This window comes from Streptomyces mauvecolor (assembly GCF_039532965.1).
In the GTDB taxonomy this organism is placed as follows: domain Bacteria; phylum Actinomycetota; class Actinomycetes; order Streptomycetales; family Streptomycetaceae; genus Streptomyces; species Streptomyces violascens.
In genome coordinates this window covers 225,970-282,608 of sequence record NZ_BAAASQ010000018.1, presented here as the reverse complement: position 1 = coordinate 282,608, position 56,639 = coordinate 225,970, and the positions used below count along the sequence as shown (strand labels likewise).

The window sequence follows — 56,639 nt, the reverse complement described above, 5'->3', positions numbered from 1 at the left end:
TGTGGCCCTCGCGCTGGCCGGCGCGGGCTGGTCGGTGGCCCTGGCCGGGCGCCGCGCCGAGGCCCTGGAGGAGACCGCGGCGCTGGCCGGCAAGGACGCCGACGTGCTCTGCGTCCGTACGGATGTGACCTCGCCTGACGAGGTCGGCGCGCTGTTCGCCGCGGCCCGGGCCGCGTATGGGCGGGTGGACCTGCTGTTCAACAACGCGGGGACGTTCGGGCCCGGCGGGGTGCCGGTCGAGGACCTGTCGTACGAGGCGTGGCGCTCGGTGGTCGACGTGAACCTGAACGGCGCGTTCCTGTGCGCGCAGGCCGCGTTCCGCGCCATGAAGGAGCAGGATCCGCAGGGCGGGCGGATCATCAACAACGGCTCGATCTCGGCGCACGCCCCGCGGCCGGACTCGGTGGCGTACACGGCGACGAAGCACGCGATGACGGGCCTCACCAAGTCGCTGTCCCTGGACGGGCGCCGGTACCGGATCGCGGTCGGGCAGATCGACATCGGCAACGCGGCGACCGAGATGACGCAGCGCATGCAGACCGGGATTCCGCAGGCCAACGGGGAGCTGGCGGTGGAGCCGGTGATGGACGCGGCGGATGTGGCGCGGACGGTGCTTCACATGGCGGAGCTGCCGCTGGAGGCGAACATCCAGTTCGCGACGGTACTGGCCACGGCGATGCCGTACATCGGCCGGGGCTGAGCCGCTCGCCCGTTTCCCGGGTGGCCGGAATAGGCGGTCCAGCACGGCAGTTGAGGCGATCATGACGAACGACACGCGGCCCGAAGCCCAGCCCGGCACCCAGCCCGAGATCCTCCGCTACACCGCCTTCTCCGCCGACCCCGCCGGGGGCAACCCGGCCGGGGTCGTCCCCGACGCCTCGGGGCTCGACGACGCCGGGATGCTGGCGATCGCCGCGGAACTCGGCTACAGCGAGTCGGCGTTCCTGACGGCGCCGCCGGAGGGGCTCGGCGAGCCGGGGCGGGCTTTCACGCTGCGGTTCTTCAGCCCGAAGGCCGAGGTGCCGTTCTGCGGGCACGCCACGGTGGCGACGGCGATCGCGCTCGGCGAGCGCATCGGCACCGGGGAGCTGGTGTTCGCGACCCCGGCCGGTACGGTCCCGGTGACGGTCGCCGAGGACGCGGCGAGCGGTGGCCTGCGCGCCACTCTGACCAGCGTCGAGCCGCACTCGGAGCCCGTCGACGAGAAGGACCTCGCCGAGGCACTGGCCGCCCTGGGCTGGCCGGCCGGGGACCTCGACCCCGCGATCGTGCCCCGGATCGCCTTCGCCGGCGCCCGCCATCTCGTTCTCGGCGCGGCCACCCGCGAGCGCCTCGCGGACCTCTCCTACGACTTCGACCGGCTCACGGCGCTGATGCATCGCCTCGACCTCATCACCGTCCAACTGGTTTGGCGCGCCTCGGAGTCGGTCTTCCATGTCCGCGACCCGTTCCCGGTCGGCGGGGTCGTCGAGGACCCGGCGACGGGTGCGGCGGCGGCCGCGTTCGGGGCGTACGCGCGTGAACTCGGCCTGGTCGCCGAGGAGTCGGAGCTGACACTCCATCAGGGCGAGGACCTCGGCCGTCCCGGCGTGCTCACCGTGACGCTGCGCGCGGGCGACGCGCGGGTGCGGGTGAGCGGGGCGGGGGCACGGATCTCCTCTTGACCCTGGGCGGGCCGGGCCCGACGGTTTCACTCGGGGGCGCGTGAACCCCCGGGCAGGTCAGGCCTGGCCGGTCTCGAAGCGGCTGACCTTGCCTCCGTCGACGGTGAAGCGCCAGGCGGTGCGCATCTCGCCCCACGTGTCGTTGCGGTAGTTGGCGACCAGGCCGAGCCCGTCGTGCGTCTGCTTCTCGATGTCCATGTGGCCGCCGGAGGAGAAGATCTCGCGCTCGGTCCAGTCGGCGACGTCGCGGTCCGCACCGTCGTCGGACATGGTGACCCCGGGCGTCAGGGCGGCGGCGAAGGCGTCACGGTCACCGGAGTTGAGCGCGCCGACGAAGGCGCGGACGGCGGGTTCGGTCAGCTTGTCGAGGGCGATGGTCACGGTCTTCTCTCCCGGTCGGTACGGAACGATGCGTCCCCCAGGACCCCAGGACACCCCACCTCGGCCCGGTGCGCCATCGGTGCTCCGCCGGATGGCACCGTGGACGCATGGACGACGCCACCTGGAACTCCCCCTGGCCCACCGTCACCGCGCTGCACGCCTGGCTGACCGAGCAGAGCCCCGTACCGCCCGAGCAGCAGACGCTGCTGCGGATGCTGAAGCTGTCGGAGGAGGTGGGGGAGGTCGCGGAGGCGGTCATCGGGGCGACCGGGCAGAACCCTCGCAAGGGGGTTTCGCACAGCTGGCAGGACGTGCAGGCCGAGCTCTGCGACGTCATTGTCACGGCGATGGTCGCGCTGACCACGCTGACTCCCGATGCGGAGGGCGTCTTCGATGCCCACCTTGCCAAGGTGGCCCGCCGTTCGCTGGGCAGCGGCTGAGCCCCTTGCGGGGTGGGTGGGTATGCATCCGCGGGCCGGCGGCGGAGCCGCGCAATGTCACAGCCCCGCGCCCCTTCCGGGCGCCGTCGGCAGGCGCAGAGTCGTGACTGCCCCGCCCGTCGCCGCATTCGAGAAGCGCAGGGCGATGCCGAGGACCTCTGCCTGGCCCGCTGCGATCGTCAGGCCCAGGCCGTGGCCCCTTCCCCGGCCCGGGTCGCCGGTGCGGAAGCGCTGGGGGCCGCTGTCGATCAGTTCGACGGGGTAGCCGGGACCGTGGTCACGGATCTCGACGACCGGGCCGTTCACCGTGAGGGTCACCGGCGGCGCCCCGTGCCGGTGGGCGTTGACGACCAGGTTGGCGATGATCCGGTCGAGCCGGCGCCGGTCGGTGCGTACGGTCGCGTCGCGTACGACATGGACCTCGCAGTCCAGCGCCGTGGCGCGGACCGCGCGCTCCACCAGCGGGCCCAACTCGTGCTCGGCGAGCTCGGGTTGCTCGGCGCCCGCATCGAGGCGGGAGATCTCCAGGAGGTCCTCGGTGAGGGTGTGCAGCGCCTTGAGCCGGTCGTTGATCATCTCCTTGGGGCGCCCCTCGGGCAGCAGCCCGGCGGCGGCCAGCAGCCCGGTGAGCGGGGTGCGCAGCTCGTGCGCCACGTCGGCGGTGAAGCGCTTCTCCGACTCCAGACGGCGCTGCAGGGAGGCGGCCATCGAGTCCAGGGCCACGGCGACCGCCGTCACCGCGTCGCGTTCGGCGGCCTTGCCCCCGGGCGGGATCCCGGTGCGCACATCGAGGTCGCCCTCGGTGATCCGGCGCGCGACGGTGGCCGTGTGGCGCAGCCGCCGGCTGATCCGCCCGGCGAAATAGGTCCCGGCCAGCGTGACGCTGCCCGCCGCGAGCAGCGCGGAGCCGAGGATGGCGGTGTCCATCTGGCGCAGGTGGTCGCGAGTGCTCGCGTACGGGATGGACACCGCGAGGACGTGCCCGCCGGCCGGGGCCGCCGCCCACATGACCGCCTTGCCGTCCTGCTCGCCGACCATCAGCCCGCGCTCGCCGCTCATCGCCAGCTTCCGCAGCGCGCCCGGGAGCTGGACCGGGTCGAGAAGCACGGCGTGCCCGTCGGTGGTCTCGGTGCCGTACGCGTACTCCTTGAGCGCGGCGTCCAGGCTCTGCCGCGCCTCCTTGCGGACCTCGTCCACGCGCTGGCGGGTCAGCACGTTGTGCACGAGGACGCCGAGGATCGCGGCGACGGCGCAGGCCACCCCGGCCACGGTGAGCACGATCTTCCAGCGCAGGCCGTACGTCCAGCCCGGCCGCAGCCGCTCCTGCCAGGCCGTCACGAGGGGCCGCCGGGTGGGGGCGACGGCGTGACGCAGGGGAGGCCGGAGGTCTGCTTGAGGGCGCGGCAGGTGTCGAGCTTGAGCTCGATGAGGGCCATCATCCTGCCGTCCCAGCCGTAGTGCGAGACGTACACGAACCGGTCGTTGGAGGTGGGTTCGCGGATGGCGAGGTGCCCGGCGGCGAGTTCGACGCCTTCGAGGACCGCGCGCCGCGAGAAGACCCGGGTCACGCTGCCGTCGACCACGTGGTAGACCCGCATCTCGCTGGCCCGGCCGTCGATGTCGACGGCGGTGATGAGCTCGGCCCGCCCGTCGTCGGTCAGGTCCCGCAGCACCGGCTCGCGCACCCCGCACCCGGCGGCCCGGACGCAGCCCGCGACCCGCTCGGCGGCCCGGCGGTCCACGAGCCGGCCGGTGCCCTGGTCCTCGCGTTCGGTGGCGGTGAGGTCGGCCTTGACGACGGCGAGCGGGTCGGCGTCCCGCATGTCGCCGGAGGCCACCTTCGCGATGCCGGGCACGGTGAAGGGCCGGCCGCGCTGCTGCTCGGGGCCGGGCGGGGAGGGCCGGTCCTGCGGCCAGAGCGGTTCCGGCGGGGCCACGCTCGCCGCCGCCCCGTCGCGGTGCAGCCCCTCCATGTCCGCGCAGCCCGTGAGTACGGCGACGAGGCAGCCGGCCAGGAGGAGCCACCGCACGCGGCGGCGGTCGGGGCCCGCGCGCTCAGCCAAGCTGTCCGAGCATGCCGGTGACGGAGTTGAGCGCGGTGTGCACCGAGGGGGCGACCGCCGAATCGGCGAGATAGAACCCGAACCCGGCGCAGACGAGCGCGTGGGAGATCTTCGTGCCGCCTTTGCGGCAGAGGAAGAAGGCGCACGCTGCGAGCGCCAGCATCACGGGAAAGTGAAAGGAAGGCACGGCGTTTCTCCTCGTGTCCCCGAGTCGAACTGTGCGGCACCCCCGCCGCCTCGACTGGCGCGCGGGCTTCCGGCCGGTACCGCAGATCACGCTACGACCGCGTATGCCGTTCCGCCACACGGAGGATGAACGGCGGGTTACGTGGGGTGATGGTGGCAGGTGGGAAAGGTGCGGCGGCGCGAGGTTGCCGGGCGGAAGCCCGTGCGCCCCCCGTACAACGAAATCCGTAGGTAACTTGCTGGTAGGGATAGATCAACACGCTGTCATCACGCTAACGTCGGTCCCGCGCCGCCACACCCAGGGCATCGGGCCCTGCTGGGACTAGCGGCGCCAGGGGAAATTGACGTTGACGACTGCCATAGCTGGCGTTTTCGCCGTGCACCCGTACACCCCGCACTGCCAGGTGATCCACGACGAGGGCGATCACGCCGTCATCGGTATCTCGTCCGGCAACGGCTACTTCACGCACGAACGCGTCCTCGACCTCGCCAACTGGGGTCTGGAACATTTCCGTCAGGTCGATCTGATCTGGACGGACCTGCATGTCGCCGAGATGTTCGAAGCTCTCGGCTATCCGCCGGTGGAGGCACAGCGCAAGGCGGTGAAGAACCTCCGTGGTGTCCGCGCCAAGGTGACCGGCGCCGTGGGATTCCTGGACCCCGAGGGCAAGCGCCTGCGCGGACGCCCCATGTCCGCCCTCCTGGAGATCCCCGCCTACCAGCGCATCCGTACCCGGCTCGACGACCTGCTGACCGCGGATCCCGAGTTCCGCGAGGTCTGCGACCAGCTCGCCGCGCGCTTCCTCGCCGGCAAGCTGAACGGGCAGCCGCCCACCGACCGGCAGCGTGAGGTGTGCATCAAGTACGTCTGCGCCGAGGTGCCGCTGTTCCTCGACACCCCGGCCATCCTCGACGTTCCCAGCTCCCTCAACTGCTACCACCAGGCACTCCCCCTCGCGGAGCTGCTCTACGCGCGGGGCTACGGGCTGCGCGCCTCCCGCAACCAGGGCCACGCCATCATCAACCCCGTCGACACCCAGGAGCAGCCCGCATGACCACCGCCCTCAACACCGCCGCGCCGGGCTGCCCCGTGGACCACGACCAGCTGACGCGGTTCCCTTTCGACGCCGACGGCACCGCCCTCCCGCCCCAGATCGCGCAGCTCCTGGCCCATGAGCCGGTCAAGAAGGTCCGCACCATCGCCGGAGCGGAAGCGTGGCTGGTGTCTTCCTATCCGCTGTGCCGTCAGGTCCTTGACGACGACCGGTATTCGCTCGCCGAGACCTCCGCGCCCGGTGCGCCCCGGCAGTACGCCCTGACGATCCCGCCCGAGGTCGTCAACAACATGGGCAACATCACCGGCGCCGGGCTCCGCAAAGCCGTGATGAAGGCCCTGAACCCCAAGTCGCCGGGGCTTGAGGACTGGCTGTACGAGCGCGCCCGCCACCTCGCCGACCGCCTGATGGCCGCCGGTGCGCCCAGTGATCTGCGCTACGACTTCACCGTGCCGTACTCCACCGCGCTGCACACCTACATCCTGGGCATCCCCGAGGCCGACTCCGGGAAGCTGTACGACTCGCTGCACATCGCGTTCATGAACTCCCCGCGCGAGATCCCCGCCGCGGCGATGAACTGGGACCGCGACATCGCGCACATGGTGCGGCGCCTCAACGACCCGGAAACCGGCGGCCTGTTGGGCGAGCTCGCGGCCCTGCGCGACGACCCCGACTACGCGCACCTCACGGACGAGATGCTCGCCACGGTCGGCGTCACCATGTTCGGCGCCGGAGTCATCTCCGTCATGGGCTTCCTCACCATGGCGATCGTCTCCCTCATCCAGCACCCGGAACTCAAGGCCCGGCTCGTGGCCGATCCGTCCCTGATTCCGGCGGCGGTGGACGAGCTGCTGCGCATCAACCTGTCCATCGCCGACGGGCTGCCGCGCATCGCGACGGAGACCATGGTGCTCGGCGACGTCGAGATCCAGAAGGGGGAACTGGTCCTCGTCCTGGTCGAGGCCGCCAACCACGACCCTCAGGAGTTCGAGGACCCGCACACCGTGCGCCTGGACCGCCCCAACGCGAACGCTCACCTGTCGTTCGGCGGCGGCGGCCACTACTGCCCCGCGACCGCCCTGGGCAAGCGCCACGCACAGATCGCCATCGAGGTGCTGCTCGACCGGATGCCCGGACTCGACCTCGCCGTCCCCATCGAACAGCTCGTGTGGCGCACCGGCTTCATGAAGCGCATCCCCGAGCGGCTGCCCGTCCTGTGGTGACCGGCCCCCGCTGAACCGCCGGACCGCCACGGCCCCCGCCCTCCCCCGCCCGGAACGCGGCTCCGAAGCCACGAAAGGCCCCTGACCTGGTGTTTCACCTGGTCAGGGGCCTCTGCCGAGAGTGGCGACAGACGAGTCGGGCATATACGCCGGGTTCTGTACCCCGGGACCTCGCGGTCGTCGGGGCGACGGCCATCCATCTAGGACCGGCGTTGCCGCCGGCCTCGTGCGGTCTACCCGCGGACTCGGGCAGGCTGCCCTCGGTCGTCCGCGCAGAGCCGCGTTTCACGGCGGCTCCTCTTGACCTTGCTCCGGGTGGGGTTTACCTAGCCGCCTGAGTCACCTCAGGCGCTGGTGGTCTCTTACACCACCGTTTCACCCTTACCCGGGACCGAAATCCCGGGCGGTCTGTTCTCTGTGGCACTGTCCCGCGGGTTACCCCGGGTGGCCGTTAGCCACCACCCTGCCTTGTGGAGCCCGGACGTTCCTCGGGAAGATCCAGTGGATCTCCACGCGGCCGCCCGCCCGGCTCGTCTGCCGTGCCGACCATGCTACCCGGCGCGGGGCGGCACAAAGGTCGCCGGTCCCGCCGAAAGGATCACTTGACCCTGCCGCAGCGTCAACGTTTCTACTGGAGCCATGAGGATCTCGGAGATCGCCGCGCTGGTAGGGGTGACCACGCGAGCCGTCAGGCACTACCACCACCTCGGCCTCCTGCCCGAACCGGCCCGGCTCGCCAATGGCTACCGGCAGTACTCGGTGCGGGACGCCGTCGCGCTCGCCCGCATCCGGCGGCTGACCGAGCTGGGCCTCGGCCTCGACGAGGTGCGGGACGTGATCGCCGACGACGCGGGGCACGAACTGGCCGACGTACTGGGTGAGCTGGACGCGGACCTGGCCCGCCAGGAGGCGGAGATCCGGGCCCGCCGGGCCCGCCTGGCCACGCTGCTCGCCCGCGCGCGGGCGGGCCGTCTGACGTCCGAGGACGAGCTCTCCCCCGAACTTGCCGACTTCTTCGCCGAGTTGGGTGCGCAGGAGACGACCTCCCCGATGGCCGCCAAGGACCGCGAGCTGTTCGCCCTCATGGAGACCGCCGCGGACCCCGAGGAGCGGGACCGGCTGATGGCCGCCGTACGGTCCACGGCCGCCGCGCCGGGCGCCGCCGAGCGCGTCCACCAGGTGTACGCCCTGCTCGACGCGCTGGCGGACGCCGACCTCGCGGACCCCCGGGTGGACGAGGCCGCGCGAGCGCTCGCCGCCTGCCTCCCGCCCGAGCTGACGGCACAGATCGCGGCGACCACGCCCCCGGCCGACCTGACCTTCCTCAAGGCCTTCCTCGCCGACTTCGCGCCCGCACAGGCGGAGGCGGTACGGCGAGCGATGCTGCTGGTGGCTAAGACGCCGGAGAAGGACGGGGCGACGGAATGACGCGGAACCTCCTCCCTGAGTGGGCCGGCCGCCTCTCCGCGCACGAGGCGCGGATGCTGCAGAGCTTCGGGCTGTGGATCACCCGGAAACGGCACCAAGTACAGCCGGGTGACCGCGCGTTCGGGTACGCGGGCCCGCAGGCGGCAATGGTGTACGGGCTGACCTTCGTGTGCGTCGTCGAGACGATCGGGGTGTCGTTCATGGTCCGCGACTGGCCGGCCGTGCACGCGGTCCTGCTGCTCCTGGACGTGTACACGGTCGTCCAGGTCCTCGGCATCCAGGCCACGGCCGTGACCCGGCCGCACGTCCTGACCCCGGACACCCTGCGGCTGCGCGCGGGCGCCCGGGTGGACCTGGCCGTCCCGCTGGCCCACATAGCCGCAATCCGCAGGGAGTTGAAGTTCCAGGGCGCGGGCGCAACGGTGCCGGACGACGTCCTGGAACTGTCCGTCGGCTCCCAGACCTCCCTGACGGTGGAGTTGACCGAGCCCATCACCCACGTACAGCTCCTGGGAAAGCGGCGCGAGGTGACGGTCGTGCGGTTCCACACGGACGAGTCAGGCGAGCTGGCGACGGCGCTGCGGGCGGTCGTCGCGTAGGTCCTCTCAGGCGGGGGCGAAAAGGATCTTCGTGGTGCCTGGGTCGGCCTGGGTCAGGCGGACCCTGAGGCGCTCGCCGAGCGGGAGCGGCCTGTCGCCGCCCTCGATGCGGGCCACCACCGCCGGGTCGGTCAAGTGGACGGTGCCGACGGCCGGTTGCTGTTCCTTCACGTCGACGACGGTCGCCTCGAACACCTCGCCCACCCGGTCCTTGAGCAGGGCCGCCTCGACGATGTCCACGCACTCGCGCTCCACGGTGTTGGCCCGGCTCGTGCCCGCGGCCATCTCCTTCGGGAGCCCTTCGAGCGCGGCGGCGACCCAGTCCGGCGGGTCCTGGCCCGCCACCGCGGCGAGGCAGAGCTCACCGGCGTACCGGTCGACGAGGCGGCGCAGCGGGGCCGTGCAGTGGGTGTACGGGGCGGCCACCGCGGCGTGGACGGCGAGCTGGGGCTCGGCGTGACCGGTGAACACGGTGTACCCGGCGCCCCGCAGCAGCGTCGTGCACTCCTGGAGGAAGGCGGCGTGGTTCGGCTCGCGCGGGTCGAGGGAGCGGACGACGGCGGCGTACGGGACGTGGTGCGGCCAGTCGATGTGCAGCGCCTTCGCCGAGCGGCGCAGCCTCGCGACCGCGCCGTCCGGGGCGCTGGGCAGGGTGCGCAGGATTCCGGTGCCGTACGCCAGCATCAGCTGGGCGCCGGCGATGCCGGTGAGCAGGGAGATCTGCGCGTTCCAGCCGTCGGCGGGCAGGGGGGCGCGGTAGGTGAGGTCGTAGCGGTGGTCGTGCTCGACGATCTCCTGCTCGGGGACGTTCAGCGAGATGCCGCCGCGGGCGACTTCCTGCTGTTCGCGCAGGGTGCCGATGTCGCGGAGCAGGGCGAGGGACTCGGGTGCGGTACCGGCGTCGATCTGCCGCTGGACGCCCTCGTAGTCGAGCTTGGCGCGGCTGCGGACGAGAGCGCGGCGTACGTCGGTGGCGGTGATCGCACCGTCCGCGTCGAGATCGATCTGCCAGAGCAGGGCGGGCCGGGGCTGGTCCGGGAGCAGGCTCGCGGCGCCCTCGGAGAGGAGGGCGGGGTGCAGCGGGGTCTTCTCGTCGGGGAAGTAGAGAGTCGTCACGCGGCGGTGCGCCTCCGCGTCCAGGGTGCCGCCCGGGGTGACGAACGCGGCGACGTCGGCGATCGCGTAGTGCACCCGGTACCCGCCGCCCGGCCTGCGCTCCAGGTGCATGGCCTGGTCGAGGTCGGTGGAGGTGGGCGGGTCGATGGTGAAGAACTCGACGCCGGTCGCGTCGTGGGCGGGGAGGCGGGGTGCGGCGGCCGCGCGCTCCGCCTCGGCGAGGACGTCGGCGGGGAACTGAGGGGGAACGTCGAGCGCGGTACGCAGCGCGGCGAGCGCGGCCCGCAGCGGGGCCTGAGCTGCGCCGGTCACGTGCAGGTGGCGGCGGGGCATGCCCCGAGCGTACGAGGGGGTGGGGGGTGGGGCATGTTTTCGCTCGCCGCGGTCCGCCGGGGGCAGTGTTCGGGTGCGGGCCCGCCGGGGCGATTGCGCAGTTCCCCGCGCCCCTGGACCCGCTTTCGGCCGCGGACCGTGTGTGGTCGCCCGCGCAGTTCCCCGCGTCCCTGACAGGGCCGTCCCTGGCAGGGTGCCCGTGCGGGCATTCCCAGCCCGTCATGGGGGTCCCCCGCCCTTAAGGTCTTGGGGGAGTTTGAGGACGAGCGCCCGGGGGCCGGGGCGGAGCCCCAGGAAACCCGGCCTCCCTTCCCCAACCCCCGGCGGGTTCAGGGAAGGGGCGGGGTGGGGGCAGGCCAGGGTTACCCTGACGCGGGGGCCGCACCCCCTCCCCGTACGTACACGAAGGAGAATCGCCGTGCTGGTGCTGCTGCCGCCCTCCGAAGGAAAGGCCGCTTCGGGCCGCGGGGCGCCGCTGAAGGCGGAGTCGCTGTCCCTCCCGGGCCTCGCCGATGCCCGCGCGGCCGTCCTCGACGAGCTCGTCGAGCTGTGCACCGGCGACGAGGGCAAGGCCCGCGAGGTGCTCGGGCTCAGCGAGGGCCTGCGCGGCGAGGTCGCCAAGAACGTCGAGCTGCGCACCGCGGGCACCCGCCCGGCCGGCGAGATCTACACCGGCGTCCTGTACGACGCCCTCGGCCTCGCCACCCTCGACACCGCCGCCAAGCGCCGCGCCGCGAAGGCACTGCTCGTCTTCTCGGGGCTGTGGGGCGCCGTCCACACCGGTGACCGGATTCCCTCCTACCGCTGCTCGATGGGCGTGAAGCTGCCCGGCCTGGGCGCGCTCGGAGCGTACTGGCGGACCGTGATGGACCCGGTCATGACGGAGGCCGCGGGCGAGGGCCTGGTCCTGGACCTGCGCTCCTCGGCGTACGCCGCCGCCTGGAAGCCGAAGGGCGCCGTCGCGGGGCGCACGGCCACCGTGCGGGTGCTGCACTCCCAGATCGTCGACGGCGTGGAGAAGCGCTCGGTCGTCAGCCACTTCAACAAGGCGACGAAGGGCCGGCTCGTACGCGACCTCCTCACCGCCGGTGCCGGCCCCGCCGACCCCGCCGAGCTGGTGACCGTACTGCGCGACCTCGGTTACGTGGTCGAGGGCGAGCCGCCCGCCAAGGCGGGCCGTGCCTGGTCCCTGGACGTGGTCGTGACGCAGATTCACTAGCCCCGAGCAGCTGTTGCATCATGCGCAACGCTCGTTGCGCACTCCGCACACCCTCGGCAGGATGGGCCCATGACGTCCTCCGCCATGCCCTCCCCTGCCCACGCCTCCGTCCTGGATCTCGCCCCCGTCCTCCCCGTCGTGGTGATCGACGACGCCGCCGACGCCGTGCCGCTCGCGCGGGCGCTGGTGGCGGGCGGGCTCCCGGCGATCGAGGTGACCCTGCGCACGCCGGCCGCCCTTGACGCGATCCGGGCGATCGCGGCCGAGGTGCCGGACGCGGTGGTCGGGGCGGGCACGGTGATATCGGCGGGCGGCGCCGCCGACGCCGTGGACGCGGGGGCCCGTTTCCTGGTGAGCCCCGGGTGGACTCCCGCCCTCCTGGACGCGATGAAGGGGTCCGGCGTCCCGTTCCTGCCCGGGGTCTCGACGGCGTCGGAGGTCGTCGCGCTGCTCGAACAGGGCGTGACGGAGATGAAGTTCTTCCCGGCCGAGGCGGCGGGCGGCACGGCGTACCTGACGTCCCTGTCGGCGCCGCTCCCCCGGGCCCGCTTCTGCCCGACCGGCGGCATCTCGCCCGCCTCGGCGCCCGCCTATCTGGCCCTGCCGAACGTGGGGTGCGTGGGCGGGAGTTGGATGCTGCCGCGGGACGCGATCGCCATCGGCGACTGGCCCCGGGTCGAAGCCCTGGCCCGCGAGGCGGCGGCATTGCGAGCCCGCTGAGGCACCGGGCGCTGCGGGGGTGCGCCGGGGCTCCGCCCCAGACCCCGGAAGCCCCCACCCCACCCCTTCCCGAAACCCGCCGGGGGTGAAGGGAAGGGAAGGCCGGTTTTCCCGGGGCTCCGCCCCAGACCGCGTTCGCGCCCGGAGGGCGCTCGCCCGCAAACTCCCCCGAGGGCCCGGGGACCCCCATGACAGGCTGAGAGTGCACCCTGCCAGGATCGACACCGCCAGGGGCGCGAGGAACTGCACGAGCAACCACACCGGGCCGCAGCCGAAGACGCGTTTCAGGGGCGCGGGAAACTGCGCGACCAGGCACGCACGGCCCGCAGGCTGATGGGCATCGGGCTGCCGGAGGTTCGGGACGCAACCCGAGGAGCGCGGCCCCGGCCCCCAACCGTGCCCAGGGGCGCGGGGAACTGCGCGACCAGCCACGCACGGCCCGCAGCCGAAAGAGGCCTTGGGGGCGCGAGGAACCGCGCGAGCACCTCCAACAGCCCGCGGCCTGAAGCGACTCAGGGGCGCGGGGAACTGCGCAAAAAGCCCCCAGCGGGCCCGCACCCCAACAGCGAGGGCTACCGCAGGTGCCCCGTGTCGTTCAGCAGCCGCACCGACGCATTGCCGTCCCCGTAGTACGCCACCGCCGACAACGACGCCGCCGAGAGTTCCATCCGGAACAGGGATTCCGGCGGTGCCCCCAGGGCCAGCCTCACCAGGGTCTTGATCGGGGTCACATGGGTCACCGCGAGCACCGTGCGCCGGGGGTACGCGGCGATCAGCCGGTCCCGGGCAGCCGAAACCCGCCGCGACACCGTCGCGAAGCTCTCGCCGCCGCCCGTCGGGGCCGCCTTCGCGGAGCCGAGCCAGGCGTCGAGGTCGTCCGGGTACCGCTCGCGGACCTCCGCGAAGGTCAGCCCCTCCCACGCCCCGAAGTCCGTCTCGCGCAGTCCCTCTTCGATGTGGACGTCGAGCCCGAGCCGGGCCGCCACCGCCGCCGCGGTCTCGCGGCACCGCCGTAGCGGGGACGACACGATCTCCTGGACGGTGCCGCGCTCGGCGAGCGCGGCGGCGACCCGTTCGGCCTGGCCGCGCCCGACGGCCGACAGTTCGGGATCGGTTCCGCCGCTCCCGGAGAACCGCTTCGAGGGCGTCAGCGCCGTCTCGCCGTGACGGAGCAGTACGAACGTGGCGGGCGCGCCCAGATCCGCGGACGCTCCCCAGCCCACGGTCGGCGCCGCCTCAACCGCCTTGTCCGGTACGGGAGTCGACGCCGAAGCCCCGGCTTCCCTTCCCTGCACCAGGGCCGCCCGCGCCCTGGCCGCGCCCGCCGCCGCGTCACCGACCACCCGGGCCGCACTCACGTCGGCAGAGGCAGAGGCGGAAGCAGAGGCGGACGGGTCCGCGGTGGATGCCGACGGCTCCCCTCCCCGAGCTCTCAACTCCGTTCGAGCAGGGGAGACCCCAACCCTGCCCCGCTTGCCCGCGTCCATCGCCTCGTTGGCGAGCCGGTCCGCGTGCTTGTTCCGCTCGCGCGGGATCCACTCGTACGACACCTGCGAGGACGGCAGGATGCGCCCGGCCTCGGCCGCGAGCGGCTTCATGTCGGGGTGCTTGATCTTCCAGCGGCCCGACATCTGCTCGACGACGAGCTTGGAGTCCATCCGGACCCGCACCCGCGCCGCCGGGTCGAGCTCCCGCGCGGCGCGCAGCCCCGCGATGAGCCCCTTGTACTCGGCGACGTTGTTCGTGGCGACGCCGATGAACTCGGCGGCCTCCGCGAGCGTCTCGCCGGTCGCCGGGTCGAGGACGACCGCGCCGTAGCCGGCGGGACCCGGGTTGCCCCGGGAGCCGCCGTCGGCCTCGACGACGAACTGCCGTACCGCGTCAGGCACTTACAGACCCGATTCCGAGGTGCGCACCAGGATGCGGCGGCAGTTCTCGCAGCGCAGGACCGTGTCGGGAGCGGCCGCCTTGACCTCGTTGACCTCGGTGATGTTGAGCTCCAGGCGGCAGCCCTCGCAGCGGCGCTGGTAGAGGCGGGCCGCGCCCACGCCGCCCTGCTGCTCGCGGAGCTTGTCGTACAGCTTGAGCAGGTCGGCCGGGACGGAACCGGCGACGATCTCGCGCTCCTTGGTCACCGAGGCGGCCTCGGTGTCGAGCTCGCCGAGCGCGGCGTCGCGGCGGGCGGTCGCGTCGTCGGCCTTGGCCTGTACGGAGGAGACGCGCTCGGTCAGCTCGGCGGCGCGCTCCTGGGCGGACTCGCGGCGCTCCATGACTTCGAGGACGACGTCCTCCAGGTCGCCCTGGCGCTTGGCGAGCGAGGCGATCTCGCGCTGCAGGCTCTCCAGGTCCTTCGGCGAGGAGACGGCGCCCGAGTCGAGGCGCTGCTGGTCGCGGGCGGCGCGCTGGCGCACCTGGTCCACGTCCTGCTCGGCCTTGGTCTGCTCGCGGGCGGTGTCGCTCTCCTCGGTCTGCGAGGCGACCAGGAGGTCACGCAGCTGCGTGAGGTCCTTGTTCAGCGATTCGATCTCGGCGTGCTCGGGCAGCGACTTCCGCTTGTGGGCGAGCTGCGACAGGCGGACATCCAGCGCCTGTACGTCGAGAAGGCGGATCTGGTCGGCGGGCGCGGCGTTCAGTTGGGGGCTCCATCAATAGAAGGGGAGGTGTGGTGGGCGGACCACGGGTCGGTGACCGTCTTCGAGACGTGGACCCTCAGGTCCCAGCCGTGGCGGTCGGAAATCTCGTCGAGCTGGGCGGCGGCCTGCTCGCACCAGGGCCACTCGGTGGCCCAGTGCGCGGCGTCGACCAGGCCGAGCGGTGAGTGCTGGGTGGCCTCGGAGACCGGATGGTGGCGCAGGTCCGCGGTGAGGAAGGCGTCGGCTCCCGAGGCGCGTACGGCGTCGAAGAGGCTGTCGCCCGAGCCGCCGCTGACCGCGACCGTACGCACCGTCGCTTCGAGGTCGCCCGCGACGCGGATGCCCTGCGAGGTGGCGGGGAGCCGGGCGGCGGCGCGGGCGGCGAACTCCTGAAGCGTCATCGGGGGGTCGAGCTCGCAGATCCGGCCGAGGCCGCGGCGGCCCGACGGGTCGCTCGCGTCGGGCACGAGGGGCCGTACGACCCTGAGGTCGAGGGCGCCCGCGAGGGCGTCGCTCACGCCCGGGTCGGCGGTGTCGGCGTTGGTGTGCGCGACGTGCAGGGCGATGTCGTGCTTGATCAGGGTGTGCACCACGCGGCCCTTGAAGTGGCCGGCGGCGACCGTGGTGGTGCCGCGCAGATAGAGCGGGTGGTGGGTGACGACCAGGTCGGCGCCCAGCTTGAGGGCCTCGTCGACGATGTCCTGGACGGGGTCGACGGCGAACAGGACCCGGTGGATCTCGGCGTCCGGGTCGCCGCAGACGGTGCCGACGGCGTCCCACCCCTCGGCCCGCTCGGGCGGCCAGAGGGCGTCGAGCGCGGCGATGACTTCAGACAGACGGGGCACGGAGACAGGTTACCTGCGCTGCGCACCCCGCCGGTCGGCCACCGGCCTGCTTCCCGGCCGCGGGCCGCCGGTGGCTACTTCTTGACGAGGAAGCCGCGCAGGTCGTCGAGGACGGAGTCGGCGGCGGTGACGCCGAGTCCGAGGTACCAGGTCTCGTCCTTGACGTCCTTGGCCTGCCCGGCCCTGACGGCCTTCAGGTTCTTCCACAGCGGGTTCGACTCGGCGCTGTCCCGCTTGGACTTCTTCGGGTCGCCGTAGACGCCGGTGAAGATCCAGTCGGCGTCGGCCTGGTCGATGGTCTCCGGGCCGACCTCGGTCGCCAGGTCGACGGCCTGCTGGTTCTTGGGGCGCGGGATGCCGGCGTCGTCCAGGATCGTGCCGATGAAGGAGGCCTTCGCGTACAGGCGGACCTTGCCCGGCATGTAGCGGAGCATCGTGACGGTCGGCTTGTTCGCGCCGAGGTCGCTCCCGAGCTGCTCGGCCTTCGTCTCGTACGCGGCGAGCTTCGCCTTCGCCTCGGCGCTCTTGTCGAGGGCGGCGGCGTTCAGCAGATAGTTCTGCTTCCACGGGAAGCCGGGGCGGATCGAGAAGACCGTCGGGGCGATCCTGGAAAGTTCCTTGTACTTGTCGGCGGCGCGCAGCTGGCTGCCCAGGATGAGGTCGGGCTTGAGCGCGGCGATCGCCTCCAGGTTGAGGCTGTTGATCGTGCCGACGTTCTTCGGCTCGCCCGCGCCCTTCTTCAGGTAGCTGGGGATGCCCTCGTCGCCCTCGGTGGGGGCGTATCCGACGGGCTGGATGCCGAGCGACACCACGTTGTCGAACTCGCCGACGTCCAGGACGACGACGCGCTTGGGCTGAGCCTTGATCTCGGTGGCGCCCATGGCGTGGTTGACGGTGCGCGGGAACCGGCCGGGCTCCGCGTCGGTGCCCATCTTCGCCGTCCTGTCGGCGGCCGCCGCGAAGTCCTTGCCGCCCTGTGCGACGGACTTCTTGCCGCCCGCGTCCGCCTTGCCCGAGGCCGCCGCCGACGGCTTGTCCCCGCCCTCGCTGCTTCCGCAGGCCGCGAGGGAGAGTCCGGCGGCCACGGCGAGGGCTACGGCGGCGGTGCCGCGGCGGCGTAGGGACATCACAGGCTCCTGTACAGCGGGGGATCGCCGGCCGCAAACATCCGGCCAACGTGGCTTAGGTACGCCTAACCTTACATAAACCGTTCCTGCACATCCGTCTCCCCCTCCACAGGCGAATCGCCCGACAGCCACCCTTTGGTGTGAAGCGAGTGGTCTCGCGTTGTTCGGCTGGAAGTGCGAAAACTAGCTTCATGGGCCGGAGGTGAGCCATCTCATGACGGCTTTGGCCATCGAGACCGCTGCCGAGGGCGGCGCGGTCAGGAGTACGGGATTCGCGATCACCGCGAACGGTTCGTACGCCGCGAGGCTGGTGCGCGACGCGGGGGCGGGGGCGGCCTGGTTCCCCGAGCGCTGGACCCTCGACGGCCCCGAGCCGTACGCGGTGCCGCTCCCCGGCAACCAGCCGGAGGAGCCCGACGCCGGGGTGCTGCCCATGGCGGACGGCCGGGTGCTCATCCACCGCAGGGTCGCCGACCGGCACGCCTTCGCGCTGCTCTACCCCACCGGCCCCGCGACCGGCGAGCTGCCGCTCGGCGCGGTCGACGCCGGGGAGGGCGAGCTCACCCTGCTCCCGCCGTCCCCGGACGGCAGCTGCGCCTACGCGCTCGCGGCGGGCCCGGACGGCACGGCGCTGTGGCTGGTGGCGGGCGGCGCGTTCGGCCCCGAGCTGGTCGCCCGCATCAAGGGGCGCTGCTCGGGCGGGGCGTGGCTGGACCGCACCGGACGGATGCTCTCCCTGGACCGCGAACTGGACGGCCGCACCAAGGCCGTCGCCGTCGACCTGGAACGCGGCGGCGAGGTCACCGAGCTGCTCCAGATCACCGAGGACAGCAACGACCGGCTGCTGCTCGCCGACGCCGACAGCGGACTCCTCGTGATCCGCTCGGACGCCCCCGGCCACGACCGGCTCGGCTGGGGCGTGCTCGGCTCCGCACTCCCCATCCGCTTCCCGGAATGCCTGCGTCTGGCGGACGCGGCGGTCACCCCGTTCGCCATACAGCCGGGCCAGGTCCTCACGCCGGAGTCCTGCGCGGTGGCCCTGCGCATCGACGCGGCGGGCGGCACCTGGGTCGGCATCTGGCGCCCGGCGGGCCGCCACCTTCATCAACTGGCGGTGCCCCAGGGGTGGTTGGCGGGCGCCGGGCTGTGGACACCGGAGGGGGTGCTGAGGCTTCCGTACGTCACGGACACGACCCCGTGCGCGCTGCTCGACCTGCCCGCGCCGCCGGACCCGGCACCCGCCCCGGCCGCCCCGCCTCCGGCGCCCGCCAAGCCCGCCGCGGCCAAGCCCGTACCGCTGGGGCAGGCACCTCTGACCGGCCGTCGGCCGCTGTCAGGAGATCGTTAGAATCGGCGCCCTGTACGAGGCACAGTGAAGACGACTACGGGGTGACCACAGCTCATGTCCAACCAGACCGACACCCGTCCGCAGGAGACGGGTACCGGGACCGACAGCAACGGAAGGCACCGGGGCGGGGCGGCCTCCACCGAGGACTCGGCGACGCCGGCCCACGGACGCCACCGGCGCGAGGAGACCGCGGGCAGCAACGCCTGAGTACGTGAAACAAGCGAGGCCCCCGGGGTGGTTCACCCCGGGGGCCTCGCCCTTTCGGCACGCTCGGCAGCGCCTCAGCCGTGCTTGAGCCCGAGCACCTCGGCCGCCGCGAAGGTCTCGTTCGGGGGCCGGTCCTCGTAGTAGGGGGAGATCAGCTCGTCGAGTTCCTCGTACGAGAAGACCTCCTTCGCGGTGTCGAACTTGGCGGCCACCCTGGGCCGTTCGACGATCGCGACCATGCCGCCGTGCACCACCAGGAGCTGCCCGTTGACCTTGGCGGCCGCGGGCGACGCCAGATAGCCGACGAGCGGCGAGACGTGCTCGGGCGCCAGCGGGTCGAGCTGCCCCGCCGCCGGTTCCTGGAAGCCCTGGAACACGTCCTCGGTCATCCGCGTACGGGCCCGCGGGCAGATCGCGTTCGCCGTGACCCCGTACTTGCCGAGCGCCAGCGCGGTGGAGGTGGTGAGGCCGACGATGCCGCCCTTGGCCGCCGCGTAGTTGGGCTGGCCCGCCGAGCCTGCGAGGAAGGCCTCCGAGGAGGTGTTGACGATTCGGCCGTAGACCGGGCCGCCCGCCGCCTTGGACCGCTCGCGCCAGTGCGCGGCCGCGAAGTGGGTGGTGTTGAAGTGCCCCTTGAGGTGCACATGGATCACCGAGTCCCACTCGGCCTCGCTCATCGAGAAGATCATCCGGTCCCGCAGGATGCCCGCGTTGTTGACCAGGATGTCGAGCTTGCCGTACGTGTCGATCGCCAACTGGACCAGTTCACGGGCCTGCTGGTGGTCGGCGACGTCCCCGGTGTGGGCCGTGGCCCGGCCGCCCGCGGCGCGGATCTCGGCGGCGACCTCCTCGGCCGGGCCCTTCGACGCCTGGCCCGAGCCGTCCCGCCCGGGCTGCCCGAAGTCGTTGACGACGACGGCCGCGCCGAGCCGGGCGAGTTCGAGCGCCTCGGCCCGGCCGAGCCCGCGCCCGGCTCCGGTGACGATCGCGGACAGACCTTCAAGTGGCAGTGCTGCCATGCCGGTTGGATCCTCTCGCGCTGGGATGGATCGGACGGTGGATCGTGCGGGCGGATCAGATCTCGATGCAGGTGCGCAGGGCCTCGCCGCTGCGCATCTGGTCGAGCGCTTCGTTGATCCCGGCGAGCTGCACCCGGTGGGTGATCAGGCTCTCCAGGTCGATGCGGCCCGCCCGCCACAGCGCGATGGCCCGCTCGTAGGAGCGCAGCACGTCGCCGCCGCCGTACATGGACGGCAGGATGCGCTTCTCGTCGAAGAACAGCTCGAACATGTTGACCTGGAAGAAGTCGTCCATGGCGCCCGCGCCGACCACGCACAGGGTGCCGCCGCGCCGGGTGTTCTCGTACGCGGTGCGGGCGGTCGCCGAGCGGCCGACCACCTCGAAGACGTAGTCGAAGCCCTCGCCCGCGGTGACGCGCTGCTTGGCGTCGGCGAACTCCTCGGGCGAGACGGCCTCCGTGGCGCCGAACCCGATCGCCGCCTCGCGCCGGGACGCGACCGGGTCGACCGCGACGATCTGGGCCGCGCCCTGCACCCGGGCACCCTGGATGGTGGAGATGCCGACCCCGCCGCAGCCGATGACGGCCACGGACGAACCGGCCTCCACCTTCGCGGTGTTGATGGCCGCGCCGAGCCCGGTGGTCACGCCGCAGCCGATCAGAGCCGCGATCTCGTACGGCACGTCGTCCGGGATCGGGACCGCGCAGCCCGCCGCGACGACGACCTCCTCGGCGAAGGTGCCGGTGCCCGCGAAGCCGAACACGTCGCCGCCGGCCCGCTTGAAGTTGGGCGTCCCGGCGTTCATGAAGCCGGCCAGACACAGATGGGTCTGGCCCCGCTTGCAGGACGGGCACTGCCCGCACGCGGGCAGCCAGCACATCAGGACCCGGTCGCCCTGCTTGAGGCCGGCCACCCCGTCCCCGACGTCGATGACCTCACCGGCCCCCTCGTGTCCCGGCACGAACGGCGCGGGCTGCGGCAGCACGCCGCTCATCGCCGAGAGGTCGGAGTGGCACAGGCCCGTGGCGCGGACGCGGAGCCTGACCTTCCCGGGGCCGAAGCCGGTCGCCTCCATGTCGTCGACCACGTCGAGCTTGTCCTGGCCTATCTCGTGCAGTACGGCTGCGCGCATGGTGCGGCTCCCCTCGAAGTCCCCTCAAGTACCGGATGAGAAAGCTCAGTTGTGTTCGACGACCGTGTCCGCGAGGACCGGCGCGTCGTCCCGCTCGACGGCCGTCACCGACACCTGGACGCGGCCGGGCCCCGACCACATCCGGATGCGCAGGGTCTCGCCCGGGAAGACGACCCCGGTGAAGCGGGTGGCGTACGAGCGCACCCGGGTCACATCGCCGCCGAGCAGCGTGTCCACGACGGCCTTGAGCGTCATGCCGTACGTGCAGAGCCCGTGCAGGATCGGCCGGTCGAAGCCGGCGAGCTTGGCGAAGTCGGGGTCGGCGTGCAGCGGGTTCCAGTCCCCCGAAAGCCGGTAGAGCAGCGCCTGTTCCTCGCGGACCCGGCGCTCCACGGTGTGGTCCGGGGCCCGGTCGGGCTGCTCGACGCGGGCGGAGGGGCCCCGGTCCCCGCCGAAGCCGCCCTCGCCGCGCACGAAGATCTGCGCGTCGCTGGTCCACAGCGGCCCGTCCGCGTCGGCGGCCTCGGTACGCAGGACCAGGATGGCGGCCTTGCCCTTGTCGTAGACGGCGGCGACCTTCGAGGTCGAGGTGGCCCTGCCCCGTACGGGAATCGGCCGGTGCAGGGTGATGGCCTGGCCGCCGTGCAGGACCGCCGCGAGGTCCACGTCGATGCCCGGCGCGGAGAGCCCGCCGACCACGCCCATGCCGGCGCCCGCGACGGTCGCGAAGGACGGCAGCACGTGCAGCCGGGACTCCAGGGTGTAGCGCAGCTCGTCGGGGTCGGTGGCAGGACTGTGCTTGCCTTGAAACGATCCCGCCCCGAGCCCGAGGTGGTAGAGCTGTACGTCCTTGTGGTCCCAGGTGATCTCGGTGGACCGGGGCTCGGCGGCGATCGCCTTCGCGGCATCAATGGGCATGTGGATGCTGCTCCTTGAGCGTTGTGCGGGCACGGGAAAAGACCTCGGTGCGGCCGTCCGCACCGTCGGCCGCACCGAGGTCGTACTGGACCGGACCGAGGACCCGTTCTTCGTTCTAGAACGCGTTCTAGGCCGATGGCCCCTAGGTATAGCGCACGCTCCGGCAGTTGTGAAGGCTCCTGACGTTGCGTCAGATCTGCTGGCGGGGCCGCCCCGTGCACCTTTCGGCGGGGGCACCCCAGGACATTTGTCCTGCCCAGCTCCGTACATGCGCATCTGGGGCGACCCCCTGCCCGCTCCGTAGCGTTTCCGGCATGACGCAGACGACGACACAGAGCGCGACCGCGGTCCGCTTCAGCGGGGTGGTCAAGTCCTACGGGGCGGTCCGGGCCGTGAACGGGGCCGAGCTGACCATCGGGCGCGGCGAGACCGTGGCGCTGCTCGGCCGCAACGGGGCCGGCAAGTCCACCACCATCAGCCTGCTGCTCGGCCTGAACGAGCCCGACGCGGGCGAGGTACGGATCTTCGGGCGGACCCCGGAGCAGGCGGTACGGGCCGGCCTGGTCGGGGCGATGCTCCAGGAGGGCAGCCCGATCCCCCGGGTGACCGTGCGCGAGCTGGTGTTCTTCATCGGCAGCATGTACCCGAAGCCGATGCCGGTCGCCGAGGCGCTCGCGCTCGCGGGGCTCACCGAGTTCGCGGACCGCCGGGTCGACAAGCTCTCCGGCGGCCAGACCCAGCGGGTCCGGTTCGCGATGGCCCTCGCCGGAAACCCCGAGCTGCTGCTGCTCGACGAGCCGACGGCCGCGCTCGACGTCGAGGCGCGCCGCGCGTTCTGGGAGTCGATGCGCACGTACGCCGACCGCGGCAACACGGTCATGTTCTCCACCCACTACCTCGAAGAGGCCGACGGCAACGCGGACCGCATCGTCGTCATCGACCAGGGCCGCATCGTCGCCGACGGGCCCGGCGAGACCATCAAGCGGGCGGCCGGCGGCAGCCTCGTCTCCTTCGACCTCGCGGGCATGCCCACCGAGGGCCTGTCCCTGCTGCCCGGCGTGGCCGCCGTCGAGATCCACGGCGACCGGGCCCACCTGCGCAGCGACGACTCGGACGCGACCGTCGTCGCCCTGGCCGCGATGGGCGCCGTACGCCGCCTCGAAGTGGCCCCGGCCAGCCTCGAAGACGCCTTCCTCTCCCTCACCGCACGCGAAAGCGAGACCGTCTGATGTTCGAGTACATCAAGCTGGAGATGCGGCGCACGCTCCGTGACGCCTCCTTCGTGACCTTCGGCATCGGGATGCCGGTGCTGATGTATCTGCTCTTCACCAACATCGGCGGCGGCCAGAACAACGACGCCGACTGGAAGATCTCGTCCATGATCGGCATGGCGGCGTACGGCGCGCTCGGCGCGGCCCTGGGCGTCGGCACCGGGGTCGCCTCGGACAAGTCGATCGGCTGGCTGCGGCAGATGCGGATCGCCCCGCTCCCGCCGACCCGGGTGGTGACCGGGCGGGCGATCAGCGGCTCGGTGACCGTGCTGCCCGGCATCCTCGCCGTGTTCCTGTCCGGCGCGCTGGTCAACGGCGTGCGCCTGGACGCCTGGCAGTGGGGCGCCCTCACGCTGCTCCTGTGGATCGGTGCGCTGCCCTTCACGATGCTCGGCCTCGGCAACGGCTACCGGCTCTCCGCGCAGGCCACCGGCGTGGTCAACGTGGCCTGCCTGATGGGACTCGCGATCCTCGGCGGCCTGTGGTTCCCGGTCTCGGCCTTCCCCGGCTGGCTGCGCAGGATCGCCGAGTACACTCCGACGCACCGCTTCGCCGACCTCGGCTGGGCCACCTCGCAGGGCCACGCCCCGGGTGCGGCCACCATCGCACTGATGGCAGCCTGGCTGGTGGTCTTCGGTTCGTACGCCGTGGTCTCCTACCGTCGGTCCGCACGGACCGCGTGAGCGCACGGAAACCGGGGCCCGGTGCACTCATGGATCTGTCGATGGACCTCAAGTACGGGGAGAACACGTTGCCGTCACTGCTGCCCAAGCTGCCACCGCGGGGCGAGAAGGCCGACGAGTTCCCCGGCCCGCCCGCCAACGGCTACACCTTCCTGCCGTGGCTGCTCATGGGCACCGGCGCGGTCGTGGAGGTCGCCAAGGGCAAGGTGGCCCTGCCCTGGCTGGGCGGCCTCGGCATCGTCGCCTTCGCCGTGCTGTACGCGATGGTCGCCTTCCGCGCGCTGGACAAGCAGCGGCGCGAGGAGCGGGCCACGCTGGTCCTGCTCGGCGCGCTCGCCGCCGTCACCTACGCCATGGGAATCGGCTACGGCGGCGTCTGGCTGCTGTTCTTCCCGCTGGCCTCGCTGGCCGCCGGGGCGGCCGTGCGGGACCGGCGGCTCGGCTTTGTGATCATCACGCTCGCGGGTTCGGTGGGGGTGATCTCGGGGATCAAGACGGGCGACCCCTGGGACAACATGACCATCGCGTACGGCACGTTCCTGTCGGGCCTGGTGATCTCGTCCCTGCTCTCCCTCTCCGAAACGGTCCGCGAACTGCGGGACACCCGGCAGGAGTTGGCCCGTACCGCGGTCGAGAAGGAGCGGCTCCGCTTCTCCCGCGATCTGCACGATCTGCTCGGCCACACCCTGTCCGTGATCGTGGTGAAGTCGGAGGCGGCCCGCCGCATCGCCCGGCGCGACCTCGACGCGGCGCTCGGTCAGGTCGCCGACATCGAGTCGGTCGGCCGCCAGGCCCTGACCGAGATCCGCGAGGCCGTGACCGGCTACCGCGAGGGCAGCCTCGCCACCGAGCTCGACCGGGCCCGCTCGGCGCTGAGCGCGGCCGAAGTGGAGCCGCTGGTGCGCCAGTCGGGCCCGCCGCTGCCCGCGCAGGCCGAGGCGCTGCTCGGCTGGGTGGTGCGCGAGGCGGTCACCAACGTCGTACGGCACAGCGCCGCGAGCCGCTGCGAGATCGTGGTCGAGGGCACGCCGGAGCGGGTGACCCTGACGGTCACCGACAACGGCAAGGGCGCGCCCGCAGCTCCCGCCCCCACCCCTCGGATCGGCGGCACGGGCCTCAAGGGTCTGACCGAGCGCCTCGCCGCGGCGGGCGGCTCGCTGACTGCGGGCCCCGCGCCCCGCAACGGCTTCCAGGTGAGCGCCGAACTCCCGGTGGACCCCGCGGACGCGGCCCTGGACGACGAACTGACCAGCGCCCCCGGCCACCACTGATGCCCGGCCGCGCATACCCTTTCCCCGTGGACGAGATGCCCCAGGATCACCGACCTGCCAAATCCGTACGAGTGCTGCTCGCCGAGGACCAGGGAATGATGCGCGGCGCGCTCGCCCTGCTGCTCGGCCTCGAAGAGGACATGGAGGTCGTCGCGCAGGTCTCGGCGGGCGACAAGATCGTCCCCGAGGCGCTGGTCTCGCGCCCCGACGTGGCCCTGCTCGACATCGAACTGCCGGGCATGAGCGGCCTGGACGCGGCCGCCGCCCTGCGCGAGGAGGTCCCGGACTGCCGGGTCCTGATCCTCACCACGTTCGGCCGGCCCGGCTATCTGCGCCGCGCGATGGAGGCAGGCGCCGCCGGGTTCCTTGTGAAGGACGGCCCGGTCGAGGATCTCGCGGAGGCGGTCCGCCGGGTCCTGCGCGGCGAGACGGTCATCGACCCGGCGCTCGCGGCCGCCGCCCTCAGCGCGGGCCCGAGCCCGCTGACCGCCCGCGAACGCGACGTCCTGAACGCCTCGGTGGACGGGGCGACGGTCTCCGACATCGCGGGCAAGCTGCACCTGTCGGAGTCGACGGTGCGCAACTACCTGTCCTCCGCGATCGGCAAGACGGGCACCCGCAACCGCATGGAGGCCGTACGGTCGGCCCGCCAGCAGGGCTGGCTGTAGCCCTCAGCGTTTGGCGGGACCGGCGGCCCGGGGCAGCCACACCAGGGCGAGTACGACGCTGCCGAGCAGCACGAACCCGCCGACGCGGAAGGCGAGCGCGTACCCGGCGGTGAGGGATTCGGGGCTCTGCACGAGGCCGGTCCGGGACGCGGCGACCGTGGACAGCACGGCAAGGCCCAGCGCCCCGCCCATCGTCCGGGACGTGTTGATGAGCCCCGACACGAGCCCGGCCTCGCCGGGCGCGGCCCCCGAAGTGGCCAGCGCCGCGAGGGGAGTTGTGGCGAGCCCGGCGCCGGTCATCATGAGGATGCCGGGCACGAGTATGGACATCCAGTACGGATCGTCCGCCCGCATCGTGGACTGCCACCCGAACCCGGCCGCGGTCACGAGCACACCGAGCACGGTCAGGTTCCGCGCCCCGGTGAGCGGCATGATGCGCGGCGCCAGCTTCGAGCCGAGGACGACGCTGAGCGAGCTGGGAATGAGCGCGAGCCCGGCGCCCAGCGGGGTGTAGCCGAGCACGTTCTGGGCGTACAGCGTCATGAAGAACCAGGTGCAGAACATCGCGGATCCGCACACGAACATCACGGCGTTGGCGGCGGAGACGGCCCGCAGCCGGAAGAGCCGCAGGGGCATCAGGGGCGCGGCGGTGCGGGCTTCGACGACCAGGAACGCGAGCAGCAGAGCCACTCCACCGACGAGCGGAACAAGGGTCGCGAGGGCACCCCACCCTTCGGCCTCCGTCTGGACGATGCCGTACGAGAGGGTGGCGAGGCCGGCCGTGACGAGGACGGCGCCGGGGAGGTCGAGCCGGTGACGCCGTCCGGCCCGGGACTCGGTGATCCAGAGTGCGGCCCCGAGCAGGACGAGGGCGCCGACGGGCACGTTGATGAGCAGCACCCAGCGCCACGACAGGACGTCGGTGAGCACGCCCCCGACGAGCCCGCCCGCCGCACCGCCGCCCGCGCCGACCGCGGCCCACGTCCCTATGGCCCGGGTACGGGCGGCGCCCTCGGGGACGGCGGCGGTCAGGATGGTGAGCGTGGCGGGCGCGAGGACGGCGGCCCCGAGCCCCTGGGCGGCGCGGGCGAGCAGCAACTGCCAGCCTTCTTGCGCGATCCCTCCACCGAGACTGGCCGCGGTGAACAGCCCGAGCCCCACGAGGAACATCCGCTTGCGCCCGTACAGGTCGCCCGCGCGACCGCCGAGCAGCATGAACCCGGCGAAGGCGATGGCGTACGCGTTGACCACCCACTGCAGCCCGCCGGCACTCATGCCGAGGCCGGTGCGCATGGAGGGCAGGGCGACGTTGACGACGGAGACGTCCAGCACGACGAGGAACTGCCCCGCGCAGGCGGCCAGAACGACCGGCCAGGTGCGGGCGGTTGGGGTCGGGGTGGATATGTGGGTGTCTGCGGACGCGTGGGCCATGCGGGTCATGGTCGCACGGCGCGGGCACCCGTTACACGCCTTTTCCCACCCCGGGCCTCCACCCCAGCCCGACCCTTACGAAATCCCGGAGCGGGCCAGTTCACTCCCAAGGGGACAGAGGGGACAATTCATCTTCCACGGGCGGGTGAATCCAGGCGTGTCCATTCATTGACTCAGGCAGTTACAGGGGTGGCTCGACCGAGCCACCGAGTCGGTGTCACGCTCCATTTCACAGCAGGGAGAATACTGTGCCCATTCTTGCCATCCTTGGTGCTGTCGTGGTCGGGCTTGTCCACGTCGTAGGCGCTCTCCTGAAGGCCCTGCTCGGCTAGCAGCCATTCAGGGCAGAGAACGCACCTGCACCGCACGCCGCCCCGGTACGGGCCAATTCGGCGCCCGCACCGGGGCGGAGCCGTGTCCGGAGCCGCAAGGGGGCGGGGTTTCGATGCCGAGCTCCACAAGAAAGACAGAGAACTCCGAAAGGCACCGGGCGTCGAATTCGGCCGTCCGAGGGGTTAGTTCGATGAGCCGTTTTTCACGGTGAATGCCGGGGTAGCTTGGCGGCGACTTGTTGTCCCGGATGAGGAGAAAGCCGTGCGTGTACGCAGAGCCCTGGTTATTGCGATCGCCACCCCTGTCCTACTGGCCACCATCGGAATGAATGCCGCTTCCGCGGCAACTCCGCCAAGGCCGACGGCCGACGGTTCAACCGTCCGGTCGGATCCTGCTCCCGGCAGTGGGCATCGCGAGACCTCCGACCGTAAGCACGGCAGGATCGGAGAGTCGAGCGACGACGAAATGGACGGGGGCCTCATCGGCACTATCGCGGGCGAACTCCTGGGCCGCTCCTGAGCCCCACGCGGCACAGTCCCCCGCGCCCCCAACAGCGTCGGTGCCGGCCCGCACAGGGAGGCCACGCGGCGGAGCCGCCCAGTGCCACAGCGGGAAGGGGCGGGGTGGGGAGACTCACCGGCGCAGCAGCGTCACCACCGCCGCCCCGCCCAGCCCGATGTTGTGGGCCAGCCCGACCCGCGCCCCCGGCACCTGGCGCGCCCCCGCCGCCCCCCGCAACTGCCACACCAGCTCCGCCGCCTGCGCAAGCCCCGTCGCCCCCAGCGGATGCCCCTTCGAGATCAGCCCCCCGGACGGGTTCACCACCCAGCGGCCCCCGTACGTCGTCGCCCCGGATTCGACCAGCTTCCCCGACTCCCCCGCCCCGCACATCCCCAGGGCCTCATACGTAAGCAGCTCGTTGATCGAGAAGCAGTCGTGCAGCTCGATCACATCGACGTCCTCGATGCCCAGGCCCGCCGCAGCGAACGCCGCCCGCCCCGCCGCCCGCGACATCGGCGCCCCCACCGCGTCGATGCAGCTCCCCGAGGCGAAGGACTCCTCCGTGTCCGTCGTCATCGACTGGCCCGCTATCTCAACCGCCGTGTCCCGCAAGCCGTTTCGGTCCACGAAGCGCTCCGAGACCACCACCGCCGCCGCCGCTCCGTCCGACGTCGGCGAGCACTGCAGCTTCGTCAGCGGGCGGTGGATCTCCTTCGCGGCCAGGACCTCCTCCACCGAGTACGCGTCCTGGAACTGCGCGTTGGGGTTGTTCACCGAGTGCCGGTGGTTCTTGGCGCCGACCGCCGCGAGCTGCGCCGCGGTCGTCCCGTACCGCTCCATGTGTTCGCGGGCCGCGTTGCCGAAGATCTGCGCGGTGGGCGGGCTCATCTCGAAGCCGTGGCGGGCCGCCATGATGCCGTAATGGCGGGCCACGGGAGAGGTCTTGAAATCCCCTCCGTCCGAGCCGCCGCCCAGCGCGCCCCGCTTCATCTTCTCGAAGCCGAGCGCCAGTACGCAGTCCGAGATCCCGCCCTCCACGAACTGCCGCGCCAGCATCAGCGCGCTGGACCCCGTCGCACAGTTGTTGTTGACGTTGTAGACCGGCACTCCCGTCAATCCCAGTTCGTACGCCGCTCGTTGGCCCGCCGTGGACGCCTGGAAGCAGTAGCCGACCGGGACCTGTTCCACCAGGCCGTATGCGATGCCCGCGTCCGCCAGCGCCGCGCTCCCCGCCTCCTTCGCCATGTCCCAGTACTGCCAGTCCCGGGATTCCGGCTTCTCGAACTTGGTCATGCCGACACCGACGATGTAACTCTTCACGACAGGGGAACCCTTCAGTCTCGGGGCAGGCCGAGGATGCGCTCGGCGACGACGTTGAGCTGGACCTGGGTGGTGCCGCCCGCGATGGTCAGGCAGCGCGACATGAGGAAGCCGTGCACGGCCCGCTCGCCGGGCCCCTCGGCGACCGCGCCTTCGGGGCCGAGGAGTTCCAGGGCGAGCTCGGCGATCTTCTGCTGGTGCGGGGTCTGGACGAGCTTGCGGACGCTGGCCCCGGCTCCGGGTTCCAGGCCCGAGACCTGCTGCATGGTCGTACGGAGGCCGATGCAGGCGAGCGCGTGCGCCTCGGCGGCAAGGGCGCCGATCCGCGCCCGGTACGCCCCGTCGAGGTCCCCGGCGCGGGCGATCAGCGCTTCGAGACCGGTGTCGAAGGTCAACTGGTCGGCCATGTGGACGCGTTCGTTGCCCAGGGTGTTGCGGGCGACCCGCCAGCCGCCGTTCACCTCGCCCACGACCGCGTCGGCGGGCAGCAGCGCCCCGTCGAAGTACACCTCGTTGAAGAGGGAGTCCCCGGTGATCTCCTTCAGGGGGCGGATGTCGATGCCGCTCGTCCGCTTCATGTCGATCAGGAAGTACGTGAGCCCCTTGTGCTTGGGGGCCGCCGGGTCCGTGCGGGCCAGCAGGATGCCGTAGTCCGCCCACTGCGCGGCGCTCGTCCACACCTTCTGGCCGGTGATCCGCCAGCCGCCGTCGTCCGTGCGCTCGGCTCGGGTGCGCAGCGAGGCGAGGTCGGAGCCCGCGCCGGGTTCGGAGAACAGCTGGCACCACAGCAGCTCGCCTCGCAGGGTGGGGCCGAGGAAGCGGTCCTGCTGGGGGCCGGTCCCGTACGCGAGGAGGGAAGGGACCACCCACGTGGCTATCCCGAGGTCGCTCACCTTGACCCCGCTTCGTGTCAACTCCTCCTGGATCACGAGCTGTTGGACCGGGCCGGCGCCCAGTCCGTACGGGGCCGGCAGGTGCGGGGCCGCGTATCCGAGGGGCGCGAGAGCGCGCCTCGCCGCGGCCGGGTCCAGGTCCCGTACGCCCTCGATCACCGCTCGGGCGGGGCCGCGGAAGTTCTCGGCCTCCGGCGGCAGTTCCATCCGCAGCTCGCGCCGGGCGCCGCCGAGCGCCAGGCGCACCGCCCGCAGCCGGTGGGTGTCCCCGGCGCCGAGGAGCTGGCGGGCGACCAGGGCGCGGCGCAGATACAGGTGGGCGTCGTGCTCCCAGGTGAAGCCGATGCCGCCGAGGATCTGGATGCAGTCCTTGGCGCACGAGCAGGCGGCGTCGACGGCCGTGGCGGCGAGGGAGGCGACCAGGCCCCGCACCTCGGCGGGCTCGTCCATGGCGCGGGCCGCGTCCCACACCAGCGCTCGGGCCTGCTCCAGGCGTACGAGCATGTCCGCGCAGAGGTGCTTGACCGCCTGGAACCGGCCGATGGGGCGGCCGAACTGCTCCCTGACCTTGGCGTGTTCGGCCGCGATCTCCAGGGCGCGGGCCGCCGTGCCGCAGGACTCGGCGGCGAAGAGGAGCGCGGCGAGGTCGCGGACGAGCGCGGAGTCCACGTCCAGGACCCGGCCCGCGCCGACCACGACGCCCTCGGCCCGCACCTCGGCGGTGGGGCGGGTCGGGTCGGTGCTCGTGTGGGTACGGATGCGCAGGGCGTCGGCGTCCACCGCGAGCCAGAGCGTGCGGTCGTGCGCCTCTGCCGCGAGGATCACCGACTCGGCCTGACCCGCGGCCAGTACGGGCGGCGCGGTCCCGTCGAGCAGCCAGCCGCCCTCGCAGCCGACGGCGGTGAGCGTGCCCGCGCCGAGCGCCACGGCCGCGGTCCTGCGGCCCTCGGCGATGTCCGCGACCAGCCCCTCGTGCCGCCCGGCGCGGCGCAGCAGCTCGGCGGCGAGCACCCCGGGCAGATACGGGCCCGGCAGCAGCCCGCGCCCGGCCTCCTCCAGGACGACCGCGAGCTCGGGAAGCCCGCCCCCGCCGAACTCGTCGCCGAGGTGGATGCCGAGCAGCCCCTGTTCGGCGAGCCCGTCCCAGAACGGCGGGCGGGCCCCGGCGGCCTCGGGCGCGTCCAGGAGCTTGCGTACCTCCTCGACGGGCACCGCCCGCGCCAGCCAGCCGCGTACCGCCTCCGCGAGCTCCCGTTGTTCTTGCGTGATCGCGATGCCCATGGACGCCCTCACCCGTCGCCGGTCCCGGAACGGCGCAAGAGTAGAACACGTTTCAATCTGACGGAAGGTCAGATGGACGTGACCTTCGAGGCCCCGCCCGCCGGGGGCGGCCCCGGCGGCGTACGGCACCATGGACCGCCCACACACCTACGACCCAAAGGAGCCGGGCCGTGGCCACTCCCAAGCCTCAGATCCTGGCCGCCTTCGAGGCGGCCAAGGGCTTCATGCCCGTACGGGAAGGCCTGGCGCTGTACGAGGCGGCGGCCGCGGCCGGCACCCTCGGCCTGCCGCTCCTGGAGGTCGGCACCTACTGCGGGCGCTCCACGATCCTGCTCGCCGAGGCCGCCCGCGAGAGCGGCACGGTCGCGGTCACCGTCGACCACCACCGCGGCAGCGAGGAGCAGCAGGTGGGCTGGGAGTACCACGACCCCACCGTCGTGGACCCGGAGGTGGGGCGGATGGACACGCTGCCCACCTTCCGGCGGACGCTGCACGCGGCGGGTCTTGAGGACCACGTCATCGCGGTGGTCGGGCGCTCGCCGCAGGTGGCACGGGTGTGGGGCGGGCAGCTCGGCTTCGTGTTCATCGACGGCGGGCACACCGACGAGCACGCCGCGGCCGACTACGAGGGCTGGGCGCCGAAGCTCGCCGAGGGCGGCACGCTGGCCATCCACGACGTCTTCCCGGACCCGGTGGACGAGTTCACCGGCCAGGCCCCGTACCGCATCTACCTGCGGGCCCTTGCGTCCGGCGCGTTCACCGAGGTCTCGGCGACCGACTCGCTGCGAGTGCTGCGCCGCACGTCCGGCGCGCTGTGACACTTCGCGGCGCGGAGTGCCCGGGTCCTGGACAACAGCGCCGCTAGCATCGCAACCGTGCCGTACGACAGCGAGTCATCGAATCCGGACAGCCGGGCGCGCCGTGTGCGCGGCCGGGCTCTCGTCGCCCTCGCGGCGCTTGCGCCGACCGCCCTCGCGGGCTGGCTCGTCTGGCAGGCGATGAGCAGCCCCGGCAGCCAGGACGACAAGCCGCCGAAGGTACTCCCCCTGCCGAGCCGCCCGGCGCCGTCCGTGCCGCCGGGGGCCGGCAGGGCGACGGTGACCGTGACCGCCTCCTCCACTCCGGGCGGCGCCCCCGGCTCCCCCTCGGCGCCCGCCGCGTCCAGGGACGGATCCGGCGCCGGGCCGCTCGCCGGAAAGACCGTCGTCATCGACCCGGGTCACAATCCGAATAATTTCCGGCATACACAAGAGATCAATGAGCCGGTGGACATCGGAACGAACAAGAAGGAATGCGACACCACCGGCACCGAGACCAACGACGGTTATACGGAGGCCGAGTTCACGCTCGATGTGTCGCACCGCATCAGGGCGATCCTGGAAAAGCAGGGCGCGAAGGTCGTGTTCACCCAGGACGGCGACCGGACATTCGGCCCGTGTGTGGACGAGCGGGCCCGGATCGGGAATCAGGCGAAGGCGGACGCCGTCGTGTCGGTGCACGCGGACGGCGCGGACGAGGGCCAGCGCGGCTTCCATGTGATCCTGCCCGCGAAGGTGAAGGGCGGGGCCGCCGACACCGCGCCGATCGTGGGGCCTTCGCGTGAACTCGGTGTGCGGATCGCGGGGAAGTTCGTCCAGGACACGGGCATGAACGCCTCCAACTACGTGGGCGACGGCACCGCCCTGGACACCCGCAGCGACCTCGGTGGGCTCAACCTGTCGAAGGTTCCGAAGGTGTTCATCGAGTGCGGCAACATGCGCGATTCCCGGGATTCGGCGCTTCTCAAGAGTGCGGACTGGCACCAGAAGGCGGCCCAGGGCATCGCCGACGGCATCATGGCGTTCCTGGGCGGGTAGGCTCCCGACCCGCCGTACGGCCCACAGACCCAGACGATAGATTCTTCCGCACAGGGGGAACCACCTAGAGCTTCACGCCGTGTGCACGTACACCGGCGGCAGCGATGACCGCCCCGACGAGACGACATAAAAGAGGACTTTTACGTGAACATCCGCTCCCTCACACGAGGCGACGGCGTGGTGATCGGTGCAGCGGTGGTGCTGTTCATCGCCTCGTTCCTGAATCTCACGTCCGCTCCGAGCTGCTCCGGCCAGTTCTGCCCGAGCGTGGACGCGCCGAACGCCTGGGACTCGCTCTCGCTCCTGATGAGCATGTACCTGGCAGGCATCATCGGTGCGGTCCTGGTGGTCGTCGGCCGCTCGCTGCCGCAGCCGAAGAAGGTCGCGGGCCTGGACCTCACGCAGTTCGGCGTCGCGTTCACCGTCTTCGCCGCGTGGACCGCGTTCTGGACGATCATCGACGCGCACGGCTCCGGCGCCGGCATGATCCTCGGCCTGATCGCCACGCTGGCGCTCGCCGCGGCCGCCGTGGCCTCGCCGCTGGTCGGCGCGCTCAAGGCGCCGCTCATGGGCACCCCGAGCCCGGCCGCCCCGCAGCCCTACGGCTACCCGGGCGCGCCCCAGCCGGCCGGTGGCTACGGCTACCCCGGCGCCCAGCAGCCGTACGCCGCACAGCCCGGCGACCCGAGCCTCGGCGGCCAGCCGGGGGCCCAGGCCCAGCCGTTCGGCGCGCAGGCCCCGGCTCCGGCCGCGGACCTGAACAAGGACAGCCAGGCGCAGCCCGCCGCTGCCGCCCCGGCCGGCGACTTCGCCCCGTTCTGGTTCGCGGTCCCCGTCGCCCGCCCGCTGTACGCGGAGGACGGCTCGCCGACCCCGATCGCCGAACTCGCCCCGGGCACCTGGTACCTGGCCGTCGACCAGCGCGGTCCCGGCCTGGTGGCCCAGACGCAGGACGGCCGCCGCGGCGTGCTGCAGGACACCACGGGCATCCAGCGCGGCTGATCCGCCCGGCATTTCGACGGCCCCCCGCCCTCTTCCGGGCGGGGGGCCGTTGCCCTACAGTCCCCTGACGGATCGTCAGATCATGGGAGGGGACGGCACATGCGCCTGGGACTCGCACTCGGCTACTGGGGGCGCGGCCCGAACCCCGCCCATCTCGAACTGGCCCGCGCGGCCGAGGAGTTCGGCTACCACTCGGTGTGGACGGCGGAGGCCTGGGGCTCGGACGCCTTCACCACCCTGACCTGGATCGCGGCGCACACCTCCCGCATCGGGCTCGGCACCGCGGTCGTGCAGATGGCCGCGCGCACCCCCACCGCCACCGCCATGCACGCCCTCACCCTGGACCACCTCTCGGGCGGCCGGATGATGCTGGGGCTCGGGCTCTCGGGGCCGCAGGTCGTCGAGGGCTGGTACGGCCGCCCCTTCCCGTCGAGCCCGCTCACCGCGACCCGCGAGTACGTCGACGTCATCCGCCAGGTCCTGCGCCGCGAGGCCCCGGTCGAGCTCGACGGCCGCTTCCACGCGCATCCGTACGGCGGCGAGGACGGTACGGGCCTGGGCAAGCCCCTCAAGGCCATCACCCATCCCCTGCGCCCGGACATCCCCGTACTCCTGGGCGCCGAGGGCCCCAAGAACATCGCCCAGACGACCCGCATCGCCGACGGCTGGCTCCCGCTGTACTGGTCGCCGACCCGCACGGACGCGTACGCCGCCGCGCTGACGGGGCTGCGCGACGGCTTCCTGGTCGCCCCCATGGTCCGGGCCCACGTGTGCGACGACGTCGCCGAGGGGCTGCTCCCGGTGAAGGCGATGCTCGGCTTCTACATCGGCGGCATGGGCCACGCGGCCCGCAACTTCCATGCCGACCTGATGGCCCGCATGGGCTACGAGGACGAGGCCCGCCACATCCAGGACCTGTTCCTCGCGGGCCGCCGCAACGAGGCGGTCCTGGCCGTACCGGACGCCTTCGCCGACGACATCTCCCTGGTGGGCCCGCGCCGGCGCATTGCGGAACGCCTGGAGCAATGGCGCAAGGGCCCGGTGACGGACCTACTGGTCACATCACCGGACCTCGCGACTCTGCGAACGCTGGCCGACCTCAACGCCTAGACGGCTTCGGCCGCAAAGCGGCGCGGGGAACTGCGCGACCAGCCCCCACCGGCCCGCGGACGAAATCAACAAGCCCGTCCGGCGCTTGAGGACAGCGCAGGGGGCTCACCCTCCGGCAAGCTGCCCAGCCGAGGGAACCTGATCGGTGACGGGCGCCCCCGCGCTCTGGCCCGCGTTCTTGACGCCGCCGATCACGTTCTCGAACTGGCTGACATCCGCATCACTCGCGTCCCCCTTGCGGAGCTTGCCGCCCAGGTTCTTGAGGGAGTCGATGCCGGAGGACAGGGGCGCGAGGGCCTTGGAGAGCAGGGGGTCGCCCTTGGCGTTCTCGGTCGCGGCCTTCAGCCGGTTGTACGTGAACGCGCCGGCCAGGCCCGCCTTGACGAGCGCGAACGTACGGCCCTTGGCGCCCTTCTTGAACTTGCCGGCCTTGTAGGGCTTCACGATCCATTGGTAGGCGGCACCCGCCGCGAGCCCCGCGTTGGCGACGAAGCGCGTCTTGGCGAGCCTCTGCCGCTCGGCCGAGGCGGTCGGCGAGGCGCTGCTCTGGGCCGCGGCCAGGGCGGCGTCCTGGGCGGATTTCTGGGCGGCGTTCTGACTGGTGCTCTGGGTGGTGCGGGTCTCTCCTCCGCAGGCGGTCGTCGACACCAGGACGGTGCAGGAAAGGACGACCGCCACGACTATGCGGCGGATGGGGAACGTACTGGGCACGATGACCTCCGGGGGATGTTCGGCCTCCCCGGCAGCCTCACCCGGCCGGCCGCACTGCGCCACTCGGGCGACTCCGTACGGGTCGTCCTAGCCGCAGCAATCCGGCGCCAGGCCCCTGGGAAGCCGCTCTCCGCCGAACACCGCCGTCGTCGCCTCGTCGCCGCCGAGGGCCGCGACCGCGAGCAGCAGGGAGCCCGCCGTCCACGTCGTGAGCTCCTCCGGCCACACCGCGCGGTTGCCTTCGAAGACGTAGCCCGTCCAGTACAGGCCCGTCGCGGGGTCGCGCAGGTGCTGGACGGACTGGAGAATCTCCAGGGCCCGGTCGGACTCGCCCATCGCCCAGAGCGCGAGGGCCAGTTCGCAGCTCTCGCCGCCGGTGACCCACGGGTTGGGCAGCACGCAGCGCACCCCGAGGCCCGGCACCACGAAGTCGTCCCACATCGATGCGATACGGGCCTTGGCCGCGTCCCCGGTGACCGCGCCGCCGAGGATGGGGTAGTACCAGTCCATCGAGTAGCGGGACTTGTCGAGGAAGCGCTCGGGGTGGTGCTGGACGGCGTGGGCGAGCGCGCCGGTCGCCAACTCCCAGTCGGGCTGCGGCTCTTCGCGCTGTTCGGCGATGGCGAGCGCGCAGCGCAGCGCGTGGTGGACGGAGGAGCTGCCGGTGAGCAGCGCGTCGGTGACGGCACTGCCGTCCTCCTCGCGCTTCCAGCCGATCTGCCCACCGCTCTGCTGGAGGGCGAGGACCCACTCGACGGCCGCGTAGACCACCGGCCACATGCGGTCGAGGAAGGTGTCGTCGCCGGTGGCGAGGTAGTGGTGCCAGACGCCGACCGCTATGTAGGCGACGAAGTTGGACTCCCGGCCGCGGTCGGTGACCCGGTCGTGTTCGCCGTCGTGGTAGGCGGCGTACCAGGATCCGTCCTCGTTCTGGTGCCGGGCGAGCCAGTCGTAGGCGCGCTCGGCGGCAGCGTGTTCGCCCGCCGCGTCCAGTGCCATCGCGGCCTCGGTGTGGTCCCAGGGGTCCAGGTGGTGGCCGCGGAACCAGGGGATGGCGCCGTCGGCGCGCTGGACGGCGAGCAGGGTGGCGACCGTCTGCCCGGCCTGCCCGGCGGTGAGCACCCCGGGCAGGACGAGGTGTTCGGTGCGCTCCGGAGAGGTCACTTGGCGGCGCTCACAGGAAGGTGCGGCTTGGTCGCGTACGCCACGAAGCTCTTGCCGACGACGGGGTTGAGCGCCCGCTCGGCGAGCCGGGTGAGGGTGCTGATGCCGGGCGTCTTCATGATGTCCCAGACCAGGAGCTGGTGGTACGCCTTGACCGGCAGCGCCTTGTCGTTGTCGACACCGAAGGCGCACTTGAGCCACCAGTACGGCGAGTGCAGCGCGTGCGCGTGGTGGGTGCCGTACGGCTTGAGGCCGGCCTGCTTCATCTTGCCGATGAGCTCGTCGGCCTTGTAGATCCGGATGTGGCCGCCCTCGACCTCGTGGTACGCGTCGGAGAGCGCCCAGCACACCTTCTCGGGCCCGTACCGCGGCACGGTGACCGCGATGCGGCCGCCGGGCCGCAGGACGCGGACCATCTCGGCGAGCACGCCCTTGTCGTCGGGGATGTGCTCCATGACCTCGGAGATGATCACGACGTCGAAGGACTCGTCGGGGAAGGGCAGGTTGAGCGCGTCGCCCTCCATGGCGGTCGCGGTCGCCCCCTCGGGCGCCTCACCGGCCTCCTTCATCGCGGCGAACCACTTGGCGACCTCGCGGATCTCCTCGCCGTTCTGGTCGAGCGCCACGACCTGGGCGCCACGCCGGTAGCACTCGAAGGCGTGCCGGCCCGCGCCGCAGCCCAGGTCGAGCACGCGGTCGCCCGGGGCGAGCGGGAAGCGGGAGAAGTCGACGGTCAGCACGGGGTCTGCCCTTTCCGATGGAGATCACCTGTGGCCGCGGAGCGGCCGGTAGTCGTGGGCGCGGGGCGCCCGGTCACCTGGCGGGCTTCCGGGCCGGGACGCGGCCCTGGGCCTCGATCGCCTCGCGGTAGAGCTCGGCGGTGCCCTGGGCGGCGCGGGCCCAGGTGAACTTTTCCAGGACCCGTTCGCGGCCCGCCGCGCCGAGCCGCCGCCGCAGCGCCGGGTCGTCGAGGAGCCGGGCGAGGCCCGCGGCCAGCGCTCCCGCGTCGCCGGGCGGCACCGCGAGGCAGGTCTCACCGTCGGTGCCGGCGACCTCGGGGATGGCGCCGCCGGTCGTGGCGAGCAGCGGGGTGCCGGTGGCCATGGCCTCGGCGGCGGGCAGCGAGAAGCCCTCGTACAGCGAAGGGACGCAGCTGATCTGCGCGGACCGTACGAGGTCGACGAGCTCGGCGTCGGTGATGCCCTTGACGAACTCGACGGCGTCGCCGAGCCCGTACTTCTCGATGGCCTGGGCGACCGGGCCGTCCTCGGCGCGCTTGCCGACGACGACGAGGTGGGCCTCGGGGTGCTCGGTGCGCAGCTTGGCGAGGGCTTCGACGAGGAAGACCAGGCCCTTGAGCGGCACGTCGGCGCTGGACGTGGTCACGATGCGGCCGGGCACCTCGATGATCGCCGGGTCCGGCGACCAGAGGCCGGTGTCGGCGCCGATGTGCACGACCCGGATGCGGTCCTCGGACACCCCGAGGTGGTCGACGATCTCGCCCTTGGAGGTGCCGGAGACGGTGAGCACGGAGGGCAGCCGGCGGGCGACCCGCTTCTGCATGCGCGTGAAGCCGTACCAGCGGCGCACGGAGGCGCGGCGCTTCCAGTCGGGGGCCGCGTCGAGTTCGAGCTGCCTGTCGACCGTGATCGGGTGGTGGATCGTGGTGACCAGGGGCGCGCCGACGTCACCGAGCAGCCCGTACCCGAGGGTCTGGTTGTCGTGGACGACATCGAACTCGCCGCGCCGGGCGGCCAGATGGCGCCGGGCGCGCAGCGAGAAGGTCAGCGGCTCGGGGAAGCCGCCGGTGCGCATGGTGGCGACCTCCAGGCGGTCGATCCAGTCCCGGTACTCGTCCTTGGCGGGCGTACGGAACGGATCGGGCGAGCGGTAGAGGTCGAGGCTCGCCAGCTCGGTGAGCGGGACGCCCTCGTCGAGCACGGGGTAGGGCTGGGCGCCGATGACCTCGACGCTGTGACCGAGCCGGGCGAGCTCGCGCGAGAGGTGGCGTACGTAGACGCCCTGGCCGCCGCAGAACGGGTTCCCCTTGTAGGTGAGGAGCGCGATCCGCAGCGGGCGCTCGCCCTCACGGCCGGAGTCCCCGGTGCGGGGGCTTGCCTCTATGGCCTCAGCGGTCACTCGCGGCCCCCTTCATCACTGCGTTTCGCCGGAGCGTAACCGCTCGCGCTAATCTAGAACAAGTTCCAGACTTGATCCTTCTTGAGCGTTCTTTGATCACTCAAGGAGCTTCGAATCTACCGGCAGGTAGCGCGACTGTAAGAGCCGGATCAGGTGATTCGCGCCACGGCGGGGCCCCTGCCATGCTGGGCCGCCGAACACCGTGGCAGAGAACCGGACAAACGGAACGGGACACATGACAGCGGAAGTCAAGGCGGCCACCGCGGCCACCCCTCCCCTGACGGAACGCCAGGAGGCCCGGCGCCGCCGCATCCTGCACGCGAGCGCCCAGCTGGCCAGCCGGGGCGGCTTCGACGCGGTCCAGATGCGCGAGGTGGCCGAGGCCGCGGGGGTCGCGCTCGGCACCCTGTACCGCTACTTCCCCTCCAAGATCCATCTGCTGGTCGCCACGATGCAGGACCAGCTCCAGCACCTGCACGGCACCCTGCGCAAGCACCCGCCCTCCGGCGAGGGCTCCGCGGAGCGAGTGGCCGAAACCCTCATGCGCGCCTTCCGCGCGCTCCAGCGCGAGCCGCACCTGGCGGACGCGATGGTCCGGGCCCTCACCTTCGCCGACCGCTCGGTGAGCCCCGAGGTGGACACGGTCTCCCGGCAGACCACGGCGATCATCCTGGACGCGATGGGGCTCGACCGTCCGACCCCGGAGCAGCTCTCGGCGGTCCGGGTCATCGAGCACACCTGGCACTCGGCCCTGATCACGTGGCTCTCGGGCCGGGCGTCGATCGCCCAGGTCAAGATCGACATCGAAACGGTCTGCAAGCTGATCGACCTGACGACCCCATCGAAGGGCTAGCACCTCGCCGCCCCCTTCACCTGCGGGCCGCCGGGGACGGTTCGCGCAGTTCCCCGCGCTCCTTGGGGTGCCGCGGCTCGCGGGGTGACGCGACAACCGCCGGGGGTGCGGCCATTCGACTGCGGACCGTACGTGGTTGCTCGCGCAGTTCCCCGCGCTCCTTCAGGGCGCGGAACTGTGACATTGTGCGAGTCCGCCGCGTGGGTGCGAACAGCCGCCCCCTCGCAGAGGGCATGCGCTCCCCCCTCCGTGGGCACGGGAGGCGGGTCAACTCCCTGACCAGGCGGGGGATTTGGGGGCTGCCGGAGGCCCCCGGACATGCGCCCCACCCGCGCGCAGCGCGCCCCTCGTGCGCGGGTACGCGCCCCCGGTGCCCCCCACCGATTCGTTCGCCCGGACCATGACAGGGGTAACCGCCGCCCAGAATCGTTGCGTGCCCAACGAAGGCGCCGGTAGCGGTAAGCCTGGAAGGAGCTGGGAAACGTGATCCGGGTACTTCTCGTGCACGACGCGTGCCTCTTGCGGTCGGCCCTGGCCGAACGCCTCGCACGCGAACCCGACCTGGAGGTTCATCATTCCGCTTGGCGCGGCGCCCCGGCGCTGGCGCGATTATTGAGCCCGGACGTCTGCGCGGCCGACCTGGACTGTTCGGAGTCCTATGGAATCGCACCGCTCGGCGAACTGACCGGCTGCCGTCCCGGCACCGGAAAATGCCGACTCCTGGTGCTGGCCGACGCCCACCGTCCGGGACCGCTGAAACGGGCCGCCGATGCCAACGCACGCGGCTATGTGGACAAGGGGGGCACACCCGAGCAGCTGATCTTCGCCATCAGACAGGTGGCCGAGGGGAAACGGTTCGTCGACGACTCGCTCGGCTTCAGTTTCCTCCGGGCCTCCGAAATGCCGCTCACCAGACGGGAGTTGAGCGTCCTCTCACTCGCGGCGGAAGGAGCTTCGGTCTCCGACATCGCGCTCCGGCTCCATCTTTCCAACGGCACCGTGCGCAACTACATGGCCGCCATCACCCGCAAGACCGGCGCCCGCAACCGGGTCGACGCGATACGGATTTCCCAGGGGGAGGGGTGGGTGTGAGGGGCCGGCCCCGGTGAGGTCGCGGTAGAACGCGGAACGGGCCAGGAGTTCCTCGTGGGTGCCGAGTTCGGCGCGGGCCCCGTCCATCAGGAGCACGCGGTCCGCGCGCCGGGCCGATCCGGTGCGGTGGGCCACCACCACGAGGGTGCGCCCGGTGAAGGCCCGCTCCGCGCGTGCCTCGGCAGCCGGGTCCAGGTGGCAGGTCGCCTCGTCGAGCAGCACCAGGGGCGCGGGTGCGACATGCGCCCGCGCCAGTGCGACGAGCTGGCGCTCGGCGGCGGAGAGCGCGGCGGGATCGAGCACCGCGTCGAGCCCGCCGAGCCGTTCCAGGAGCGGCCCCGCCCCGACCGCCTCGGCCGACCCCAACAGGGCTTCGTCACAGGGAAGCCGGGGAGAGAAATAGGCCAGATTCTCGCGGAGGGTGGCGGTGAAGACGTATGCCTCCTGCGGTACGAGCACCCGCTCGCAGCCCGTCGCCACCTCTCCGGCGTCCGGCCGGAGCACCCCGGCGATCAGTCCGAGCAGGGTGGACTTGCCGATGCCGCTGGGCCCGGCCACGGCGAGCCGCTCACCGGCCGGTACGGCCAGGTCGAGCCGGTCGATGACGGGCGCCGCGCCCGGCCCGTACGCGAAGACGAGCCCGCGCAGCCGCACCGGCCAGGCCTCGCTCTCGTGCCGCACCCGGGCCGGGGGCTCCCCCTCCCCCGAGGTCAGCCGGCGCAGGACGACGGTGAGGCGGGCGCCCGAGGTGCCGAGCCCCTGCACCAGGGCCTGGAGAGCGGGCAGCAGCGACTGGGTGAGGTAGGCGAGCGCGCCCGCCAGGCCGCCCGCCGTGACCCCGTGCCGCAGCAGCCACGGCGCGGTGACCAGGAGCAGCACCAGCGGCAGCCGCCCGCCGATGCCCACGGCGAAGGTGCGGGCCACGCCCCAGTGGGCGAGCGAGCATGCCGCGCGGTACTCGTCGTCGATGCGTTCCCCGGCGCTCGCGGCCGCGCGCTGGTGGGCGCCCGATGCCTCGATGTCCCTCAATCCGCTTGCGACGAGGCCGAGTTCGGCGGCCAGGCGTTCGTCGGCGGCCAGGAAGTCCTCCTGGCGGCGGGCGAGCGGGCCCAGCGTCGCGGCGAAGAGCGCGAGCCCCACGAGCAGCGGGCCGCCGACGACCGGGAGCAGGACGGGCGCGAGGGCGAAGAGGCCGAAGAGGGCCCCGGCGGCGGTGAAGACGAAGGTGCGGGCGACGAGCACGAGCCCGGCGAGGGTGTCCCTGGCCAGCTCGACCTGCTGGGTGAGGCGGGAGAGCGCGGCGTCGTCCGCCTCGCGCAGGCCGCGCGTCACGACCGCCCGCACGAGTTCGTCCCGTACGGGCTCGACGAACGCGGCGACCGCCCCGTACACCCGGCGCGTCCCCCAGGCCCCGGCGAACACGGCGCCGGCGGCCGCCGCGAGCCAGCCGATTCCGGTCGCGGCACGGCCCGCGAGGAAGCCGGCGTCGAGGGCGCGGGCGAGGGCGAAGCCGAGGAGGAAGGTCTGCGCGGATTCGAGCAGCGACCATCCCGCGAGCCGCAGCAGCACCCGCCTGCGCCGCCTCAGCAGACTCATCAGCACGACGCTTCGACCTCCCCGAACACAGCGCGGTATGCGGCGAGTTGCCAGAGCTGCCGGTGGGGTGCGACCGCGCGCACCCGCCCCTCCTCCAGCCACACGACGAGGTCCGCTCGGGCCGCCGTCGAGGCCCGCAGGGCGATGATCAGGTGGGTGCCGGTGCCGTGCAGCAGCGCCTGGGAGACCTTGAGCTCGGTCGCGGAGTCGAGGCTGGAGGTGGCGTCGTCCAGGATCAGGAGCCGTCCGGGATGCGCGAACGCCCGGGCCAGACCAAGGCGTTGGGCCTCGCCGCCGGACAGCGGGGCGCTCGCGCAGGGCGTGGCGTAGCCGTCGGGCATCGTACGGATGAAGTCGTCGGCGCAGGCCGCGCGAGCGGCGGCGCGCACCGCGGCCTCGCCCGGCTCGTCGGCCCCGTACGCGATGGTGCCGCCCACCGTGCCGCCGAGCAGGACCGGACGGGCGAAGGCGTAGCCGACCGCCCTGCGCAGTTCGGCCCGCGCGAGGGAGGGCAGGGGCACGCCGTCGAGGGCGACCGTGCCCGACTCGGGGTCGGCGAGGCGGCCCGCGACGGCGGCCAGCGCCGACTTGCCGCTGCCCGAGCGCCCGACGACGGCGACCACGGCCCCGCCGGGGACCGTCAGATCGACCCCGCGCAGGGGCCCGTGCACGACACCACGAAGGGTCAACTCGCCGCCTGATGACGGTAGTTCACCCTTCCCGTACGTCACGGCCGGAGCGGCCAGGACGTCCTGGAGGCGGGCGGTCGCGGTGCGGCCCCGGGTCAGGGTGTTGACCATGCCGACCAGGGCGCCGGTGCCGGTGGCGAGGGCCGCGTACCGCCAGGCGGCGAGGAGGCCGCCGACGCTCAGGTCGCCGTGCGCGACGCGCAGTCCGGCGACCGCGAGGACGGCGAGCTGGAGCAGCGGCAGGAGGATCGCGGCCTGCGCGGTGGAGCGGCCGAGGACCTCCCACATGCGGTGGCCCTGGCGGGAGAGTTCGGGCAGCGGGGCCAGGATGCGTTCGGCGTCGCGCTCGGGGTGCCCGGCGGCGGCGATCGTACGCGCGCCGCGCACCGCTTCGAGGAGGCGGCCCGCGATCTCGCCCTGGGTGTGCAGATACCCGGCGCTGCTGGCGCCGGAGCCGCGTACGAACACCTTCAGGAGCAGGGCGAACAGCGGCATTCCGGCGAGCACCACCAGGGCGGTCCACCCGTCGGTGAGCGCGAGTGCGACGAGGCCGCCGACCGGGGTGACGACGGCCGCGAGGGTGCCCGCGATCGACACCGGTACGGTCGCGGCCTGCACTGCGTTACCAGTGAGCCTGGCCACCAACTCGCCCTCCGAGCAGGCCTGTTGAGTGCCGGCGTCCAGTACGTGGCCGAGCACCCGGCGACGGATCCAGGCGGCGCTGCGGGCGGTGGCGGTCGCGGTGACGGCGGACTCGTAGGCGCCGATGAGGACCGCGAGCACGGTGAGGACGACACACAGGGTGATCCAGGGTCCGGCCTCGGACTGCCGTCCGGCCAGGACCAGGTCGAGGGCGCGGCCCAGTGCCGCGGGCAGGGCGAGCCCGGCGCCGGCCGACGCGCAGCTGAGCAGCAGGATCAGGGTGCCGGGGCCGGCGCTCTGCCGGACGGTCTCACGCAACAGCAAGGCGGCCTCCCGCGTGCGGCGGCCCCGGCCGGCGAGCGGTGCCGGACGGGGCCGCGTCGTTCACTGCGTCACCGGAACTACGTGGTGATGACAGGTGGTGATTACAGGCAGAGCGTCAGGCTGGCGACGCTGTCACAGAGGAGCAGGCTGAGCGAGCTGCCGCCGCCGTGACCGCCGTGGCCGCCGCCGTCGCCCTCGTCGATGTCGAGTTCAACGTCGAGGTTCTGCAGGTCCAGAAGGGACATTGCTTTCTCCTTTGTCGGCGATGTGCGTTGCCGTCCGTGGGGGACGGGGTTTGCTTCAGCCCCGGGTGGGGCCGTCTGTGGGGCCGCCCGGTGGGGCGGCGGGGGTGGGCGCCAGGAAGGGCAGTCCGACGGGCCGGTCGGCGAGGGCCGCGCCGAGCGCCAGGAGGCAGCCCGCCGTGCCGGTCGCGAGGTCCATGGAGAGCCGCATCATCTGGTCGCCGGGGAAGGCGAGCCGGCCCTGGTAGGGCAGTGCGTACCAGGCGAGTCCGTCGATCTGCTCGGCGAGCCGGGCGGGCGGCGCCCCGGTCCTCGCCAGGTGGAGCACCATCCCGGCGCGCCCGTTGAACAGGCCGGACTGGCCGTAGTACCGGGAGCGCGCGGCGGGCAGGATCTTGTCCCGCGCCTCGCGGAACGCCTCGTCGGGGCGGTGCGCGAGGAAGTCGTCGAGCACGGCGGCGATACCGACGCTGCCTCCGCCGAGGTAGGGCAGGGTGCGCCTGGTGTCGTTGACGACGAGAGTGCCGGCCGGGTTGGTGACACAGCGGTCGAGGTCGCGGCGCAGCTCCTCGGCGGCCCGGTCGAGCAGCGCGGGGTCGCCGGTGGACTCGTACAGGCGGAGCAGGAACAGGGCGGGGCCGGTGGCACCGTGCAGGAGACCGGCCCGGCGGCCGCCGTCGGTGCGGGAGGCGAGCAGGTCGGATGCCTCCAACGCCTGTTCCTTGAAGCCCAGTCGATCGAGTACGAGGCCCAGTCCGGCCAGTCCGCCGTGCAGTTCGGGGGCGAGCCGCTGCCAGTTCTCGGCCAGGACGGACTCGATGAGCTCGCGGGCCCGTCCGGTGTGGCCGAGCCGGTCGAGGACGAGGGCGACTCCGGCGAGCCCGTCGTACAGGCCGAGCGGGGTGCCGGCCGGCGGCGGCGCGGTGTGCGCGAGCAGCCACTGTTCACCCTCGGGGTAGCGGGCGGCGCCGGTCTCGGCGAGCGCGTAGAGGACTCCGGCGGCGCCGTGCGCGAGGCCGAGGCCGCCGCCGTCGGCGAACTGGGCGACGTCGCCGGGGAAGAGCCGGTCGTCGCGCCCGGGGGTCGCGGAGGCGAGGATGGCCGCCGCCATGGAGTCGCGGCTCGCGGGCCAGTCGCCCGGCTCGACGGGCACGCACCCGCCCATCGGCGCGCTCTCCCCCTCGATCACCCGGACCGCCTCGTCGAGGTAGCCCGCGGGCAGGCCGGGGAACTGGGAGGCGGCGATCTCGGCGAGGTGGGCGGCCTTGGACCGGTCGATCACCAGAAGGCTCGTCATCGGCACGAAAAGCGCGAGCCGCAGGCAGGCAAGCGCGTAGCGGTCCACGTCGAAGCCCTTGCGGTCGAGCGGCGCGATGAAGCCGGGGTGCGCCATGGACTGGCCGCGATGGTCGTCGACGGGCAGCGCGGCCTCGAAGTCGAGGAGCCGTACGCCCTGTTCGTCGGGGTCGACCATGATGTTGAACATGTGCAGGTCGTTGAAGACGACGCCCCGCCCGTGCACGGCGGCCACCGCGTCCTCGACGGCCCCGAGGATGCGCAGCGCCCACGCGGTGTACTCGGCGACCGCGTCCGGGGCCGGCTCGGCGCCGATGAGCGGGTGGCGGTGTGCGAAGAAGGAGTTGAGGGTGCGTCCTTCGAGGAAGTCCATGACGAGGAAGCGGTGCTCGCCGAGGGTGAACCAGTCGCGTACGGCGGGTGCGACGCCGAGCCCGCCGACCTGCTCCAGGGCGGCCTTCTCGCGCTCCAGGCGGGTCACCGCGTCGGCGCCGTCCGCGGCGAGCCCGGCGTGCGGCCTGGCCTCCTTGAGGACGACCTTCTCGCCGGTGCGGACGTCGGTCCCGGCGTACACGCCGCCGCCGTTGGAGAAGTGCAGGGCGCGCTCGATGCGGTAGGGCAGGTCGCCGGTGGTGGTCGCGTTGCGGGCCGCGAGGTGCGGCGCGAGGAATTCGGGCAGCGCGACCCAGTCGGGCAGATGGAAGGCGGGGTCGCGGCGGTCGGGCACGAGCACCCCGTCGCCGTTCTCGATCGCGGTCACCAGGGTGCCGTCGGCGTCGACGCAGTGCCGCTTGGTGAACCCGCCGTAGCGGACGTAGAGCGGACCCTCGCCCCAGCGCAGGTCACTGAGGATGTACGGCCCCGGCTCCCCCGCGAGGAGCTTGCCCAACTCCTCCAGAATCACCCGGAATTCGGCCTCGTCGGCCGGGTAGATCGTGGCGAACTTCCCGCTGGAGCCGCGGCCCGCGTACTTGGAGTTGCGCAGGTGCAGGGGCCGGCGTCCGGGCACGAACTTGAACGGTATGGCGCGTGCGACGCAGTAGTCCCACACGTACGACGCCGTCTTCTCGGCGTTGGCCAGACAGGCCGATACATGGATCTTCCAGCCCTGCTGCGGCCGCACTCTGCGCCCCGGTATGCCGTCGGGGCTGAAGTGCAGCCAGTCTCCGGCGAGTTGGGCCGTCCAGCCCCCGGGGACGGTGCGCCGCGCGGCCTCGAAGAGCGGCAGCCGGCCGGCGTCACCGGCGCCGCCGTCGGTGCGCGAGGAGGACAAGCGGTCCGGGGTCTCGTAGAAATACCTGTCCGCCAGACAGAAGACCTCGTACCGCTTGTCCATGGTGCCTCCCCCTCGACGTCATGACATCGAGTTGGTGCTCCCCCCTCGACGGCGTGGACGACTTTTCCACGCCACCGACGGGCCGGGACAGTCACGCCTGTCATGAGGTCACCGTGCGCTACGCATGGATCAACCTGTGTTCGCAGGCCGTCGAACGGGAGGGGGCAAAGGGGGCTGTTCCGCGCTATTCCCCGGGCGTATCGGGTCTGTTCCTCGGGCGCATCCGCCTTATTCCTCGGGCGGGAACACCGTTTCGCGGGAGTCGTGCAGGGTGATCAGGATGGCCTCGACCGGGCAGCCCTCGGCGGCGGCCAGGATCTGTTCGTTGGCGTCGGTGTCGGGGGTGCGGGGGTGGGACTGGCGTGCGGTGTCGAGTTCGAAGCCGGCCGGGGCGTGGTTGACGCACATGCCGGAGCCGATGCACACGCTCCGGTCGACCTCGACGTGCCAGCGGTCGCCCATCACTCGCCTCCGTGCCCGGCGGGCAGGTGGATCATCTTGTGCTCCAGGTACTCACCGAAGCCCTCGGGCCCGAACTCCCGCCCCAGGCCGGACGACTTGTAGCCGCCGAACGGCCCGAGCATGTCGAGGCTGAAGGTGTTGACGTTGAAGGTGCCCGTACGCACCTTCCGCCCGAACTCGATGCCGTGCTCGACATCGCCGGTCCACACGCTGCCGCTGAGCCCGTACTCGGAGTCGTTGGCGATCCTGAGCGCCTCGGCCTCGTCCCGGTACGGCAGCAGGCAGATGACCGGACCGAAGATCTCCTCGCGGGCGATGCGCATCGCGTTGTCGACGCCGCCGAAGAGGGTCGGCTCGACGTACCAGCCCCGGTCGAGCCCGGCCGGCCGGCCGCCGCCGGTGAGGATCTTGGCGCCTTCCTCCTGCCCGATCCGGATGTAGTCGAGCGAGCGCTGCTGCTGCCGCCTGGCAACCAGCGGCCCGACCTGGGTGGCGGTGTCCAGGGGATCCCCGACGACGAGCGCCCCGGCGGCGGCCGCGAACGCCTCGGCGATCTCGTCGTAGCGGCTCTGCGGCGCCAGGATGCGGGTCTGGGCCACGCATGCCTGGCCGTTGTTCATCCAGGCGGCCGGGACGACGCCCGCGACGGTCGCCGCCAGGTCGGCGTCGGGCAGGATCACCGCGGCCGACTTGCCGCCGAGCTCCAGGGTGACGCGGGTGAGGTTGCGCGAGGCGACCTCCATCACGCGCTTGCCGGCCGCGACGGACCCGGTGAAGGACACCTTGTCGATGCCGGGATGCCCGACGAGGTACTCGCTGACCTCGCGGTCCGCGGGCAGGATGGAGAGCACGCCTTCCGGGAGCCCGGCCTCGGCCGCGATCTCGCCGAGGATGTACGAGTCGAGGGGCGACTCGGGGGACGGCTTGAGGATCACCGAGCAGCCGGTCAGCAGCGCGGGCCCGAGCTTGGCCGCGGCGACGAACTGCGGGACGTTCCACGGCACGACGGCCGCCACGACCCCGACCGGCTCGCGCCGCACGAGCAGCGGGCCGAGCGCCCCCGACCGCCGCTCCTCGTAAGGGAATTCACGCGCGACGGTGATGGCGGAATCCCACACCATCATCGCGCCGAGCGCCTGCGCGAGCACGCTCCAGGAGTACGGGGAGCCGTTCTGCGAGCTGATCGACTTGGCGATCTCCTCGTGCCGGACCAGGATCGCGTCCTTGATCCGGGAGACGACCTCGATGCGCTCCTCGGGCGTGGCCCGCGCCCAGGGCCCCTCGTCGAAGGCCTTGCGCGCGACAGCCACGGCGCGGTCCACATCCGCCCGGGAGGCGTGCGGGACGCGGCCGATGACCTGCTCGGTATGGGGCGAGATCACCTCGATGACGTCGGAGCCGAGGGGGTCGGTCAACTCCCCGCCGATGAACAGCTGTCCGTGTTCCACGAGCTCGGTCATGCCTGGTGCCTCCTGCGGGGCTCTTCCTGACGGCTGCCTGACTTCGTTTCAGAACTGATACCAGTTCTAGTTCCAGGAGTCCACGGGCCGAACAGGGCCGGGGCGGAGGAGCGGAAGGGCAGTTGAATCACAGGGAACTTGGTTGACTGAACCAACCACTGAAACCAGTTCTAGTTATAGTGAGGGGGAAGCGTGCCGCCGGGCGTGCACCCAGAGGGATTCCGCGCGCCCAGCGGGACTCCCGGAGAGACGAGGACGCCATGCCGCAGGAGCCAGCCGCGCCTCAGGTGACCGACCACGGTGGCGGCGTCCACTCCATCAAGGTGCCGATCCCGGACAACCCCCTTGGCCACACCCTGGTCCACCTCGTCGAGACCGACCGGGGCCCGGTGCTCGTCGACACCGGGTGGGACGACCCGGCCTCCTGGGGCACCCTGACGGCCGGCCTCCAGGCGCTGGGCACGGAGGTCTCGGCCGTCCACGGCGTGGTCGTCACCCACCACCACCCCGACCACCACGGGCTCTCCGGCCAGGTGCGCGAGGCGTCCGGCGCGTGGATCGCGATGCACGCCGCCGACGCCGCCGTCGTACGCCGCACCCGCGAGGCCGAACCGGGCGTCTGGCTGGACTACCTGTGCGCCAAGCTGGCCGGGGTCGGCGCGCCCGAGGAACACATCGCCCCGCTGCGCGAGGCCCGCGCCTCGGGCCGGATGCGGACCCTGCCAGGGCTGCGGGCCGCGCTGCCCGACCGCGAGATCGTGCCCGGCGATCTGCTGCCGCTCGCCGGGCGCCGGCTCCGCGCGATCTGGACGCCGGGGCACACACCGGGCCACGTCTGCCTCCACCTGGAGGAGGCGCACCCCTCCCAACTCCCCGGAAACGGCCGCCTGTTCAGCGGTGATCACCTCCTGCCCGGCATCACCCCGCACATCGGCCTGTACGAGGACCCCGACGAGGCCGGGGCGGCCGACCCCCTCGGCGACTATCTCGACTCCCTCGAACGCATCGGCCGCCTCGGGGTCGCCGAGGTGCTCCCGGCCCATCAGCACGCCTTCACGGAACCGGCCGCTCGGGTACGGGAGTTGCTGTCCCACCACGAGGACCGCCTTTCGGGCCTGCTGTCCCTGCTGTCCACCCCCCTCACCCCCTGGCAGCTCGCGGAACGCATGGAGTGGAACCGCCCGTGGCCCCAGATCCCGTACGGGTCGCGCACGATCGCGGTGTCGGAGGCGGAGGCGCATGTGCGGCGCTTGGAGAAGCTGGGGCGGGCGGAGCGGGTGGTGGGGGACGGGGTGGTGCGATACCGGGCGGTTTAGGGGGCTTCTTTCCCCACCCCGCCCCTTCCCGAGATCCGCCGGGGGATGTCGATCGGCTGCGGCCCGTCGTCGCCCTGGGGCTCCGCCCCAGACCCCGTTCGCGCCTGAAGGGCGCTCGTCCTCAATCTCCCCCAAGGCCTCAAGGGCCAGGGGGGACCCCCACGACAGGCTGAAGATGTCAGTGCTGGCCAGGGTCCACGCTGCTAGGGGCGCGGGGAACTGCGCGACCAGCCACGCACGGTCCGCAGCCGAAAACCGTCCCACCCTGCACAGGGGTCCGCCCCCCCAACAACAACCAGACCCCACCCCACCCCTCCCCTCACCCCCGGAGGGTTTCGGGAAGGGGTGGGGTGGGGTCCCAACGGGGTCTGGGGCGGAGCCCCAGTGCATCCCGCCGGCCCGGATCACCGCCCGGGGCGGGGAAGGCCCCGCAGGGCGCTCGGCCCCCGCCCGGTAGGGTGGTCGCGTCGTCGTCATGCCCGTACGGGGGGAAGCCGGTGCAATTCCGGCGCTGGCCCTTCCCCAAGCTCTCGGCTTCGCTCGAGCAGGGGAGACCCCAATCCGTTAAGCCACCCCGGCAACCCGGAACCCCGTCACCGCATGACCGGCTCACACGTCACCCGCACACCGCGGGGTGACCGGCACCGTCGAGGCATACGGAGCCGGAGCCGGGTGCCAGCGCGCGCCCGTGCCCGCGCTCCCCCGCAGGAGAGGCACCGCCCGCCATGACCGTACGCCGCTGCGCCGCAGCGCTCGCCGCCGCCACCGCCGTCCTGGGCGGTGGCGCCCCGGCGGCATTCGCCGACGGCACACCGTCCCCCGCGGCGGTCCCGCCGGGCCTGTACGGCACGAAGGACCCTCAATACGACGGTGTCTTCCGGCAGTCCCTCGCCTTCCTCGCCCAGGAGAAGGCGAACGTCAAGCCCGCCGAGCAGGCCGTGACCTGGCTCACCGGCCAGCAGTGCGCCGACGGCTCCTTCATGTCGTTCCGCGCGGACACCACCAAGGCGTGCGACGCGACGAAGCTCGACACCAACGCCACCTCCGCCGCCGTGCAGGCCCTCGTCGCGGTCGGCGGTCACACCGACGCCGTCAAGAAGGGCGTCACCTGGCTGAAGTCGGTGCAGCAGGACGACGGCGGATGGCCGTACACGCCCGGCATGGGCGGCAGCGACGCCAACTCCACCGGCATCGTGATCGGCGCGCTCGCCGCCGCCGGCGAGAAGCCCGCCGACGTGAAGTCGGCCAAGGGCGGCAAGTCCCCCTTCGACGCGCTGCTCACGTTCGCGCTGCCCTGCGACGACCCCGCCGGCCCGGGCGCCTTCGCCTTCCAGCCCGACCCCAAGACGCAGAAGCTGTACGCCAACGCGGACGCCACCGCCGCCGCCGTGACCGGCTCGCTCGGCAAGGGCCTCACCGCCACCGCAGGCCAGGCCGACAGCAAGGGCACCGCCTGCGAGAAGGCCGCCACCCCCGAGCAGGCCGCCCACAACGGCGCCGCCTACCTCGCCAGGACGCTGGCCCCGACCGGGTTCCTGAAGTCCGCGATGCCGGGCGCCACCGACCAGCCCGACTTCGGCAACACCGCGGACGCGGTGGTCGCCCTCGCCGCCGACGGCATGGCCCAGCAGGCGAAGGCCTCCGCCGACTGGCTGTCGAAGAACGCCACCGCCTGGGCCAAGGAGAACGGCCCCGCCGCCTACGCCCAGCTGATCTTCGCCGCCGACGCCACCGGCGCGGACCCGAAGAACTTCGGCGGCACGAACCTGATCCAGTCCCTGAACGCCACGGGCCCGGCCCCCCAGGCGGCCCCGTCATCGGCCCCCGCCGAGGAGTCCAAGGAAAAGAAGAACGACGGAATCTCCGTCTGGTGGTTCGTCGGCGTCTGCCTGGTCGCCGGTATCGGCGTCGGCTTCCTGATCAGCGGCCGCAAGAAGAACCAGCAGCTGTGATGCGCAGGCGACTCGCTTCGTTCGCGGCGCTGCTCCTCGCCCTGGCGGCGCTCGCCGCCGGTACGGGGCCGGCGCAGGCGGCCGGGTACCGGTACTGGTCCTTCTGGGACCTGGCCGGTAACAACTGGACGTACGCCACCCAGGGCCCGGCGTCCGCGCACCCCGGCGACGGCTCGGTCCAGGGCTTCCGCTTCGCGGTGAGCGCGGACTCCAAGGACGCGTCCCAGCCGCGTACGACGCCGTCCTTCGAGGCGGTGTGCGGCACGACGCCGACCAAGGACGGCACGAAGCGGGTCGCGCTGGTCATCGACTTCGGTACACCCCAGGACGCCGGCCAGGGCGAGACCCCGCCCGCCCCGCGCAACGCCTGCGCCCAGGTGTCCCCGGACGCCACCAGCGCGGACGCCCTCGCCGCCGTGGCGAAGCCGCTGCGCTACAACAGCGCGGCCCTGCTGTGCGCGATCGGCGGCTACCCGCGCACGGGCTGCGGCGAGCAGGTGTCGGACCCGTCGGCGGCCAAGCCCGCCGAGCCCGCGAAGACCGACAAGGACGGCGGCCCGTCGGCAGGCCTCCTGGCAGGAGTGGCCGCAGTCGTGGCCCTGGGCGCGGCAGCGATCTGGCAATCCCGCCGCCGCAAGAACTGACCCCGGGGATGCCTTCGGAGGAAGACGGCGGCCCCCAGCCGCCGCACGCGGGCCCCACGGGCGGCGGGCGGACGCCGACGGCGATGGAGTCCCACGAGGAGACCCGCACCAATCCACTCAGCAGTACGGGTGGTGCGGGTGGGAAGGACAGCCCGGCCGCAGGCCGGGCGCACCCCCACCGGCCCGCGGACGCGAAACGCACCCCCCGGCCCGGGGCCGAGGACCGCACCCTGGGTCGGCCCGGGTCCACCCCCCGAACCCCGAGCCGGAAGCTGACCGCGCCCGAAGCCAGCCGGAGCAACGCCGTGCACCCCGGCGCCTGGTGGCTCTGGGCACTCGGCCTCGCCACAGCAGCGTCGCGAACGAACAACCCCCTCCTGCTCGGCCTCCTCGTCGGCGTCGCCGGATACGTCGTGGCGGCCCGCAAGACCGACGCCCCCTGGGCCCGCTCGTACACCGCGTTCATCAAGATCGGCCTGTTCGTCGTCGGCGTCCGCCTCGCGTTCAACCTGGTCCTCGGCTCCCCGATCCCCGGCAGCCACACCCTGTTCACACTCCCCGAACTCCCCCTCCCCGACTGGGCGAAGGGCATCCGGATCGGCGGCCGGGTCACCGCGGAGGGCATGCTCTTCGCCCTGTACGACGGGGCACGCCTCGCCACCCTGCTGATCTGCGTCGGCGCGGCGAACGCCCTCGCCAACCCCGCCCGCCTGCTCAAGTCCCTGCCCGGCGCCCTGTACGAGGCCGGGGTCGCGGTCGTCGTGGCGATGACCTTCGCGCCGAACATGGTCGCCGACGTCGTACGGCTGCGTACCGCGCGAAGGCTCCGCGGCCGCCCGACCGGCGGCATCAAGGCGATCGCCCAGATCGGCCTGCCGGTACTCGAAGGCGCCCTGGAGCGTTCGGTCGCCGTGGCCGCCTCGATGGACGCGCGCGGCTACGGCCGCACCGCCCGGGTCCCCGCCCCCGTACGCCTCACCACCACCGTCCTCACCCTGGGCGGACTCCTGGGCGTCTGCGCGGGAACGTACGGACTGCTCGCCTCCGAAGGCGCCGGGTACGGCCTTCCCGTCCTCGCGGGCGGCGTGCTCGCCTCCCTCGCCGGGCTCCGCCTCGGCGGCCGCCGCCAGATCCGTACCCGCTACCGCCCCGACCGCTGGGGCATCCGGTCCTGGCTGGTGGCCGGCTCCGGCGCGGCGGTGGCAGCGCTGATGCTCTGGGCGGGTACGTACGCTCCGGAGGCCCTCACCCTCGGAGTCGTCCCGCTGACCGCGCCGGGCCTGCCCCTGTGGCCCGCCCTGTCGCTGCTCGCCGGTCTGCTCCCGGCGTTCGTCGCCCCCGTACCGCCGAAGGAGTCCCAGTGATCCGGTTCGAGAACGTGTCGGTCACGTACGACTCCGCCGAGGAGCCGACCGTACGAAGTGTCGAACTCACCATCCCCGAAGGGGAGTTGGTGCTCCTGGTCGGCCCCTCCGGGGTCGGCAAGTCGACACTGCTCGGTACCGTCTCCGGGCTCGTCCCGCACTTCACCGGCGGCACCCTGCGCGGCCGGGTCACCGTGGACGGCCGCGACACCCGCACCCACAGGCCGCGCGAACTCGCCGACCTGGTCGGCACGGTGGGCCAGGACCCCCTCGCCCACTTCGTCACCGACACCGTCGAGGACGAACTCGCCTACGGGATGGAGTCGTTGGGCCTGGCCCCCGCGGTGATGCGCCGCCGCGTCGAGGAGACCCTCGACCTGCTGGGCCTCGCCGAACTGCGCGACCGCCCCATCGCCACCCTGTCCGGTGGCCAGCAGCAGCGCGTCGCGATCGGCTCGGTCCTCACCCCGCACCCGAAGATCCTGGTCCTGGACGAGCCGACCTCGGCTCTCGACCCCGCCGCCGCGGAGGACGTCCTCTCCGTCCTCCAGCGCCTGGTCCACGACCTGGGCACGACGGTCCTGCTCGCGGAGCACCGCCTGGAAAGGGTGGTCCAGTACGCGGACCAGGTCATCCTCCTGCCCACCCCCGGCGCGCCCCCGGTGATGGGCACCCCGGAGGACATCATGAAGATCTCGCCGGTCCACCCCCCGGTGGTGGCCCTGGGCCACCTGGCCGACTGGGCCCCCCTCCCCCTGTCGGTACGAGACGCCCGCCGCAGGGCAGGCGCGCTTCGCGAACAACTGGCGACCCACCACCCGCAACCACCGACGGCGGGGACGTCCCCCGAGGGGACCCGCACCAACCCACTCACCAGCACGGGCGGTGCCGGTGGGAAAGACGGCCCGGCCGCAGGCCGGGCGCGCACCCACCGGCCCGCGGACGCGAAACGCACCCTGGCCACCCTCTTCCGCCGCCCCCCGGAGGGCCCCCGCGCCCCCGCCACAGCAACCGCCACCACTCTGGGCGTACGCCGGGGACGCGTAGAAGCGCTGCGGCACGTGGACCTCACGGTCGCCCCGGGCGAGACCATCGCCCTGATGGGCCGCAACGGCGCCGGAAAGTCCACCCTGCTGAGCACCCTCGTAGGGATGATCGAGCCCACCACGGGCTCCGTCACCGTGGGCACCCGCACTCCCCACCGCACCCCGCCGAGGGAACTGATCCGCGAGGTCGGCCTCGTACCGCAGGAGCCGAGAGACCTGCTGTACGCGAACACCGTCGCCGCGGAGTGCACCGCCGCGGACGAGGACGCCGGGGCCGCCCCGGGCAGCTGCCGCGACCTGGTGACCGCGCTGCTCCCGGGCGTACGGGACGACACGCACCCCCGTGACCTCTCCGAGGGCCAGCGCCTGGCCCTCGCGCTGGCGATCGTGCTGACCGGCCGCCCGCCCCTGCTCCTCCTGGACGAGCCGACCCGCGGCCTGGACTACGCGGCGAAGGCCCGCCTGGTCGAGGTGCTGCGGGCGCTGGCAGCCGAGGGCCACGCCATTGTGCTCGCCACCCACGACGTGGAGCTGGCCGCGGAGCTCGCGCACCGTGTCGTGATCCTCGCGGGCGGTGAGGTCGTGGCGGACGGCCCGACCGCGGAGGTCGTCGTCTCCTCCCCCGCCTTCGCCCCGCAGGTCGCCAAGATCCTCGCCCCGCAGCACTGGCTCACCGTCCCTCAAGTACGCGAGGCCCTGTCATGAAGGGGAGCACAAGACCCGTACGCCTGGGCCCCCGCGCCGTGATCGCCCTCTCCCTCATCACCCTCATCGGCATCGCGGCCTTCGGCTGGCCGCTGCTCGCCGACGCGGACTCCGGCCTGGCGCACGCCCAGGACGCCCCCTGGCTCTTCGCCGCCCTGCTCCCCCTCCTGGTCGGTGTGGTGATCGCCACGATCACCGACGACGGGATGGACGCGAAGGCCGTGGCGATGCTCGGCGTCCTCGCCGCGGTGGGCGCCGCGCTGCGCCCGCTGGGCGCGGGCACGGCCGGCCTGGAGCCGATGTTCTTCCTGATGGTGCTGAGCGGCCGGG

Annotated in this window: 51 protein-coding genes, 1 other RNA gene and 1 pseudogene (2 of these 53 only partly in view); 27 read left to right on the top strand and 26 right to left on the bottom strand. The window is 72.6% G+C overall.

Annotated elements, in window-relative coordinates; genetic code table 11:
• A protein-coding gene (locus ABD346_RS24320; RefSeq protein ID WP_344377629.1) for an SDR family oxidoreductase crosses the window boundary here: on the top strand, positions 1–700 show its 3' portion. The gene continues 71 nt to the left of window position 1, outside the view; 700 of the gene's 771 nt are visible here — the last part of the coding sequence; the start codon falls outside the window, past its left edge; it ends in the stop codon at positions 698–700.
• 61 nt (positions 701–761) lie between these two features.
• Positions 762–1,664, top strand: coding sequence for a PhzF family phenazine biosynthesis protein (locus ABD346_RS24315; RefSeq protein WP_344377628.1), 903 nt, complete (start codon positions 762–764; stop codon positions 1,662–1,664).
• A 57-nt stretch (positions 1,665–1,721) separates the two neighbouring features.
• Here the strand turns inward: ABD346_RS24315 and ABD346_RS24310 are convergent, their stop codons facing one another.
• Entirely contained in the window at positions 1,722–2,045 is a 324-nt protein-coding gene (locus ABD346_RS24310; protein WP_344377626.1) for a nuclear transport factor 2-like protein, read from the bottom strand.
• A gap of 107 nt (positions 2,046–2,152) precedes the next feature.
• Between ABD346_RS24310 and ABD346_RS24305 the strand changes: the two genes are divergently transcribed.
• The gene (locus ABD346_RS24305; RefSeq protein WP_344377625.1) at positions 2,153–2,485 is read left to right on the top strand and encodes a MazG-like family protein; all 333 of its coding nucleotides are present in this window, start codon (positions 2,153–2,155) and stop codon (positions 2,483–2,485) included.
• 57 nt (positions 2,486–2,542) lie between these two features.
• Here ABD346_RS24305 and ABD346_RS24300 read toward each other — a convergent pair whose 3' ends face one another.
• Genes ABD346_RS24300 through ABD346_RS24290 form a run of 3 tightly spaced genes read right to left on the bottom strand, consistent with a single transcriptional unit; the run spans position 2,543 to position 4,735 of the window.
• Positions 2,543–3,823: a sensor histidine kinase gene (locus ABD346_RS24300; RefSeq protein WP_344377624.1), complete on the bottom strand. Its 1,281-nt coding sequence runs from the start codon at positions 3,821–3,823 to the stop codon at positions 2,543–2,545.
• A complete protein-coding gene (locus tag ABD346_RS24295) occupies positions 3,820–4,548 on the bottom strand; it encodes a hypothetical protein (protein WP_344377622.1) in 729 nt (242 codons plus the stop codon). The genes ABD346_RS24300 and ABD346_RS24295 overlap by 4 nt, the downstream gene beginning before the upstream one ends.
• Positions 4,541–4,735: a hypothetical protein gene (locus ABD346_RS24290; protein WP_344377717.1), complete on the bottom strand. Its 195-nt coding sequence runs from the start codon at positions 4,733–4,735 to the stop codon at positions 4,541–4,543. Before ABD346_RS24290 ends, ABD346_RS24295 begins: the two co-directional genes overlap by 8 nt.
• A 346-nt stretch (positions 4,736–5,081) precedes the next feature.
• Between ABD346_RS24290 and ABD346_RS24285 the strand changes: the two genes are divergently transcribed.
• Together ABD346_RS24285 and ABD346_RS24280 are read left to right on the top strand one after the other, a co-directional pair.
• Positions 5,082–5,789: a cyclodityrosine synthase gene (locus ABD346_RS24285; protein ID WP_344377621.1), complete on the top strand. Its 708-nt coding sequence runs from the start codon at positions 5,082–5,084 to the stop codon at positions 5,787–5,789.
• A complete protein-coding gene (locus tag ABD346_RS24280; RefSeq protein WP_344377620.1) occupies positions 5,786–7,012 on the top strand; it encodes a cytochrome P450 in 1,227 nt (408 codons plus the stop codon). Before ABD346_RS24285 ends, ABD346_RS24280 begins: the two co-directional genes overlap by 4 nt.
• Positions 7,013–7,140: 128 nt before the next feature.
• Here ABD346_RS24280 and rnpB read toward each other — a convergent pair.
• Positions 7,141–7,545, bottom strand: an RNA gene (gene rnpB / locus ABD346_RS24275) — RNase P RNA component class A.
• 106 nt (positions 7,546–7,651) lie between these two features.
• Between rnpB and ABD346_RS24270 the strand changes: the two genes are divergently transcribed.
• Together ABD346_RS24270 and ABD346_RS24265 are read left to right on the top strand one after the other, a co-directional pair.
• Positions 7,652–8,440, top strand: coding sequence for a MerR family transcriptional regulator (locus tag ABD346_RS24270; protein WP_344377618.1), 789 nt, complete (start codon positions 7,652–7,654; stop codon positions 8,438–8,440).
• Positions 8,437–9,039: a hypothetical protein gene (locus ABD346_RS24265; RefSeq protein WP_344377617.1), complete on the top strand. Its 603-nt coding sequence runs from the start codon at positions 8,437–8,439 to the stop codon at positions 9,037–9,039. The genes ABD346_RS24270 and ABD346_RS24265 overlap by 4 nt, the downstream gene beginning before the upstream one ends.
• 6 nt (positions 9,040–9,045) lie before the next feature.
• Here ABD346_RS24265 and ABD346_RS24260 read toward each other — a convergent pair whose 3' ends face one another.
• Positions 9,046–10,488: an RNB domain-containing ribonuclease gene (locus ABD346_RS24260; protein ID WP_344377615.1), complete on the bottom strand. Its 1,443-nt coding sequence runs from the start codon at positions 10,486–10,488 to the stop codon at positions 9,046–9,048.
• A gap of 418 nt (positions 10,489–10,906) precedes the next feature.
• On the opposite strand from ABD346_RS24260, the gene yaaA reads away from it, so the two are divergent.
• Both yaaA and eda read left to right on the top strand, forming a co-directional pair.
• Positions 10,907–11,707 (top strand): peroxide stress protein YaaA, encoded by an 801-nt coding sequence (yaaA, locus tag ABD346_RS24255; RefSeq protein WP_344377614.1) that lies wholly within the window; start codon positions 10,907–10,909, stop codon positions 11,705–11,707.
• 69 nt (positions 11,708–11,776) lie between these two features.
• On the top strand, positions 11,777–12,427 hold the full coding sequence (gene eda, locus ABD346_RS24250; protein WP_344377612.1) for a bifunctional 4-hydroxy-2-oxoglutarate aldolase/2-dehydro-3-deoxy-phosphogluconate aldolase: 651 nt from the start codon (positions 11,777–11,779) through the stop codon (positions 12,425–12,427).
• A gap of 572 nt (positions 12,428–12,999) precedes the next feature.
• Here eda and ABD346_RS24245 read toward each other — a convergent pair.
• The 4 genes from ABD346_RS24245 to ABD346_RS24230 form a co-directional block, all read right to left on the bottom strand.
• A complete protein-coding gene (locus ABD346_RS24245; protein WP_344377610.1) occupies positions 13,000–14,316 on the bottom strand; it encodes a bifunctional RNase H/acid phosphatase in 1,317 nt (438 codons plus the stop codon).
• Positions 14,317–15,060, bottom strand: coding sequence for a zinc ribbon domain-containing protein (locus ABD346_RS24240; protein WP_344377708.1), 744 nt, complete (start codon positions 15,058–15,060; stop codon positions 14,317–14,319).
• Positions 15,057–15,905 carry a Nif3-like dinuclear metal center hexameric protein gene (locus ABD346_RS24235; RefSeq protein WP_344377608.1) on the bottom strand — a complete coding sequence of 283 codons (849 nt, stop codon included), beginning with the start codon at positions 15,903–15,905 and terminating at the stop codon, positions 15,057–15,059. Before ABD346_RS24235 ends, ABD346_RS24240 begins: the two co-directional genes overlap by 4 nt.
• Before the next feature lie 74 nt (positions 15,906–15,979).
• Positions 15,980–17,032, bottom strand: a complete 1,053-nt coding sequence (locus ABD346_RS24230) for an ABC transporter substrate-binding protein (RefSeq protein WP_344377607.1) — start codon at positions 17,030–17,032, stop codon at positions 15,980–15,982.
• A 214-nt stretch (positions 17,033–17,246) separates the two neighbouring features.
• On the opposite strand from ABD346_RS24230, the gene ABD346_RS24225 reads away from it, so the two are divergent.
• Together ABD346_RS24225 and ABD346_RS24220 are read left to right on the top strand one after the other, a co-directional pair.
• Positions 17,247–18,380 (top strand): hypothetical protein, encoded by a 1,134-nt coding sequence (locus ABD346_RS24225; protein WP_344377604.1) that lies wholly within the window; start codon positions 17,247–17,249, stop codon positions 18,378–18,380.
• Positions 18,381–18,434: 54 nt separating this feature from the next.
• On the top strand, positions 18,435–18,587 hold the full coding sequence (locus tag ABD346_RS24220) for a hypothetical protein (protein ID WP_344377603.1): 153 nt from the start codon (positions 18,435–18,437) through the stop codon (positions 18,585–18,587).
• A 74-nt stretch (positions 18,588–18,661) separates the two neighbouring features.
• Here ABD346_RS24220 and ABD346_RS24215 read toward each other — a convergent pair whose 3' ends face one another.
• The 3 genes from ABD346_RS24215 to ABD346_RS24205 are packed head-to-tail and all read right to left on the bottom strand — an operon-like array spanning position 18,662 to position 21,656.
• Positions 18,662–19,606 (bottom strand): 3-oxoacyl-ACP reductase, encoded by a 945-nt coding sequence (locus tag ABD346_RS24215; RefSeq protein WP_344377602.1) that lies wholly within the window; start codon positions 19,604–19,606, stop codon positions 18,662–18,664.
• A 55-nt stretch (positions 19,607–19,661) separates the two neighbouring features.
• On the bottom strand, positions 19,662–20,738 hold the full coding sequence (locus tag ABD346_RS24210; protein WP_344377600.1) for a Zn-dependent alcohol dehydrogenase: 1,077 nt from the start codon (positions 20,736–20,738) through the stop codon (positions 19,662–19,664).
• A gap of 45 nt (positions 20,739–20,783) precedes the next feature.
• Positions 20,784–21,656, bottom strand: a complete 873-nt coding sequence (locus ABD346_RS24205) for a MaoC/PaaZ C-terminal domain-containing protein (protein WP_344377599.1) — start codon at positions 21,654–21,656, stop codon at positions 20,784–20,786.
• A gap of 314 nt (positions 21,657–21,970) precedes the next feature.
• On the opposite strand from ABD346_RS24205, the gene ABD346_RS24200 reads away from it, so the two are divergent.
• The 4 genes from ABD346_RS24200 to ABD346_RS24185 are packed head-to-tail and all read left to right on the top strand — an operon-like array spanning position 21,971 to position 25,549.
• The gene (locus ABD346_RS24200; RefSeq protein ID WP_344377598.1) at positions 21,971–22,885 is read left to right on the top strand and encodes an ABC transporter ATP-binding protein; all 915 of its coding nucleotides are present in this window, start codon (positions 21,971–21,973) and stop codon (positions 22,883–22,885) included.
• Positions 22,885–23,610 (top strand): ABC transporter permease, encoded by a 726-nt coding sequence (locus ABD346_RS24195; protein ID WP_344377595.1) that lies wholly within the window; start codon positions 22,885–22,887, stop codon positions 23,608–23,610. The genes ABD346_RS24200 and ABD346_RS24195 overlap by 1 nt, the downstream gene beginning before the upstream one ends.
• 29 nt (positions 23,611–23,639) lie before the next feature.
• Entirely contained in the window at positions 23,640–24,881 is a 1,242-nt protein-coding gene (locus ABD346_RS24190) for a sensor histidine kinase (protein WP_344377593.1), read from the top strand.
• A gap of 35 nt (positions 24,882–24,916) precedes the next feature.
• A complete protein-coding gene (locus ABD346_RS24185; protein ID WP_344377707.1) occupies positions 24,917–25,549 on the top strand; it encodes a response regulator in 633 nt (210 codons plus the stop codon).
• Positions 25,550–25,552: 3 nt separating this feature from the next.
• On the opposite strand, the gene ABD346_RS24180 is transcribed toward ABD346_RS24185, so the two are convergent.
• The 3 genes from ABD346_RS24180 to ABD346_RS24170 form a co-directional block, all read right to left on the bottom strand.
• Positions 25,553–26,989: an MFS transporter gene (locus ABD346_RS24180; protein WP_381226624.1), complete on the bottom strand. Its 1,437-nt coding sequence runs from the start codon at positions 26,987–26,989 to the stop codon at positions 25,553–25,555.
• Positions 26,990–27,946: 957 nt separating this feature from the next.
• Positions 27,947–29,134 carry a lipid-transfer protein gene (locus ABD346_RS24175; RefSeq protein WP_344377589.1) on the bottom strand — a complete coding sequence of 396 codons (1,188 nt, stop codon included), beginning with the start codon at positions 29,132–29,134 and terminating at the stop codon, positions 27,947–27,949.
• 14 nt (positions 29,135–29,148) lie between these two features.
• Positions 29,149–31,308 (bottom strand): acyl-CoA dehydrogenase family protein, encoded by a 2,160-nt coding sequence (locus ABD346_RS24170; protein ID WP_344377587.1) that lies wholly within the window; start codon positions 31,306–31,308, stop codon positions 29,149–29,151.
• A 224-nt stretch (positions 31,309–31,532) separates the two neighbouring features.
• On the opposite strand from ABD346_RS24170, the gene ABD346_RS24165 reads away from it, so the two are divergent.
• From ABD346_RS24165 to ABD346_RS24150, 4 genes are all read left to right on the top strand, one after another.
• Positions 31,533–32,126: a class I SAM-dependent methyltransferase gene (locus ABD346_RS24165; protein WP_344377705.1), complete on the top strand. Its 594-nt coding sequence runs from the start codon at positions 31,533–31,535 to the stop codon at positions 32,124–32,126.
• Positions 32,127–32,183: 57 nt separating this feature from the next.
• Positions 32,184–33,164: an N-acetylmuramoyl-L-alanine amidase gene (locus ABD346_RS24160; protein ID WP_344377586.1), complete on the top strand. Its 981-nt coding sequence runs from the start codon at positions 32,184–32,186 to the stop codon at positions 33,162–33,164.
• A 144-nt stretch (positions 33,165–33,308) separates the two neighbouring features.
• Positions 33,309–34,166, top strand: a complete 858-nt coding sequence (locus ABD346_RS24155; RefSeq protein ID WP_344377584.1) for a hypothetical protein — start codon at positions 33,309–33,311, stop codon at positions 34,164–34,166.
• A 99-nt stretch (positions 34,167–34,265) separates the two neighbouring features.
• A complete protein-coding gene (locus tag ABD346_RS24150) occupies positions 34,266–35,276 on the top strand; it encodes an LLM class F420-dependent oxidoreductase (protein WP_344377582.1) in 1,011 nt (336 codons plus the stop codon).
• 105 nt (positions 35,277–35,381) lie between these two features.
• Here the strand turns inward: ABD346_RS24150 and ABD346_RS24145 are convergent, their stop codons facing one another.
• The 4 genes from ABD346_RS24145 to ABD346_RS24130 all read right to left on the bottom strand — a co-directional run bounded on the left by ABD346_RS24145 (position 35,382) and on the right by ABD346_RS24130 (position 39,290).
• Positions 35,382–35,987, bottom strand: coding sequence for a hypothetical protein (locus ABD346_RS24145; RefSeq protein ID WP_344377580.1), 606 nt, complete (start codon positions 35,985–35,987; stop codon positions 35,382–35,384).
• Between the two features lie 87 nt (positions 35,988–36,074).
• A complete protein-coding gene (locus ABD346_RS24140) occupies positions 36,075–37,151 on the bottom strand; it encodes a prenyltransferase/squalene oxidase repeat-containing protein (protein ID WP_344377578.1) in 1,077 nt (358 codons plus the stop codon).
• Complete coding sequence (locus tag ABD346_RS24135; RefSeq protein WP_344377576.1) at positions 37,148–37,891, bottom strand: class I SAM-dependent methyltransferase; 744 nt, start codon at positions 37,889–37,891, stop codon at positions 37,148–37,150. Before ABD346_RS24135 ends, ABD346_RS24140 begins: the two co-directional genes overlap by 4 nt.
• A gap of 73 nt (positions 37,892–37,964) precedes the next feature.
• Positions 37,965–39,290, bottom strand: coding sequence for a glycosyltransferase family 4 protein (locus ABD346_RS24130; protein ID WP_344377574.1), 1,326 nt, complete (start codon positions 39,288–39,290; stop codon positions 37,965–37,967).
• 235 nt (positions 39,291–39,525) lie between these two features.
• Here ABD346_RS24130 and ABD346_RS24125 point away from each other — a divergent pair, with 235 nt between their 5' ends.
• A complete protein-coding gene (locus tag ABD346_RS24125) occupies positions 39,526–40,143 on the top strand; it encodes a TetR family transcriptional regulator (protein ID WP_344377573.1) in 618 nt (205 codons plus the stop codon).
• A gap of 483 nt (positions 40,144–40,626) precedes the next feature.
• Positions 40,627–41,235, top strand: a complete 609-nt coding sequence (locus ABD346_RS24120; RefSeq protein WP_344377571.1) for a LuxR C-terminal-related transcriptional regulator — start codon at positions 40,627–40,629, stop codon at positions 41,233–41,235.
• 213 nt (positions 41,236–41,448) lie between these two features.
• Here ABD346_RS24120 and ABD346_RS24115 read toward each other — a convergent pair.
• From ABD346_RS24115 to ABD346_RS24090, 6 genes and pseudogenes are all read right to left on the bottom strand, one after another.
• Positions 41,449–42,831, bottom strand: a pseudogene (locus ABD346_RS24115) (ATP-binding cassette domain-containing protein); the annotation flags it as partial.
• On the bottom strand, positions 42,831–44,486 hold the full coding sequence (locus tag ABD346_RS24110; protein ID WP_344377570.1) for an ATP-binding cassette domain-containing protein: 1,656 nt from the start codon (positions 44,484–44,486) through the stop codon (positions 42,831–42,833). The pseudogene ABD346_RS24115 and the gene ABD346_RS24110, both read right to left, overlap by 1 nt.
• 101 nt (positions 44,487–44,587) lie before the next feature.
• Positions 44,588–44,731, bottom strand: coding sequence for a SapB/AmfS family lanthipeptide (locus tag ABD346_RS24105; protein WP_189960903.1), 144 nt, complete (start codon positions 44,729–44,731; stop codon positions 44,588–44,590).
• A 55-nt stretch (positions 44,732–44,786) separates the two neighbouring features.
• Positions 44,787–47,360, bottom strand: coding sequence for a class III lanthionine synthetase LanKC (gene lanKC, locus ABD346_RS24100; RefSeq protein ID WP_344377567.1), 2,574 nt, complete (start codon positions 47,358–47,360; stop codon positions 44,787–44,789).
• 228 nt (positions 47,361–47,588) lie between these two features.
• Entirely contained in the window at positions 47,589–47,822 is a 234-nt protein-coding gene (locus ABD346_RS24095) for a ferredoxin (RefSeq protein ID WP_053727135.1), read from the bottom strand.
• Positions 47,822–49,282 (bottom strand): aldehyde dehydrogenase, encoded by a 1,461-nt coding sequence (locus tag ABD346_RS24090; protein WP_344377565.1) that lies wholly within the window; start codon positions 49,280–49,282, stop codon positions 47,822–47,824. The genes ABD346_RS24095 and ABD346_RS24090 overlap by 1 nt, the downstream gene beginning before the upstream one ends.
• Before the next feature lie 260 nt (positions 49,283–49,542).
• Here ABD346_RS24090 and ABD346_RS24085 point away from each other — a divergent pair, with 260 nt between their 5' ends.
• From ABD346_RS24085 to ABD346_RS24060, 6 genes are all read left to right on the top strand, one after another.
• A complete protein-coding gene (locus ABD346_RS24085; protein ID WP_344377564.1) occupies positions 49,543–50,598 on the top strand; it encodes a Strvi_7410 family MBL fold metallo-hydrolase in 1,056 nt (351 codons plus the stop codon).
• Positions 50,599–51,323: 725 nt separating this feature from the next.
• Positions 51,324–52,550, top strand: coding sequence for an SCO2321 family membrane protein (locus ABD346_RS24080; RefSeq protein ID WP_344377563.1), 1,227 nt, complete (start codon positions 51,324–51,326; stop codon positions 52,548–52,550).
• Positions 52,550–53,194 (top strand): SCO2322 family protein, encoded by a 645-nt coding sequence (locus ABD346_RS24075; RefSeq protein WP_344377561.1) that lies wholly within the window; start codon positions 52,550–52,552, stop codon positions 53,192–53,194. Before ABD346_RS24080 ends, ABD346_RS24075 begins: the two co-directional genes overlap by 1 nt.
• An 8-nt stretch (positions 53,195–53,202) precedes the next feature.
• A complete protein-coding gene (locus tag ABD346_RS24070) occupies positions 53,203–54,558 on the top strand; it encodes an energy-coupling factor transporter transmembrane component T (protein ID WP_381226635.1) in 1,356 nt (451 codons plus the stop codon).
• Complete coding sequence (locus tag ABD346_RS24065) at positions 54,555–56,309, top strand: ABC transporter ATP-binding protein (protein ID WP_344377559.1); 1,755 nt, start codon at positions 54,555–54,557, stop codon at positions 56,307–56,309. The genes ABD346_RS24070 and ABD346_RS24065 overlap by 4 nt, the downstream gene beginning before the upstream one ends.
• Positions 56,306–56,639, top strand: the 5' portion of a protein-coding gene (locus ABD346_RS24060) for an ECF transporter S component (protein WP_344377558.1). It continues 473 nt past the right edge of the window; only the first 334 of its 807 coding nucleotides appear in the window; it begins with the start codon at positions 56,306–56,308; its stop codon lies off the right edge, out of view. Before ABD346_RS24065 ends, ABD346_RS24060 begins: the two co-directional genes overlap by 4 nt.

What these genes read in the sequence shown, in the direction of transcription:
- ABD346_RS24190 (WP_344377593.1), top strand. Translation starts at nt 23,640, where the DNA reads ATGGATCTGTCGATGGACCTCAAGTACGGGGAGAACACGTTGCCGTCA.
- ABD346_RS24280 (WP_344377620.1), top strand. Translation starts at nt 5,786, where the DNA reads ATGACCACCGCCCTCAACACCGCCGCGCCGGGCTGCCCCGTGGACCAC.
- ABD346_RS24150 (WP_344377582.1), top strand. Translation starts at nt 34,266, where the DNA reads ATGCGCCTGGGACTCGCACTCGGCTACTGGGGGCGCGGCCCGAACCCC.
- ABD346_RS24210 (WP_344377600.1), bottom strand. Translation starts at nt 20,738, where the DNA reads ATGCGCGCAGCCGTACTGCACGAGATAGGCCAGGACAAGCTCGACGTG.
- eda (WP_344377612.1), top strand. Translation starts at nt 11,777, where the DNA reads ATGACGTCCTCCGCCATGCCCTCCCCTGCCCACGCCTCCGTCCTGGAT.
- ABD346_RS24180 (WP_381226624.1), bottom strand. Translation starts at nt 26,989, where the DNA reads ATGACCCGCATGGCCCACGCGTCCGCAGACACCCACATATCCACCCCG.
- ABD346_RS24270 (WP_344377618.1), top strand. Translation starts at nt 7,652, where the DNA reads ATGAGGATCTCGGAGATCGCCGCGCTGGTAGGGGTGACCACGCGAGCC.
- ABD346_RS24165 (WP_344377705.1), top strand. Translation starts at nt 31,533, where the DNA reads ATGCCCGTACGGGAAGGCCTGGCGCTGTACGAGGCGGCGGCCGCGGCC.
- ABD346_RS24200 (WP_344377598.1), top strand. Translation starts at nt 21,971, where the DNA reads ATGACGCAGACGACGACACAGAGCGCGACCGCGGTCCGCTTCAGCGGG.
- lanKC (WP_344377567.1), bottom strand. Translation starts at nt 47,360, where the DNA reads ATGGACAAGCGGTACGAGGTCTTCTGTCTGGCGGACAGGTATTTCTAC.
- ABD346_RS24170 (WP_344377587.1), bottom strand. Translation starts at nt 31,308, where the DNA reads ATGGGCATCGCGATCACGCAAGAACAACGGGAGCTCGCGGAGGCGGTA.
- ABD346_RS24080 (WP_344377563.1), top strand. Translation starts at nt 51,324, where the DNA reads ATGACCGTACGCCGCTGCGCCGCAGCGCTCGCCGCCGCCACCGCCGTC.
- ABD346_RS24070 (WP_381226635.1), top strand. Translation starts at nt 53,203, where the DNA reads ATGCCTTCGGAGGAAGACGGCGGCCCCCAGCCGCCGCACGCGGGCCCC.
- ABD346_RS24220 (WP_344377603.1), top strand. Translation starts at nt 18,435, where the DNA reads ATGTCCAACCAGACCGACACCCGTCCGCAGGAGACGGGTACCGGGACC.
- ABD346_RS24125 (WP_344377573.1), top strand. Translation starts at nt 39,526, where the DNA reads ATGACAGCGGAAGTCAAGGCGGCCACCGCGGCCACCCCTCCCCTGACG.
- ABD346_RS24085 (WP_344377564.1), top strand. Translation starts at nt 49,543, where the DNA reads ATGCCGCAGGAGCCAGCCGCGCCTCAGGTGACCGACCACGGTGGCGGC.
- ABD346_RS24195 (WP_344377595.1), top strand. Translation starts at nt 22,885, where the DNA reads ATGTTCGAGTACATCAAGCTGGAGATGCGGCGCACGCTCCGTGACGCC.
- ABD346_RS24075 (WP_344377561.1), top strand. Translation starts at nt 52,550, where the DNA reads ATGCGCAGGCGACTCGCTTCGTTCGCGGCGCTGCTCCTCGCCCTGGCG.
- ABD346_RS24205 (WP_344377599.1), bottom strand. Translation starts at nt 21,656, where the DNA reads ATGCCCATTGATGCCGCGAAGGCGATCGCCGCCGAGCCCCGGTCCACC.
- ABD346_RS24225 (WP_344377604.1), top strand. Translation starts at nt 17,247, where the DNA reads ATGACGGCTTTGGCCATCGAGACCGCTGCCGAGGGCGGCGCGGTCAGG.
- ABD346_RS24305 (WP_344377625.1), top strand. Translation starts at nt 2,153, where the DNA reads ATGGACGACGCCACCTGGAACTCCCCCTGGCCCACCGTCACCGCGCTG.
- ABD346_RS24105 (WP_189960903.1), bottom strand. Translation starts at nt 44,731, where the DNA reads ATGTCCCTTCTGGACCTGCAGAACCTCGACGTTGAACTCGACATCGAC.
- ABD346_RS24230 (WP_344377607.1), bottom strand. Translation starts at nt 17,032, where the DNA reads ATGTCCCTACGCCGCCGCGGCACCGCCGCCGTAGCCCTCGCCGTGGCC.
- ABD346_RS24090 (WP_344377565.1), bottom strand. Translation starts at nt 49,282, where the DNA reads ATGACCGAGCTCGTGGAACACGGACAGCTGTTCATCGGCGGGGAGTTG.
- ABD346_RS24095 (WP_053727135.1), bottom strand. Translation starts at nt 47,822, where the DNA reads ATGGGCGACCGCTGGCACGTCGAGGTCGACCGGAGCGTGTGCATCGGC.
- ABD346_RS24265 (WP_344377617.1), top strand. Translation starts at nt 8,437, where the DNA reads ATGACGCGGAACCTCCTCCCTGAGTGGGCCGGCCGCCTCTCCGCGCAC.
- ABD346_RS24185 (WP_344377707.1), top strand. Translation starts at nt 24,917, where the DNA reads ATGCCCCAGGATCACCGACCTGCCAAATCCGTACGAGTGCTGCTCGCC.
- ABD346_RS24315 (WP_344377628.1), top strand. Translation starts at nt 762, where the DNA reads ATGACGAACGACACGCGGCCCGAAGCCCAGCCCGGCACCCAGCCCGAG.
- ABD346_RS24215 (WP_344377602.1), bottom strand. Translation starts at nt 19,606, where the DNA reads ATGGCAGCACTGCCACTTGAAGGTCTGTCCGCGATCGTCACCGGAGCC.
- ABD346_RS24260 (WP_344377615.1), bottom strand. Translation starts at nt 10,488, where the DNA reads ATGCCCCGCCGCCACCTGCACGTGACCGGCGCAGCTCAGGCCCCGCTG.